Origin of the sequence: Polaribacter sp. (assembly GCF_039939415.1) — a bacterium.
Lineage (GTDB): Bacteria > Bacteroidota > Bacteroidia > Flavobacteriales > Flavobacteriaceae > Polaribacter.
Genome location: NZ_JBDVJE010000074.1, coordinates 1 through 57671, shown reverse-complemented (window position 1 = coordinate 57671; position 57671 = coordinate 1). Strand labels below are relative to the sequence as shown.

General features: G+C 28.9%; 41 protein-coding genes, 1 other RNA gene and 2 pseudogenes (1 of these 44 running past the window's edge). 24 read left to right on the top strand and 20 right to left on the bottom strand.

Annotated elements, in window-relative coordinates:
- On the top strand, window positions 1-112 hold the end of the coding sequence (locus tag ABJG40_RS12495) for a glycosyltransferase (protein WP_348024917.1). The gene continues 686 nt to the left of window position 1, outside the view; only the last 112 of its 798 coding nucleotides appear in the window; the start codon falls outside the window, past its left edge; its stop codon occupies window positions 110-112.
- 8 nt (window positions 113-120) lie between these two features.
- Here the strand turns inward: ABJG40_RS12495 and ABJG40_RS12490 are convergent, their stop codons facing one another.
- From ABJG40_RS12490 to ABJG40_RS12475, 4 genes are read right to left on the bottom strand one after another with little or no spacing between them, the layout of a single operon-like run.
- On the bottom strand, window positions 121-1947 hold the full coding sequence (locus ABJG40_RS12490) for an ABC transporter ATP-binding protein (RefSeq protein WP_348024916.1): 1827 nt from the start codon (window positions 1945-1947) through the stop codon (window positions 121-123).
- The gene (locus ABJG40_RS12485; protein WP_348024915.1) at window positions 1947-3662 is read right to left on the bottom strand and encodes a phospho-sugar mutase; all 1716 of its coding nucleotides are present in this window, start codon (window positions 3660-3662) and stop codon (window positions 1947-1949) included. Before ABJG40_RS12485 ends, ABJG40_RS12490 begins: the two co-directional genes overlap by 1 nt.
- Window positions 3663-3705: 43 nt before the next feature.
- A complete protein-coding gene (locus ABJG40_RS12480; RefSeq protein WP_348024914.1) occupies window positions 3706-4662 on the bottom strand; it encodes a glycosyltransferase family 2 protein in 957 nt (318 codons plus the stop codon).
- Between the two features lie 46 nt (window positions 4663-4708).
- On the bottom strand, window positions 4709-5230 hold the full coding sequence (locus ABJG40_RS12475) for a DUF4199 domain-containing protein (protein WP_348024913.1): 522 nt from the start codon (window positions 5228-5230) through the stop codon (window positions 4709-4711).
- Window positions 5231-5408: 178 nt separating this feature from the next.
- On the opposite strand from ABJG40_RS12475, the gene ffs reads away from it, so the two are divergent.
- From ffs to ABJG40_RS12450, 5 genes are all read left to right on the top strand, one after another.
- Window positions 5409-5507, top strand: an RNA gene (gene ffs / locus ABJG40_RS12470) — signal recognition particle sRNA small type.
- An 86-nt stretch (window positions 5508-5593) separates the two neighbouring features.
- Window positions 5594-6397 (top strand): SDR family oxidoreductase, encoded by an 804-nt coding sequence (locus ABJG40_RS12465; RefSeq protein WP_348024912.1) that lies wholly within the window; start codon window positions 5594-5596, stop codon window positions 6395-6397.
- 203 nt (window positions 6398-6600) lie between these two features.
- Window positions 6601-7254 carry a fructose-6-phosphate aldolase gene (fsa, locus tag ABJG40_RS12460; protein ID WP_348024911.1) on the top strand — a complete coding sequence of 218 codons (654 nt, stop codon included), beginning with the start codon at window positions 6601-6603 and terminating at the stop codon, window positions 7252-7254.
- A 283-nt stretch (window positions 7255-7537) separates the two neighbouring features.
- Window positions 7538-9193, top strand: coding sequence for a 2-succinyl-5-enolpyruvyl-6-hydroxy-3-cyclohexene-1-carboxylic-acid synthase (gene menD, locus ABJG40_RS12455; protein ID WP_348024910.1), 1656 nt, complete (start codon window positions 7538-7540; stop codon window positions 9191-9193).
- Complete coding sequence (locus ABJG40_RS12450; protein WP_348024909.1) at window positions 9193-9645, top strand: DNA-binding protein; 453 nt, start codon at window positions 9193-9195, stop codon at window positions 9643-9645. The genes menD and ABJG40_RS12450 overlap by 1 nt, the downstream gene beginning before the upstream one ends.
- Before the next feature lie 74 nt (window positions 9646-9719).
- On the opposite strand, the gene ABJG40_RS12445 is transcribed toward ABJG40_RS12450, so the two are convergent.
- The gene (locus ABJG40_RS12445; protein ID WP_348024908.1) at window positions 9720-10877 is read right to left on the bottom strand and encodes an alpha/beta hydrolase-fold protein; all 1158 of its coding nucleotides are present in this window, start codon (window positions 10875-10877) and stop codon (window positions 9720-9722) included.
- A gap of 69 nt (window positions 10878-10946) precedes the next feature.
- Between ABJG40_RS12445 and ABJG40_RS12440 the strand changes: the two genes are divergently transcribed.
- The 9 genes from ABJG40_RS12440 to ABJG40_RS12400 all read left to right on the top strand — a co-directional run bounded on the left by ABJG40_RS12440 (window position 10947) and on the right by ABJG40_RS12400 (window position 17725).
- Window positions 10947-11786, top strand: a complete 840-nt coding sequence (locus tag ABJG40_RS12440) for a 1,4-dihydroxy-2-naphthoyl-CoA synthase (protein WP_348024907.1) — start codon at window positions 10947-10949, stop codon at window positions 11784-11786.
- Between the two features lie 135 nt (window positions 11787-11921).
- On the top strand, window positions 11922-12791 hold the full coding sequence (purU, locus tag ABJG40_RS12435; RefSeq protein WP_348024906.1) for a formyltetrahydrofolate deformylase: 870 nt from the start codon (window positions 11922-11924) through the stop codon (window positions 12789-12791).
- Window positions 12792-12885: 94 nt separating this feature from the next.
- Window positions 12886-13494, top strand: coding sequence for a fumarylacetoacetate hydrolase family protein (locus ABJG40_RS12430; RefSeq protein WP_348024905.1), 609 nt, complete (start codon window positions 12886-12888; stop codon window positions 13492-13494).
- 90 nt (window positions 13495-13584) lie between these two features.
- Window positions 13585-14826, top strand: coding sequence for a competence/damage-inducible protein A (locus ABJG40_RS12425; RefSeq protein ID WP_348024904.1), 1242 nt, complete (start codon window positions 13585-13587; stop codon window positions 14824-14826).
- 88 nt (window positions 14827-14914) lie between these two features.
- Window positions 14915-15154, top strand: a complete 240-nt coding sequence (gene rpmB, locus ABJG40_RS12420) for a 50S ribosomal protein L28 (RefSeq protein ID WP_077809621.1) — start codon at window positions 14915-14917, stop codon at window positions 15152-15154.
- 27 nt (window positions 15155-15181) lie between these two features.
- Window positions 15182-15364 (top strand): 50S ribosomal protein L33, encoded by a 183-nt coding sequence (rpmG, locus tag ABJG40_RS12415; RefSeq protein WP_249982594.1) that lies wholly within the window; start codon window positions 15182-15184, stop codon window positions 15362-15364.
- A gap of 52 nt (window positions 15365-15416) precedes the next feature.
- Window positions 15417-15569, top strand: coding sequence for a DUF4295 domain-containing protein (locus ABJG40_RS12410; protein WP_249982593.1), 153 nt, complete (start codon window positions 15417-15419; stop codon window positions 15567-15569).
- A 241-nt stretch (window positions 15570-15810) separates the two neighbouring features.
- Complete coding sequence (ftsY, locus tag ABJG40_RS12405; RefSeq protein ID WP_348024903.1) at window positions 15811-16764, top strand: signal recognition particle-docking protein FtsY; 954 nt, start codon at window positions 15811-15813, stop codon at window positions 16762-16764.
- A gap of 79 nt (window positions 16765-16843) precedes the next feature.
- The gene (locus ABJG40_RS12400) at window positions 16844-17725 is read left to right on the top strand and encodes an NAD(P)-dependent oxidoreductase (RefSeq protein ID WP_348024902.1); all 882 of its coding nucleotides are present in this window, start codon (window positions 16844-16846) and stop codon (window positions 17723-17725) included.
- Between the two features lie 86 nt (window positions 17726-17811).
- Here ABJG40_RS12400 and ABJG40_RS12395 read toward each other — a convergent pair whose 3' ends face one another.
- On the bottom strand, window positions 17812-18885 hold the full coding sequence (locus ABJG40_RS12395) for a serine hydrolase (RefSeq protein ID WP_348024901.1): 1074 nt from the start codon (window positions 18883-18885) through the stop codon (window positions 17812-17814).
- 100 nt (window positions 18886-18985) lie between these two features.
- On the opposite strand from ABJG40_RS12395, the gene rimO reads away from it, so the two are divergent.
- Window positions 18986-20338 (top strand): 30S ribosomal protein S12 methylthiotransferase RimO, encoded by a 1353-nt coding sequence (rimO, locus tag ABJG40_RS12390; RefSeq protein WP_348024900.1) that lies wholly within the window; start codon window positions 18986-18988, stop codon window positions 20336-20338.
- Between the two features lie 45 nt (window positions 20339-20383).
- Here rimO and ABJG40_RS12385 read toward each other — a convergent pair whose 3' ends face one another.
- Window positions 20384-22861 (bottom strand): M14 family metallopeptidase, encoded by a 2478-nt coding sequence (locus ABJG40_RS12385; protein ID WP_348024899.1) that lies wholly within the window; start codon window positions 22859-22861, stop codon window positions 20384-20386.
- Window positions 22862-23067: 206 nt separating this feature from the next.
- Between ABJG40_RS12385 and bshC the strand changes: the two genes are divergently transcribed.
- Complete coding sequence (gene bshC, locus ABJG40_RS12380; RefSeq protein WP_348024898.1) at window positions 23068-24660, top strand: bacillithiol biosynthesis cysteine-adding enzyme BshC; 1593 nt, start codon at window positions 23068-23070, stop codon at window positions 24658-24660.
- The gene (rlmF, locus tag ABJG40_RS12375) at window positions 24660-25514 is read left to right on the top strand and encodes a 23S rRNA (adenine(1618)-N(6))-methyltransferase RlmF (protein WP_348024897.1); all 855 of its coding nucleotides are present in this window, start codon (window positions 24660-24662) and stop codon (window positions 25512-25514) included. The genes bshC and rlmF overlap by 1 nt, the downstream gene beginning before the upstream one ends.
- Window positions 25515-25593: 79 nt before the next feature.
- Here the strand turns inward: rlmF and ABJG40_RS12370 are convergent, their stop codons facing one another.
- The 5 genes and pseudogenes from ABJG40_RS12370 to argS (ABJG40_RS12350) all read right to left on the bottom strand — a co-directional run.
- The gene (locus ABJG40_RS12370) at window positions 25594-26196 is read right to left on the bottom strand and encodes a hypothetical protein (RefSeq protein ID WP_348024896.1); all 603 of its coding nucleotides are present in this window, start codon (window positions 26194-26196) and stop codon (window positions 25594-25596) included.
- A gap of 354 nt (window positions 26197-26550) precedes the next feature.
- Complete coding sequence (locus tag ABJG40_RS12365) at window positions 26551-26925, bottom strand: LysM peptidoglycan-binding domain-containing protein (protein WP_348024895.1); 375 nt, start codon at window positions 26923-26925, stop codon at window positions 26551-26553.
- 134 nt (window positions 26926-27059) lie between these two features.
- On the bottom strand, window positions 27060-28448 hold the full coding sequence (gene lpdA, locus ABJG40_RS12360; protein WP_348024894.1) for a dihydrolipoyl dehydrogenase: 1389 nt from the start codon (window positions 28446-28448) through the stop codon (window positions 27060-27062).
- Between the two features lie 167 nt (window positions 28449-28615).
- Window positions 28616-29794: pseudogene (gene argS / locus ABJG40_RS12355) on the bottom strand (arginine--tRNA ligase); the annotation flags it as partial.
- Between the two features lie 69 nt (window positions 29795-29863).
- Window positions 29864-30523: pseudogene (gene argS, locus ABJG40_RS12350) on the bottom strand (arginine--tRNA ligase); the annotation flags it as partial.
- 88 nt (window positions 30524-30611) lie between these two features.
- On the opposite strand from argS (ABJG40_RS12350), the gene ABJG40_RS12345 reads away from it, so the two are divergent.
- On the top strand, window positions 30612-31136 hold the full coding sequence (locus ABJG40_RS12345) for a YkgJ family cysteine cluster protein (RefSeq protein ID WP_348024893.1): 525 nt from the start codon (window positions 30612-30614) through the stop codon (window positions 31134-31136).
- Window positions 31137-31312: 176 nt separating this feature from the next.
- On the opposite strand, the gene ABJG40_RS12340 is transcribed toward ABJG40_RS12345, so the two are convergent.
- A complete protein-coding gene (locus ABJG40_RS12340; protein WP_348024892.1) occupies window positions 31313-32701 on the bottom strand; it encodes a GH1 family beta-glucosidase in 1389 nt (462 codons plus the stop codon).
- A 28-nt stretch (window positions 32702-32729) separates the two neighbouring features.
- On the bottom strand, window positions 32730-34331 hold the full coding sequence (locus tag ABJG40_RS12335; protein ID WP_348024891.1) for an MFS transporter: 1602 nt from the start codon (window positions 34329-34331) through the stop codon (window positions 32730-32732).
- A 520-nt stretch (window positions 34332-34851) separates the two neighbouring features.
- Between ABJG40_RS12335 and ABJG40_RS12330 the strand changes: the two genes are divergently transcribed.
- From ABJG40_RS12330 to ABJG40_RS12310, 5 genes are all read left to right on the top strand, one after another.
- Window positions 34852-37080 carry a glycoside hydrolase family 3 C-terminal domain-containing protein gene (locus tag ABJG40_RS12330; RefSeq protein WP_348024890.1) on the top strand — a complete coding sequence of 743 codons (2229 nt, stop codon included), beginning with the start codon at window positions 34852-34854 and terminating at the stop codon, window positions 37078-37080.
- 68 nt (window positions 37081-37148) lie between these two features.
- On the top strand, window positions 37149-37403 hold the full coding sequence (locus tag ABJG40_RS12325; RefSeq protein WP_348024889.1) for a hypothetical protein: 255 nt from the start codon (window positions 37149-37151) through the stop codon (window positions 37401-37403).
- Between the two features lie 265 nt (window positions 37404-37668).
- Complete coding sequence (locus ABJG40_RS12320) at window positions 37669-37980, top strand: hypothetical protein (protein WP_348024888.1); 312 nt, start codon at window positions 37669-37671, stop codon at window positions 37978-37980.
- Window positions 37973-38959, top strand: a complete 987-nt coding sequence (locus ABJG40_RS12315) for an SMP-30/gluconolactonase/LRE family protein (protein WP_348024887.1) — start codon at window positions 37973-37975, stop codon at window positions 38957-38959. The genes ABJG40_RS12320 and ABJG40_RS12315 overlap by 8 nt, the downstream gene beginning before the upstream one ends.
- An 8-nt stretch (window positions 38960-38967) precedes the next feature.
- Window positions 38968-41223: a glycoside hydrolase family 3 N-terminal domain-containing protein gene (locus ABJG40_RS12310; protein WP_348024886.1), complete on the top strand. Its 2256-nt coding sequence runs from the start codon at window positions 38968-38970 to the stop codon at window positions 41221-41223.
- Window positions 41224-41473: 250 nt separating this feature from the next.
- Here ABJG40_RS12310 and ABJG40_RS12305 read toward each other — a convergent pair whose 3' ends face one another.
- From ABJG40_RS12305 to ABJG40_RS12280, 6 genes are all read right to left on the bottom strand, one after another.
- Window positions 41474-44677, bottom strand: a complete 3204-nt coding sequence (locus tag ABJG40_RS12305; RefSeq protein ID WP_348024885.1) for a VCBS repeat-containing protein — start codon at window positions 44675-44677, stop codon at window positions 41474-41476.
- A gap of 176 nt (window positions 44678-44853) precedes the next feature.
- Window positions 44854-46395, bottom strand: a complete 1542-nt coding sequence (locus tag ABJG40_RS12300) for a RagB/SusD family nutrient uptake outer membrane protein (protein ID WP_348024884.1) — start codon at window positions 46393-46395, stop codon at window positions 44854-44856.
- A gap of 21 nt (window positions 46396-46416) precedes the next feature.
- Window positions 46417-49401: a TonB-dependent receptor gene (locus tag ABJG40_RS12295; protein WP_348024883.1), complete on the bottom strand. Its 2985-nt coding sequence runs from the start codon at window positions 49399-49401 to the stop codon at window positions 46417-46419.
- A gap of 437 nt (window positions 49402-49838) precedes the next feature.
- Window positions 49839-53984 carry a two-component regulator propeller domain-containing protein gene (locus tag ABJG40_RS12290; protein WP_348024882.1) on the bottom strand — a complete coding sequence of 1382 codons (4146 nt, stop codon included), beginning with the start codon at window positions 53982-53984 and terminating at the stop codon, window positions 49839-49841.
- 43 nt (window positions 53985-54027) lie between these two features.
- Window positions 54028-55407 (bottom strand): sugar porter family MFS transporter, encoded by a 1380-nt coding sequence (locus ABJG40_RS12285; protein WP_348024881.1) that lies wholly within the window; start codon window positions 55405-55407, stop codon window positions 54028-54030.
- A 207-nt stretch (window positions 55408-55614) separates the two neighbouring features.
- Window positions 55615-57671, bottom strand: a 2057-nt coding sequence (locus ABJG40_RS12280; protein WP_348024880.1) for a thioredoxin domain-containing protein, incomplete at its 5' end; no start/stop codon positions are given.

Here is a 57671-nt window from a genome sequence, read left to right as displayed (position 1 = left end):
TCATAAAGAAAAATATTCTAAAGAAGGTTTATTTTTTAATAAAGAGATTTTTAAGAATAAAAAAGAAACAAAAGACTATTACTGTTTAAATGGATTAGAAAAAATAAGTTGATGATTTTACTATAAACTTTGCATGTTAACCAACTTAAAATACTCACCTTTTAAGTCTAATAACTCTTCATGTTTACCCTGTTCTACAATCTTACCTTTTTTCATAACCACAATTTTATTTGCTTTTTGTATTGTAGATAATCTATGAGCAATTACTAAAGAGGTTCTGTTTTGCATCATTTTTTCTAATGCTATTTGAACCAATTGTTCGGATTCAGTATCTAAAGCAGAAGTGGCTTCATCTAAAATCATAATTGGTGGATTTTTTAAAACAGCTCTTGCAATAGATAAGCGTTGCTTTTGTCCTCCAGAAAGTGTATTTCCGCTATCACCAATATTTGTATTGAATTTTTCTGGTAAATTTTGGATAAATTCATTTGCATTTGCAATTTCAGATGCATCTAATACTTCTTGTTCAGTTGCATGTTCAGTTCCTAACTTTATATTATTAGCAATGGAGTCATTAAAAAGAATTGAATCTTGCGTTACGATACCCATTAAATCTCTCAAAGATGTTTTTGTAATGTCTTTTATGTTTTCTCCATCTATTAAAACTTCTCCTTTATTAACATCATAAAAACGCGTTATTAAATTTGCTAGTGTAGATTTACCACTTCCAGATTGACCAACTAAGGCAACTGTTTCTCCTTTTTTAACTTTTAAAGAAAAATCATTCAAAACATAATCATCTTTATATTTAAAAGAAATGTTTTTAAATTCGATTTCATTTTCAAAATCTTCTTTTACAATTGCATTATGTTTGTCTTTAATACTGTTTTCAGTATTTAAAACTTGCATAATTCTTTCTGCAGAGGCTTCTCCTTTTTGAATGTTGTAAAATGTTGTGGTTATTAATTTTATAGGATTTAAAACGGTGTAAAATATAAGAATATAACCTAAAAATTTACTAGAATCTAAAGGACTCGTTTTGTTTAGAACTTCAACACCACCATACCAAAGAATAGCTATAATTGTTGCTGACCCCAAAAATTCACTCATTGGCGAAGCTAATGTTTGTCTGTGAAAAACACTTGTAGTTAATTGTTTAAATTTTAATGTAGAATTATTGAATTTTTCTTCAATAATTTTTTCAGCATTAAAACCTTTAATAACTCTTAAACCTGTTAATGTTTCTTCAATAAATGAAAGAAAATTACCTGTTTCTTTTTGAGCTTTTTCTGATTTAGCTTTTAACTTTTTACTAATAGATGATATTATAAATCCAGAAACTGGTAATAAAACAAATACAAATAGAGTTAGTTGAACACTCATAAAAAGCATTAGACTTATTGAGATAATAACTGTTAAAGGTTCTCTAACAATTACTTGTACAGAACTTAAAATGGAGTTTTCAACTTCTTGAACATCAGATGTCATACGTGCAATTATATCTCCTTTTCTCTTTTCTGTGAAATAGGAGATAGGTAATTCTATAATTTTATTGTAGAGTGTATCACGTAAATCTTTTACAATACCTGTTCTTAAAAAAGTAATTGCATAAGACGCTAAGTATCTAAATAAATTTTTTAGAAAAAAAAGTGAAAGTGCTAAAAGACAAATAAATAATAGTGTATTTATTTGTCCTTCATTTTCTATTTTTTGTGATATTAAATAATTAAAACTATTTTCTGCATAGGTGCCAAAATTTGTAATACCTTCGTAAATAGGTTTTATTATTACTTTTTTTTCTTTACCAAATAAAATATTTAGTACAGGAATAAAAGCTAAAACAGATAAAACATTAAACAGTGCATAGAAAATGTTAAATACAATATTTAGTATTGTAAATTTTCTATACTTTTTTTCATATTTTAAAATGTCTTTAAAATGATTCATTAACTTAATTTCATCTCTTTAATAATTCTTTGAATCTTTGCATCTAATTCAGCTTCAACTTCAACAGCCTTTTTTATATCTTCTAAAGAAGTATTTACACTAAAGTAAAATTTAATTTTAGGTTCTGTACCACTTGGTCTTGCTGCAATTCTAGTTCCAGATTCAGTTTGATAAATTAATACGTTAGATTTTGGTAAATCTATATTTGTAACTTTTCCTGTAATTAAGTTTTTCTTTGTAGACGCTTGATAATCACAAAGAGATTCTATTTTTTCTCCATCAATTTCTGTTAAAGGATTGTTACGCATATCGCTTAACATTTGTTTAATTTCTGCAGCTCCATCCATTCCTTTTTTAGTGATAGAAATTAAATGTTCTTTATAAAAATTGTTTCTCATGTAAACATTTAACAATTCTTCATAAAAAGAACTACCATTTTGTTTTGCGAAAGCTGCAACTTCACAAGCTAAAAGAGTTGCTGTTACAGCATCTTTATCTCTTACAAAATCACCAATCATGTAACCAAAACTTTCTTCACCACCACCAATAAAGTCCATAGACTCATAATCTCTAATCATTTTAGCAATCCATTTAAAACCTGTTAAACCAACTTTAGTTGCTACACCGTAACTTGCAGCAGCTTTGTTAACTAATTCTGTAGAAACAATTGTAGAACCTACAAATTGATTACCATTAATTTTACCTTCTTCTTTCCATTTTTTTAGTAAGAATTCAGTCATAACAACCATTGTTTGGTTACCATTCATTAATTTCATGTTTCCATCTAAATCTCTTACTGCTACTCCTAATCTATCACAATCAGGATCTGTACCAATTACAATATCTGCACCTAACTTATTTGCTAAGTCTGTTGCCATTTTTAAAGCTTCTGGTTCTTCTGGGTTTGGAGATTTTACTGTAGGAAAATCTCCATTAGGAGTTCTTTGCTCTTCAACGATATGAACGTTAGAATATCCTGCTTTTGCTAATGCATCTGGTACAGAAACTATTGAAGTACCATGTAAAGAAGTAAAAACAATTTTTAAATCATCACGATTAACGTTTTCAGATAAACACCCATTTTTAACAGAACCATCAATAAAAGCATCATCAACTTCTTTACCAATTACTTCAATTAAATCTTCTTTTGCATCAAAATTAATTTCTGAAAAATCTAAATCATTTACTTTGGCAATAATTCCACCATCATGAGGAGGTACAATTTGTCCACCATCTGCCCAATATACTTTGTAGCCATTATATTCTGGTGGATTATGAGAAGCTGTTAAAACAATACCTGCATCACAACCTAAATGACGAACTGCAAAAGACAACTCTGGTGTAGGGCGTAAATCTTCAAAAAGAAATACTTTTATATTATTTGCAGATAAAACATCTGCTACAACTTTTGCAAATTTTTGACTATTGTGTCTACAATCAAAAGCTATCACAACACTTAGTTGCTCTTTTTTTACATTTTCTATTAAATAATTAGATAATCCTTGAGTAGCTCTACCTAAAGTGTATTTATTAATTCTATTGGTTCCTGCACCCATAACTCCACGCATACCACCAGTACCAAATTCCATATCTTTGTAGAACCTGTCTGCTAAAGCATCTGGGCTATTAGAAATTAATTCTTGAATTTCTGTTTGAGTTTCAGTGTCAAAAGTTGCTGTTAGCCATTGTTTTGCTTTGTCTAAAATATCTTTCATAGAATATAAATTTGTTGTGTTTATTAAAGAACAAATATACAGTTTAGAAATTGAGTTTTTCTTTTATAGTATAGTGTTTTTCGTTGTTTTTTGTTTTTATGATAAGTTCACCTATAAAACCTGCTAAAAATAATAAAGTTCCTAATATCATAGAGGTTAAGGCTATATAAAACCAAGGATTGTTTGTTACTAATATTGTTCTAATGCCATTAAAAACATTATATAATTTATAAGCACCAATATAAAAGGCAGAAGTTGTTCCAAAAAGAAACATTAATGTTCCCCAAAGACCAAAAAAATGCATAGGTCTTTTGCCAAATTTTGATAAAAATGAAATGGTAATTAAATCTAAGAAACCGTTTACAAAACGATCCATTCCAAATTTGGTTTCACCATATTTTCTTGCTTGATGTTGTACTACTTTTTCACCAATTTTTGTAAAGCCTTCGTTTTTAGCTAAAACAGGAATATATCTGTGCATTTCTCCGCTAACTTTTACAGATTTTATTACTTCATTTTTGTAAGCTTTTAATCCGCAATTAAAGTCGTGTAATTTTAAACCAGATGTCTTTCTGGCAGCTGCATTAAATAATTTAGAAGGAATGTTTTTTGTGATTACATTATCATAACGCTTCTTTTTCCAACCAGAAATCAAATCAAAACCTTCATCAACAATTAAACTGTATAAATCAGGAATCTCTTCTGGATTGTCTTGTAAATCAGCATCCATAGTTATTACAACTCTACCTTGTGCTAATTCAAAACCCGCATCTAATGCTTGTGATTTTCCGTAGTTTTTTTGAAAACGAATTCCTTTTACTTCTGTATGATGTTCAGACATTTCTTCAATAACTTTCCAAGAATTATCTGTACTACCATCATCAATAAAAATAACTTCATATAAATAACGATTGGATTGCATAACTCTTGCAATCCAATCGTATAATTCTTTTAAAGATTCGTCTTCGTTAAGAAGTGGTATTACTACCGAAATATCCATAAGTTACAAATTGTAATGTTATAAGTTTTAAACTTATAGTTAGTTTTTAGTATTGATCTTCTTCAGATTTTTTCATAACTGCTGCAACAATTGCAGAACCAATAAATCCTAAAAAAGCAAACCAAATTAATATAATAGCAGATAATACTCCAGGGCTTTGAAATTTTTTCCCCATTTCTATCGAGGCTTCAATTTGTTCTTCTGTCATACCGGCATCTAAAAACTTTTGTTGTTGCACTTCCATTGCTTGTTGTTGAAAACCTGGGTCAATAACATACATGAATAAAAAAGTGTAAATAAGTGTTATTATAGCACTAATCATAGCAATTCCCATACCTATTTTTAAACCTTGACTCCAAGATATAAAACCCCCAGTTTGTTCTTTAAACTTATTAATTCCAATAACTAAAAAAACAATTAAGAGTATAAACCATACTAATGTATTAATCCAATTTAGATCAATTAAACTTCCTGAAGCCCATAATGCTAAATGTAATATAATACCTATAATACCTAGATATAAACCGTAATTTAAAATAATACTTTTACTACTCGCTTGATTTTCCATTTTTTTTTTAAGTTAGTTAGTTATACAAATATATTGATTTCATTTTTGATAGTTTTTATTTTTTATAAAAGTTTGTAAACTATCAGAACAAATCATTAGTATTCAATACATTGAAATTGTTACATAAAAATAATACTTTTTTTAATTGTTTAAATAAAAATCTATTGTAAATTTGCAGCGGCAAGTCCTACACAACTAGCTCCCTTTGAATCCTCCAGGGCGGGAACGCAGCAAGGGTATTAGGTTGTAGCAGTGTGATGTAGGTAGCTTGCCTTTTTTTATGCACTAAAGTTTCGTTCTAGAAATTTGCCTTTTTCCATTTTAACTCTTTAACTTTACAGTTTTTAAACCTTAAATCATATTATGTCTAAAGTTGTATTAATTACAGGAGCTTCTTCTGGAATTGGAAAATCGATTGCTACTTTTTTATCTGAAAAAGGATATAAAGTGTATGGAACAAGTAGAAATCCTAAAAACACTGAAAATTATCCTTTTGAATTGATAGCTCTTGATGTTTTAAAAGTTGATACAATACATAAAGCAGTTAGTTTAATTCTAGAAAAAGAAGGTAGTTTAGATGTTTTGGTAAATAATGCAGGAATGGGAATAACTGGACCTATTGAAGATACACCAATTGATGAAATGAGAGCGGTTTTTAATACGAATCTTTTTGGAGCAATAGATGTAATAAAAGCAGTTTTATCACAAATGCGTACACAAAAATCGGGAACAATTATTAATGTAACTTCTATTGCAGGGTATATGGGTTTGCCTTTTAGGGGATTATATTCTGCCACAAAAGGAGCTTTAGAAATAATTACAGAAGCTACAAGTATGGAAGTGAAACCTTTTGGAATTAAGGTTGTAAATGTGGCTCCAGGAGATTTTGCTACAAATATTGCTGCTGGTAGATATCATACACCAGTTTTTGAACACTCTGCATATAAAGAGAATTATCAAAAGAATTTAGATTTAATGGATACTCATGTAGATGGAGGGATGAATCCAATAGAAATGGCAAAGGTGGTTTTTAAAATTATAAACTCTAAAAATCCTAAGATTCATTATAAAGTTGGTGGCTTTATGGAAAAATTCTCAATTGTTTTAAAACGAATTTTACCTGATAGAACGTATGAGAAAATTTTAATGAATCATTATAAATTATAGTTTTTCTAGCAATTTTTTATTGTTTATAAGTGATAATAAAATACTTTTATTTCACTTCCTTAAATTACTAGCAAGTAACTATCTTTGCGTTAGGGATTGAAGCAATTGTTTGAGCTCTTTTTTGTTTTTTTAACAAAAAAAGCGAGTGCGAAAAGCCCGCTCGAACGCCCAAAAAAGAAACAATTACAACTAAATATATACAAATGAAATTTTTTATTGATACTGCAAATTTAGAACAAATTAAAGAAGCACAAGCTTTAGGTATTTTAGACGGAGTTACTACAAATCCATCTTTAATGGCTAAAGAAGGAATTACTGGTGAAACCAATATTATTAATCATTACAAAGAAATTTGTGAGTTGGTAGATGGTGATGTTTCTGCAGAGGTAATTTCTACTGATTTTGATGGAATGGTAAGAGAAGGTGAAGCTTTGGCTGCTTTAAATCCGCAAATTGTGGTAAAATTACCAATGATAAAAGATGGTGTAAAAGCATGTAAATATTTTTCTTCTAAAGGGATTAAAACAAATGTAACATTAGTTTTTTCTGTTGGGCAAGCATTATTAGCAGCAAAAGCAGGTGCAACTTATGTTTCTCCTTTTTTAGGACGTTTAGATGATATTTCTACAGACGGAATGAACTTAATTTCTGAAATTAGATTGGTTTTTGATAACTATAAATTTGAAACTGAAATTTTAGCAGCATCTGTTAGAAATACAATGCATATTGTTAATTGTGCAAAATTAGGTTCTGATGTAATGACAGGGCCTTTAAGTGCAATTGAAGGTTTATTAAAACACCCTTTAACAGATAGTGGTTTGGCTAAATTTTTAGCAGATTACCAAAAAGGAAACTAGAAAATAGTTTTTAGTTATTAGTGCTTGGTTGTTAGTAATTACTGAGAACTGAACACTAATAACTAAAATTTTTAAAATAATTAGAAGCTATTTCCTGCTTTCCATTATATCTTTTTTAAGAAAAATAAAAAAGGATGTCATTTCAATCAGGGCTAAACTTATTTATTAGCTAATAGCAAAATTAAAAACGGTTTTTGGTTTTTAGTTTTTTTTAGTTTTAGAACGTCACTAAAAACTAAGAACTGAAAACTAACAACTTTTAAATCTTAAAAAAGATTTAAAAATGTATCCAAAAAAAGAACTCGCACAAATTGTAATTTCAGCATGTCATCAATTTAATATTGATACAGTTGTTGTTTCTCCAGGTTCACGTAATGCTCCTTTAACAGTTGGTTTTTCTAATCATCCAGAAATTGAAGCATTAAGTGTGGTAGATGAGCGTTGTGCTGCTTTTTTTGCATTAGGAATTGCACAACAAACTCAGAAACCAGTGGCAATTCTTTGTACTTCGGGTTCTGCTTTGTTAAATTATTATCCTGCAATTGCAGAAGCTTTTTATAGTAATATTCCGTTAGTTGTAATTTCTGCAGACAGACCAAAACATTTAATAGATATTGGTGATGGGCAAACAATTCGGCAAGAAAACGTGTTTGAAAAACATATTTTGTTTTCTGCAAATTTAATTGAAAACCCAAAACTAAAAACTAAAAATTTAAAACTTTTAAGTGAGGCTTTACAAATTGCAACATCGCAAAAAGGACCAGTACATATAAATGTACCTTTTGATGAACCTTTGTATGAAACTGTAAATGAGTTAAAAAGTTTTAAAGTTGATGCTGTCATTTCGAGTGAAACGAAGCAATCTGTTGATTATAATAAACTAGCTTCAATTTGGAATACAGCTACAAAAAAAATGATTTTAGTTGGTGTAAATTATCCAGACAAAGATTTGCAAAAATTAATGGATGATTATGCAGATGATACTTCTGTGTTAATTTTAACAGAAACAACTTCAAATTTGTATCATAATAAAGCTGTTAATTCTATAGATCAACTGATTTTTTCTTTAGATGAAAAACAGTTTGAGGATTTAAAACCAGAAGTTTTAATCACTTTTGGAGGAATGATTGTCTCTAAAAAAATAAAACAATTTTTAAGAAAGTATCAGCCAAAACATCATTGGAATATTGATGAGCAAAAACCAATAAATACGTTCTTTTGTTTATCGGAATTTGTACAAACAAAACCTATTGATTTCTTTTTAAAATTTAATACTTTAATAGATATTAAAGAAAGTGATTATCAACAGAAGTGGTTAAATATTCGTGATGAAAAAAGAGTAAAACACGCTGAGTATTTATCAAAAGCACCACATTCTGATTTTAAAGTTTTTGAGCAAGTTTTAGATAGTATTCCTAATAATAGTCAGTTACAAATAAGTAATAGTTCTATTATTAGGTACACACAACTTTTTAGTATTAATGCTACTAAAACTGTATTTTGTAATAGAGGAACAAGTGGAATTGATGGTAGTACTTCTACAGCAATAGGTGCTGCTTTTGCATCAGAAAAACAAACTATTTTTATTACTGGAGATATCAGTTTTTTCTACGATAGCAATGCTTTATGGAATAAGAATATTAAAAGTAATTTTAGAATTATTTTAATTAATAATTCTGGTGGAGGAATTTTTAAAATTATTCCTGGGCCTAAAAGCACAAATGCTGTTAAGTATTTTGAAACACCACATAATTTAACTGCTGAACATTTATGTAAAATGTTTGATTTTGACTATTTAAAAGCACATTCATCAGAAACAGTAAAAGAAAACTTGGTAGGTTTTTATGATTCATCAGAAAAACCAAAGATTTTAGAAATTTTCACACCAAGTGAAGAAAATGATTTAATTTTAACAACATATTTTAAATATATACAATAATGGACCATCAAGAAAATTATCAAGAAGGAGACATCAATTTAAAAGAAGGAGAAAAAGTACAGTTGGTAATTGAAACAGAAACACGTTTAGGGTACACTGTTTTAATTAATGATGAGTATGATGGTTTGCTTTTTAGAAGTGAAATTTTTCAAGACTTAGAAGAGAATATGGAGGTTGTTGGGTATGTAAAGCAGATTCGTGAAGATGGAAAAATAGATGTTTCTCTTCGTCCACAAGGTTTTAGAAATGTAATAGATGCTGATGTTGAAAAAGTATTGGAAAAACTAAAAAATAGTAGAGAAGGTTTTTTATTGTTAACAGATAAAAGCTCACCAGATTCTATACGTTTTCATATGAAAATGAGTAAAAAAGCCTTTAAAAAAGCAGTTGGTAATTTATATAGACAAAAACTAATTGTGATAAAAGAAGATAGAATTGAGTTGGTGAAATAGTATTCAGTAAGACAATCTTCAGTTCTCAGTCAACAACTGACTGTATACTGCATACTAAATTACTGCCAACTATTTTACATTCCACCAAGTCTTAAAATATTTTCATAAAAAGCATCAGAATTTGGGTCAGATGGATCCATTTTTCCATATCCAATTTTGTATTGCTTTAAAGCTTTTTTAATTTGTTTTCCACTTTCATAATATCTACCAATGTAATAATCTCCTAAAGGAGAAGAAGGAAAAAGTTTTAAAATCATCTTACCAAATTCACGTAATTGATCTCCGTTTTCTTTTTCAATAATAATGTTTTCTACTGCGTAAATATCTTTTTCTCTAATCCCTAAATTAGTGCCAAAAAGAAACTCTATTTCTAGGTATTTATTTTCTAGATATGCAATTGCATCAATTGGAGATAAGTCTTTTATGTTTTTCTCGTATTCTTCTTTAGAGATTGAAGAATAAATTTCAAATATTTTATTAATTGCTCTAGGAATTGCTTCGCTCATTGCAGAAATACTACTAGAAGTTTTAATAGTATCATTTACAATGTTAAAATTCTTTAATTTAAGAGTAGATAAACCAGTTTGAAGTTCGCCAATTTTAGTTTGTTTTTTTGCAGAAAAAGAAGTAGAGTTGTTGGTATATAAATAAAAAGTATTGTCTTCTTTTTGAAATTTAGTTAAATTGTAAGTTTGAAATTGTTGCCCAATAAAATCTGAAAAAGTGGGGTTTATACAAATGTAAGAGTTGATAAATGGCACGTTTTCCTTTAAATAATGGCTTATTAAGTTTGCAGAAGTTCCTTCTCCAATTAAAGAAATAAAAGGAGACGTTCTGTAATTACTCTCCATATAAAAAATAACTTCATCTCTAACAAATTGATAAAAAGCATTGTTGCTTGCAGTTAATTTTCCATTATTAATATTAAAATAAGTGTCGTTTTTTTTAGTGTTTTTCATAGAAATACCAACAACTATTTGCATTGGAGCCTTGTCTTTTGCTGCAAAAAGTACAGAGTTACCAACATAGGTGTCAAACAAATATTCAGCATCAAAAACAACAGCTAAAGGGTAGTTTTTATTATTATCATCTTCATATCCTTTAGGTAAATAGATTTTTAAATCTCTTGAAGAATCTAAGATGTCAGAAATTAAGTTTTTCTCAATTAGTTTTTGCGAAAACATAGAAATGCAAAACAGCATAAATATTAGTGAGAACGATTTCTTTATCATAAATTTGAATCTTTTATTTTTGTAACCAATTATTTTGTTCTTCTAAAAGAACGTCCAAAATACAAAATTATGATACAACTCGAGTGGAAAACAGTTAAAGAATACGAAGATATAACTTATAAAAAATGTAATGGAGTAGCAAGAATTGCTTTTAACAGACCAAATGTTAGAAACGCTTTTAGGCCAAAAACAACATCAGAATTGTATGATGCTTTTTATGATGCTGGCGAAGATGTAAATATTGGAGTTGTGCTTCTTTCTGCAGAAGGACCAAGTACAAAAGATGGAGTGTATTCGTTTTGTTCTGGAGGAGATCAAAAAGCGCGTGGCCATCAAGGTTATGTTGGTGATGATGGCTATCACAGGCTAAATATATTAGAAGTTCAGCGTTTAATACGTTTTATGCCAAAAGCAGTTATTGCTGTAGTTCCTGGTTGGGCAGTTGGTGGAGGACATAGTTTGCATGTTGTTTGCGATTTAACTCTGGCATCTAAAGAACATGCTATTTTTAAACAAACAGATGCAGATGTAACTTCTTTTGATGGTGGTTATGGTTCTGCTTATTTGGCAAAAATGGTTGGTCAGAAAAAAGCACGAGAAATTTTCTTTTTAGGAAGAAATTATTCAGCTCAAGAAGCGTATGAAATGGGAATGGTAAATGCTGTTATTCCTCATGAAGAGCTAGAAGACACAGCTTATGAATGGGCACAAGAAATTTTAGCTAAAAGTCCTACTTCTATTAAAATGTTAAAATTTGCAATGAATTTAACTGATGATGGAATGGTTGGTCAGCAAGTTTTTGCAGGAGAAGCAACACGTTTGGCTTATATGACAGATGAAGCAAAAGAAGGTAGAGATGCTTTTCTTGAAAAAAGAAAACCAAATTTCCCTAAAAAATGGATACCATAAATCAGTAGGCTGTGAATTAGTATTCAGTACACAGTCACAGTCACAGTCACAGTCACAGTTTTCAGTTTGTCAGGTTGAGCACAGTCGAAACCTAATCTTTAAATTATTTAATCTTTCAATTTTTGAATAGAAAATATGAAATCACAAGTAGTTACTTTTTTAATAAAATGCCCAGATCAAAAAGGATTGGTTGCAAAAATCACCAGTTTTTTTTATGAAAAAGGATTTAATATTCTAAGTTGTCAGCAATATGTAAATTCTATCGAAGATAAATATTTTATGCGTGTTCGTTTAAATGCAGACGGAACAGATATTTCTAAAAAAGAATTAGAAAAATGTTTTTTAGAATTGGCTGTGCCTTTACAATTTGATTGGTCTGTAAATTACGGAGATAAAAAGCATAATGTAGCCATAATGGTTTCACATACAAGTCATAATTTATATGATTTGTTAGAGCGCTCTAAAGAAGGACGTTTAGACTGCACTGTAAAAATGATTATTAGTAATCATGATAAATTAAGACCAATTGCAGATATGTTTAATGTACCTTTTTATCATTTACCTGTAACAAAAGAAACCAAACAGCAACAAGAAGCACAAGTAAAACAATTGTTAGCTGCTAATGAGGTTGATTTGGTAATTATGGCAAGATATATGCAAATTTTATCATCAGATTTTATCAATCATTATCCAGAAAGAATCATCAATATCCATCATTCTTTTTTACCTGCTTTTCAAGGAGCAAATCCTTATAAAAAAGCTTATGAAAGAGGTGTAAAGTTAATTGGAGCAACAGCACATTATGCAACTGTAGATTTAGATGAAGGTCCAATTATTGAGCAAGATGTAAAACCAGTAACGCATGAAAGCACACCAACAACCTTAAAAAGAATTGGTGCAGATATAGAAAAGTTAGTTTTAGCAAGAGCAGTTAAAAATCATTTAAATAATCAAATTATAGTTTCTGGTAATAGAGCAATCGTTTTTCCAGAAGCAGGAGAATAACAAAAGTATGCAGTAATTCAGTTGCAGTTGGCAGTTTAGAGTTATGACATTCTTTAATTATGATTTTAAACCATTTAATTTTCAATCAATAAAGATGAAAATAATTTGTATTGGGCGCAATTACGCAAAACACATTGAAGAATTGGCAAACGAAAGACCAGAAAATCCTGTTGTTTTTTTAAAGCCAGATTCTGCAATTTTACCAAGAAAAAATCCGTTTTTTATTCCACCTTTTTCAGATGACGTTCATTATGAAGTTGAGGTTTTGGTAAAGATTAATAAAGTAGGTAAACATATTGATGCAAAATTTGCACATAAATATTATAATGAAATCGGTTTGGGAATCGATTTTACAGCAAGAGATGTACAAGCAAAATGCAAAGAAAAAGGATTGCCTTGGGAAAAAGCAAAAGCCTTTGATGGAAGTGCAGTTGTTGGTGAGTTTTATCCGAAGGAAGAGTTTGATTTAGAAAACTTGAAATTTCAATTGTATAAAAATGATGAAATCGTACAAGATGGAAATACAAATGCTATGTTGTGGAAAACAGATGAACTAATTTCTTATGTTTCTCAATATTTTACTTTAAAAAAGGGCGATATTATATATACTGGCACACCAGCAGGAGTAGGTAAAGTTGTAGAAAATGATACTTTAAAAGGAATTATAGAAGGAAAAGAAGCTTTTAATATTAGAGTGAAATAAAATAGTAAAAAGTTTTTAAAGTGAAAAAGTAGAAAGTTAAATACTGAACTTTAAAACCTTATAAACTTTTTAACTTTAGAACTATATATAATGAACGCAGAAATCATAACAATAGGAGATGAGATTTTAATTGGTCAAATTGTAGATACAAACTCTCAATTTATTGGTCAACAATTAAATAAAATTGGAGTTTCAGTTTATCAAATAACTTCTATTCAAGATGAAAAACAACATATTTTAAATGCTTTAAAAGAAGCACAAGCAAGAGTAGATATTGTTATTCTAACAGGAGGATTAGGTCCAACAAAAGATGATATCACAAAAAAAACAATTGCAGCATATTTTAATGACAATGAATTAATAGAATACCCAGAAGTTATAGAGCATATAAAAGGACTCTTTAAAAAGATTAATCATCCTTTTAAAGAAATTCAACGTTACCAAGCGCAACTTCCTTCTAAAGCTACTTATTTACAAAACGACTTTGGTACAGCACCAGGAATGTGGTTTTTTGAAAACAAAACTGTCTTTGTGTCACTTCCAGGAGTACCTTATGAAATGAAAGGTTTAATAACCAATCAAGTTTTGCCAAGAATTCAGAAACAATTTAAATTGCCTTTTATCATCCATAAAACTATTATGACTTACGGACAAGGAGAAAGTATGATTGCAGAAAGAATTGAAGAATTTGAGAGTAATTTACCACCATATATTAAGTTCGCCTATTTACCATCATTTGGTAAAGTTCGTTTACGTTTATCCGCCAAAGGTGAAAACAAAGAAGTTTTAGAAAAAGAACTAAATGAAAAAGTAGCAGAAGTTTATCAATTAATACCAGAAATAATAACAGGTTTAGATGATGATAGTTCACTAGAAAAAAGAGTAGGAGAGTTATTAAAAGAAAAAAACAAAACAATTGCGACTGCAGAAAGTTTAACAGGAGGTAAAATTGCAGCAAGTTTAGTTTCTGTAGCAGGTTCATCAGCATATTTTAAAGGGAGTATTGTAAGTTATTCTAAAGAAACTAAAATTAGTTTATTAAATGTTTCAGAAAAAATAATTAATCAGTACACAGTTGTTAGTAAAGAAGTTGCTTTAGAGATGGCAAAAGGTGTAAAACAGAAATTAAAAACAAATTTTGCAATTGCAGTAACAGGTAATGCAGGTCCAACAACAGATGATACAGACAAAAGTGTAGGTGTGGTTTTTATTGCATTTGTGTCTGATAATAAAGAGATTGTAAGAGAATTTAATTTTGGTCAACCAAGAGAAAAGGTAATCAATAGAACAGTAAGCAAATCATTAGAATTACTACAAAAAGAAATTCTTTAAAAATTTGTAAAATAGTTTTGTTCATAATTAGAATTAATTGTAGATTTGCACCTCGTTTAGAGATAACACTATAAATACTGTCGAAAAGATGTCTAGAGTTTGTGAATTAACAGGAAAAAAAGCAATGGTTGGGAACAACGTTTCTCACGCTTTAAATAGAACTAAGAGAAAGTTTGACGCTAATCTAATGACCAAGCGTTTTTATATCCCAGAAGAAGATAAATGGATTACATTAAAAGTATCTGCTTCTGCATTAAAAAATATTAACAAGAAAGGAATTTCTGCAGTTATAAAAGAAGCGAGAGCTAACGGATTTTTAACTAAATAAGCTCAAGCGATTTAAAATTTTATACAGATGGCAAAAAAAGGAAACAGAGTTCAGGTAATTTTAGAATGTACAGAGCACAAAGCTTCAGGTCAAGCAGGTACATCAAGATACATTACAACTAAGAACAAAAAGAACACTCCAGATAGAATGGAAATTAAAAAATTCAATCCTATCTTAAAGAAAATGACTGTTCACAAAGAAATTAAGTAATTAAATAATCTAGAACTCAGAATAGAGCACATAGATTTAAAACATTTAGACAATGGCAAAGAAATCAGTAGCATCGTTACAAACAGGATCAAAAAGATTAAGTAAAGCTATAAAAATGGTAAAATCTCCAAAAACAGGGGCTTACATGTTTGTAGAAAAAATTATGGATCCTTCTAAAGTAAACGACTTTTTAGCAAAAAAGTAAGATTTACTACATAAAATACTTACAGCTACTTTCTTATTTAGAGAGTAGCTTTTTTTATGTAGTAGAATTCCTTATTTTTGGGCGTTACCTAAAGGTCGCGTTTTACACTATATCTTTTTTTCGTTTCTCAAAAAAGGATGCCGTTTCAATCGCTAACGCTGGCAACTTTAGTGACAAATTGACCAAACCAAAGAATTGGCATACTTTTTAATGTATATCAATAAGATTATAAAAACAGCATATGAGTTTTTTCAAAAAAATATTTTCAAAAGAAAAAAAAGAAACTTTAGACAAAGGATTAGAAAAATCTAAACAAAGTTTCTTTGGTAAATTAACCAAAGCAGTTGCAGGTAAATCTAAAGTAGATGATGATGTTTTAGATAATTTAGAAGAGATTTTAGTTGCATCTGATGTTGGTGTAGATACCACACTTAAAATTATTAATAGAATAGAAGAAAGAGTTGCTAAAGATAAATATGTTGGTACAGAAGAATTAAATAGTATTCTTAGAGAAGAAATAGCAGGCTTATTATCTGAAACAAATATTGGTAATGAAACAGAGTTTACGATTCCAAAAAATAAAAAGCCTTATGTAATAATGGTTGTTGGTGTAAACGGAGTTGGTAAAACTACCACTATTGGTAAATTAGCATCTCAATTTAAAAAACAAGGATTAAAAGTTGTTTTAGGAGCTGCAGATACGTTTAGAGCAGCAGCAATAGACCAATTACAAGTGTGGGCAGATAGAACAGATGTGCCAATTATACGTCAAGAAATGGGTTCTGATCCTGCTTCTGTAGCTTATGACACTTTAAAATCTGCAGTTACACAAGATGCAGATGTAGTCATTATAGATACTGCAGGTCGTTTACACAATAAAGTTAATTTAATGAATGAGTTAACTAAAATAAAACGTGTAATGCAAAAAGTAGTAGAAGATGCACCACATGATGTTTTATTAGTGTTAGATGGTTCTACAGGGCAAAATGCATTTGAGCAAGCAAAACAATTTACAAAAGCAACAGAGGTAACTTCTTTAGCGGTAACTAAGTTAGATGGTACAGCAAAAGGAGGCGTTGTTATCGGAATTTCAGATCAATTTCAAATACCTGTAAAATATATTGGAGTAGGTGAAGGTATAGATGATTTACAAGTTTTTAATAAACACGAATTTGTAGACTCTTTTTTTAAGTAACTAATTCACGTACAGTAATATCAATTAACATATCTTTGCAAAAACTATAATAAAATTAATAAATAAAAATAAGTAAAAAATGGGAAAACCGACTATCGGATTTATCGGTCTAGGTCTAATGGGTGCAAACATGGTAGAAAATCTTCAAAAGAGAGGATATAAATTAAATGTTATGGATCTTAATAAAGATGCAGTTGCAACAGTTATAGCACGTGGAAATGCATCAGAAGCAAACTCTCCAAAAGAATTAGCTGAAAATAGTGATATTATTATGTTCTGTTTAACAACTTCTGCAGTAGTAGAAAAGATTGTTTACGGAGAAGAAGGTGTTTTAGCAGGTATTAAAAAAGGATCAGTTTTAATTGATTTTGGAACATCAATTCCAGCATCTACTCAAAAAATAGGAAAAGATTTAGCAGAAAAAGGTGCAGGTATGATTGATGCTCCATTAGGACGTACTCCTGCTCATGCAAAAGACGGATTGCTTAATATTATGGCTGCTGGTGATAAAGAAACTTTCGAACAAGTAAAACCTGTTTTAGATGAACAAGGAGAAAATGTTTTTCATTTAGGTGCTTTAGGTGCAGGTCATACAACTAAGTTAATTAATAACTTTATGGGAATGACTACTGTAGTAGCAATGTCTCAAGCGTTTGCAGCAGCTGAATTAGCGGGTGTTGATAAACAACAACTTTTTGACATAATGTCTTCTGGTCCTTCAAACTCTCCTTTTATGAAGTTTTGTAAAAACTACGCTGTAGATAATGTTAGTGATTTAGGATTCTCTATTGCAAATGCAAATAAAGATTTAGGATACTTTGTAAAAATGGTAGATGATTTAGGTTCTGTATCTGATATCGCAAAAGCAACTTCTGGTAACCTTCAAACTGCTTTAGATGCAGGTATGGGTAACTTAAATGTTCCAGAAATTTTCGATTATTTTGTGAATTTAAAAAAATAATAATTGTTTAAATTTCTTTTAAACAATTAATTGTGATTAAAAAACTCCTTTTTAAAAGGAGTTTTTTTTTTAGAAAAAGAATTAAATTATTGAATTAAATTATTAATTTTTTCCCATAATTCATTATCAAAATTAGATAATGCAAAATTACTATCATTTGCAGATTCTCCCATTCTTACAATAACCAAATCTTTACTTGGTACAATATATATTTTCTGATCATTTTTCCCTAAGGCACAATACATATCTAAAGGTGCATTTGGTATTAACTTACCATTAAATATTGTTTGACTATTAGGTAAAAGGTGATTTTCTTTACCATTTAACCACCATAAATATCCATAAGCATTATTAATGTTTTGTGACGTATTGGTCGCTTCTTTTATAAAGTTTTCAGAAATAATTTGTGTGTTTTCCCATTTTCCGTTATTAGAAATTAACAACCCAAAACGTGCCATACTTCTTGTATTGCTCCAATAAATACTTAAACTTCCTAAATTTATCCAAGTTCCATTCATGCCTATTTTATCACTTAATTTGGTGTTAAAATAGTTTTTCCAAGATGTATTACTTGCTTTTGCAACAATATCTTGCAATTTTACATAAACATTATGATATGCCCATCTTGTTGCGGCATCTGCTTTGTATATTAAATTATTTGGAGATACATCATCACCAAAACTATCATCTAAACCAGAAGTCATAGTCAATAAATTTTTACAGGTAATTAAGTTTTCTTTTATTAATGAAACGCTAGTCCAACCTGTTCCTAAATAATCAGACACTTTATTATTTACATTTAATAGGTTTTCATCTTGTGCAATTCCTGAAACAGTAGAAGTTAAAGTTTTACCAGCACTTGCCCAGTACCAATTTGAAGTAGAAGTGTGATTGCTAAAGTATTCTTCAATTACAATTTTTCCTTTGTAAAGCATTATAAATCCTTTAGTATTTTTGTCTTCTAAAAAATCTAATAAAGGTTGTTGTTGATTTTCATTCCAATTCAAATATGAAAGGGATACTTTATCCCAAGTATTTGAATCAACACTTGGAAAATAAGTGTTTTCAATAATTGGTTCTTGCTCAATTGTTTCATCAGAATTTTTAGAAGAACAATTCAATAAAAATAAAATGACAAAAAGAGAAAAAAGATTCTTCATTTATTTTTTAGACAGTTATAAAGATAAAAAGTTTAATGTAATACTTAAATAATTCATAAACAATCATTATGTATATTTGCAGCTTTAAAAATAAGCAAGAATGCGTACAAAAACCATCAAACAAAATAAAATTAATGTTGTTACTTTAGGTTGCTCTAAAAACATTTACGATAGTGAAGTTTTAATGGGACAATTAAAAGCAAATGGAAAAGAAGTGGTTCATGAAGATGAAAATGATGATGGAAACATTGTAGTAATTAATACTTGTGGATTTATTGGTAAAGCAAAAGAAGAATCTATTGATACGATTTTGCATTACGCACAAAGAAAAGAAGCAGGAGAAATTGATAAAGTATTTGTTTCTGGATGTTTAAGTGAACGCTATAAGCCAGATTTAGAAAACGAGATTAAAAATGTAGATCAATATTTTGGTACGCATGATTTACCAAATCTGTTACAAGCTTTAGAAGCAGATTATAAACATGAATTAATTGGAGAGCGTTTAACAACTACGCCAAAACATTACGCATATTTAAAAATAGCAGAAGGTTGTGATAGACCTTGTTCTTTTTGTGCTATTCCTTTAATGAGAGGAAAACATGTATCTACGCCTATTGAAGAAATTGTAATAGAAGCTACAAAATTAGCTAAAAAAGGAATTAAAGAAGTTATGTTAATCGCACAAGATTTAACATATTACGGTTTAGATATTTATAAGAAAAGAGCTTTGGCAGCCTTGTTAGAAGCGTTGGTTAAAGTTGATGGAATAGAATGGATTCGTTTGCATTATGCTTTTCCAACAGGTTTCCCAATGGATGTTTTAGAAGTGATGAAACGCGAGCCTAAAGTATGTAATTATTTAGATATTCCGTTACAACACATTAATACAGAGTTGTTAAAATCGATGAAAAGAGGAACAACTCATGAAAAAACAACGGCTTTAATTCATAAATTTAGAAAAGCTGTTCCAGAAATGGGAATAAGAACTACTTTAATTGTAGGTTATCCTGGTGAAACAGAAGAAATGTTTCAAGAATTAAAAGATTGGGTAGAAGAAATGCGTTTTGAACGTTTAGGTGCTTTTGAATATTCACATGAAGAAAATACTGGAGCTTATGTTTTAGAAGATGATGTACCTGCGGATGTAAAGTTTAAACGTGTAAATGAAATTATGGAGGTGCAATCTCAAATTTCATGGGAATTGAACCAACAGAAAGTAGGAAAAATATTTAAATGTTTATTTGATAGAAAAGACGGAGAATATTTTTACGGAAGAACAGAATTCGATTCGCCAGACGTAGATAATGACGTTATAGTTGATGCTAAAGAACATTATATTAAAATAGGTGAGTTTATAGATATTGAAATTCATGAAGCTGGTGATTATGATTTATATGGAACACCAGTTGTAAAACAAGAAAGACCAGTACCTTTACATCAGAAAAGAAAATAAAAAAAACCGCTCATTTGAGCGGTTTTTTAGTTTAAAAGAAATAATTTATTTCAATTTATCAGAGTTTAAAAAGAAAACGGAATTGGCTACAAAAAGCTTTCCATTTTCCCAAAAAGATCTAAATAAAGGGTTATCTACCATATAAATAATGCTTCCTCTTCCAATTTTTTCTTCACCAAATAATAAAGATTTAGGAACATTTTTTACAGCTTTACTACCAGCATAACCAGAAATATTTTTTGAGTTTTCATTAAAATACCCAACATTGTTTCCGTTCTTTAAAAAATCATAAGAAGTGCCACTAAGTTTTAAAGAAAAATATTCTTTATTATAACCAAAAGCCAAAGGATGAGAATTGTCTATATTGCTTTTAAAGATACTTCCGGTAATTAAATTAGCTACACTTTTACGCTCTTTATCTGCATAAGGAGTTAAGTTTGCTTCATCGCTGTTCTTGTCAGATTTTTTCTTTTTTAGAGTGAACTCTTTATTATCAGCAAAACTATTTAAAGCGTTTCCTATAGCAATTAATGTTCCGCCAGAACGCGTCCATTTTTTTAGTTTTTCTAAAGTCGATTTTGTTAAAACAGAACCATAATAACCATTAGGTAAAATAATTACATCATATTTAGAGTAATCTAAATAACCAAAATTATCAGAATTTACGTTTGTAATTGGGTATTGTAATTGTGTTTCAAAGAAATGCCATATTTCACCAAAACTTAAAGAAGAGGTTCCTTTACCAGACAAAACTGCAATTTTCTGTTTGTTGATAGGTTTAACAGAATAAGATCCAAAATCAACTCCAGAGCTAACAAAACCAGTTGACACAGCAGATAATTCTCGTAAATGTTTATTTGCTATTTCTATCAATTTAGTATCAAAAGAATCATTTCTATTGTCGTTTCTTAAAATAATTAAGCTTCCTCTCTTATAAGATTTTCCTCCAATAGAAAAAGGTTTTTCAGAAAAACGGGGCGTAATATTTGCTTGTAGTAAAGCACCTAAAAAAGTAGCATCTTCTAAACTATTCCATTTCGAAATATATGCATATGCAGATTTATCAATAGAATTATTAGTAACGTTTAGATGATTATTTACATAAGAATTTACTTTAGTTTTAGAAGCAATCGCTTTAAAACCATGTGCATAAGGTAAAGACCAAGCAGTAATATCATACGTTAAAGAATCTACCAATTTTGTTTTTGGTTCAAACAAAGCTTTTACCATTTTTCCTTTTGGTTGATTGGTGTGAATCACTAAATCATTGGCAGAAACACTTATTTTCCCTTCTTTTTGAGTATTATATACATAACCTTTTACAGTGGCACTTTTTGTGTTTTCATATTTAATTTCGTGAGTATCTAATAGCGCTTTTAAACGCTTTGTTTTGTCATTATTTTCATTTTTTAATACATAACTTTTATAATTTAGCTTAGAATTATCAAAGAATTTTTTAAACTCAGTATTTAATTTATCAGCATTATTAGAAGAAATTTCTATTGTAGACAAACCAGTTGTCCTATGGTGTATAGCTCTGTCTTTTAAAGTTAAAACTTCACCTTCATCAGTTTGTATTCCTAAACCAGCCATTCCATGACCAGCTTGTTCATATGTCATTCCAATTGCTCCCATATAAGTAGGATAGGTATCTCCATAACTTGGGTATAATAAATCGAAACTTTCTTTTGTAAAATACAACCAACCTTCTTTGTCAAAGTATTTTGCGTGATTTTTTCCAATTTGAGTTTGAAAATCACGTTGCCAGTCAGAAATTATTTCATGAAAAGGTTCTGCTGCAGGAGCAAAATAATAGGGATTATTAATATATTGTTCATGGAAATCTACATGAATATGTGGCATCCATTTGTTATACATTTTAATTCTTTGAGCAGATTCAACTTGAGTTGCCCAAGCCCAATCTCTATTTAAATCAAATAAATAATGATTTGGTCTTCCCCCAGGCCAAGGTTCTGCGTGTTCTTTTGCATTTTGATTAATGTTAAAAGGTGTACTTTTTACTTGATTATACCAATTTACATATCTGTCTCTTCCATCAGGATTTATACAAGGATCTATAATTACAATGGTATTTTCTAACCATTGTTTTTTCTTGGTAACCAATTCATATAATGTTAACATTGCAGCTTCTGTACTTGATGCTTCATTACCATGTACATTATAACTTAACCAAACAATTGCTTTATTGTTACTTGCGTTTTTAGAAATAATACCAGCTTGTGCTAGATTATTTTTTCTAATATTTTCTATATTATTTATATTTTCTTGTGAAGAAATATAGCTTAAATATAAAGGTCTATGCTCATTAGTTTCTCCGTATTTTTCTAATTGTACATTAGATAAAGTTGCACTTACGTATTTAAAATAATCTACAACTTTATGATGTCTTGTAAAACGAGAACCTATTTCATAACCTAAATATTCTGATGGAGATTTTAAGGATTGAGAAAAAATGTTTCCAATAGTTAATAACGCTGTTATTGCTAATAATTTAATTTTCATAAAAAATGGGTTTGATATTCAAAAGTAAGCATATATTTTTTTGTTTTTTAATAGAATCGTTCTCTTTCTTGTTAAAACTTTGTTAGATTGATTTTAGCTTTACGACCAAGGGTAAATTATTCGTATTTTTATCAAAAATTAAAGAAATTACATGAATTCAATATCAGATTCTGATTGTTGCAAAAACGGTGTTATTAATAATTAATATGAAAGTAACACATATTCCATTTGAAAAAACAGGTTTTTTCTCTAAAACAATGATTCATTATTTAGAGCAAAATAAAGATATACAACCATTTTATAATAATTTTCCAGATATTTCTGGTTTCCATAATCAAATAGAAGAAAAGCAAAAATCTTTTCGATTACAAGCTAGATTGGTCTTGGTAGATGTTTTAAAAAATCAATATAAAGATTTTAACACTTCAGAAAAAACGGAAGAAAATATTCGGTTATTAAAACAAAAAAATACGTTTACAATAACTACAGGTCATCAATTAAACTTGTTTACAGGTCCTTTGTATTTCTTATATAAAATTATTTCTACCATTAATTTATGTGAAGAATTATCAGAAAAATTTCCTAAAGAAAATTTTGTTCCTGTGTATTGGATGGCAACAGAAGATCATGATTTTGAGGAAGTTAATTATTTTAATTTTAATGGAAAAAAAGTACAATGGAATAGAGAAGATGGTGGTGCAGTAGGTCGTTTTTCTACAGATGGTTTACAAGATGTTTTTGAGGTTTTTTCTAGTCATTTAGGAACTTCTAAAAATGCGATATTCATAAAAAAATTATTTTCTGAAGCCTATTTAAAACATCAGAATCTAGCAGAAGCTACTCGTTTTATAGCAAATGAATTATTTAAAGATTTTGGTTTGGTTGTTTTAGACGGAGATGATACCGACTTAAAACAATTATTTACTCCAATTGTAAAAGACGAATTAGAAAATGAAACTTCTTTTAAATCAGTTTCTAAAACTATTTTAGAATTAGAAAAAAACTATAAAATTCAAGTAAACCCAAGAGAAATAAATTTATTTTATTTGGGTGATGATTTTAGAGAACGCATTATTTTTGAAGATGGAGTTTATAGAGTAAATAATACAGAAATCACTTTTACGAAAGCTGAAATTTTAAAAGAAGTTGAAGAAAACCCGAAAGTATTTTCTCCAAACGTAATTATGAGACCTCTATACCAAGAAGTAATCTTACCAAATCTATGTTATCTAGGAGGAGGAGGAGAAATGGCGTATTGGTTAGAATTAAAAGATTATTTTAAAAAGGTAGAAGTTCCTTTTCCTATTTTGTTATTACGTAATTCTGTACAAGTAATATCAGAAAAACAAGCTAATAAATTAAATAAATTGAATGTTTCTTTAGAAGAAATATTCTTAAATCAATATGATTTATTGTCTAAAAAAGTAGTTGAAAATTCTGATATTCAAGTTAACTTTGACGAAAAGATTAAATATTTAGAAAATCAATTTTCAGAATTGAAAGAAGTAGCTAAACAAACAGATGTTTCTTTTGAAAATGCTGTAAATGCGCAAGAAAGAAAGCAAATTAAAGGTTTACAAAATTTGCAAAAACGTTTGTTAAAGGCAGAAAAAAAGAGACAAAGAGGTTTAGTAAATAGAATTACTCAACTTCAAAATGAAATTTTGCCAAATCAGAGTTTAGAAGAGCGTCAACGTAATTTTTCTGAGCATTATTTAGAATATGGTTCTTCATTTATAAGAGCGTTAAAAGGAGCTTTAAAACCTTTACAATTAGAGTTTACAGTATTAGAATTATAATGAAAGATAAAGGCTTACATCCAAAAAATAGATTTAATAAAGGTTATAATTTTGAAGAACTTGTAGCTAATAATCCAGTTTTAAAAGAGTTTGTGGCAACAAATAAATTTGATACAGTTACTATCGATTTTTCAAACCCTGCTGCTGTAAAAGAATTGAATAAGGCTTTATTGTTTTCTTTTGATAAAATTTCTAACTGGAATTTTCCTGATGAAAATTTATGTCCACCAATTCCTGGACGTTTAGATTATATTCACCATTTATCAGATTTATTATCTAAAGAAGAAGAAGTTAAAATTTTAGATATTGGAACTGGAGCAACTTGTATTTATCCATTGTTAGGTGCAGCAGCATATAACTGGAATTTTGTAGCTACTGACATTGATTTAGATTCATTAGATTCAGCTCAAGATATTATTGATGATAATAATTTAGATAATAACATAAAATTACGTCAACAATTTAATGAACAGCAAATATTAAAAGGTGTTTTAGAAGAAGATGATTCTTTTTCTGCAACCATGTGTAATCCGCCTTTTTATAAATCTGCAGAAGAAGCTCAAGGTGCAAATAGAAGAAAAACAAGAAATTTAGGAAACAATGCAGTAAGAAATTTCTCTGGAAACAACAATGAGTTGTGGTATGTAGGAGGAGAGAAAGCTTTTCTTCATAATTATTTATATGAGAGTTCATTATTCAAAGAAAAAAGTAAGTGGTTTACAAGTTTAGTTTCTAAAAAGGACAATATAGAAAGTTTAGAAAAATCATCAAAAAAACTTGGAGCCAAAGATTTTAAAGTGATACCTATGAGTCAAGGTAATAAAGTTACTAGAATTGCTTGTTGGAGGTTTTAATTATTATATGTCATTACGAGGAAGAATAACGAAGTAATCTGTTTATAAATTCAAAGATTGCTTAATTTTTTGCAAAGATCTAATTAAATACTACATCGTTTATTTTATACTTTTTACAAACAAAGTGTAAAATTGTATAGACTAACATATGTACAAAAACCAAACAAATAAAAGCATATAAAGGCACTCCAAATAATTGATAAGGCCAATAATAGGTCCAAACACCCAGATAAATAGTAATTACTTCTCCAAAGGCGGGTAAAATTAAAGCTAATATGATTGCTAATATTATTTTGTTTTTCTGAGTTTGATTTGTCAATAAGGGAATTAAATTACGCTCTAATTTATATAGATAATGGAAAGCAAGCATCCAAGCAAAAGGTAACCATAAAGGTAATTCTCTTGTAACTTCATGATATTCCCAATAACCATTTGCAACGCCCCAAGTTTCTCCAATAATGCCTCCAAAACCAGTTAAGAGCATTCCTATTAATAACAACCAATTTTTATTTGTTTTTGGTAGAATGATTTCTTTATAAATATTATGAGCAATTTTTAAAACAAGAAGACATGCAATTATTAAATCATACTGTTTTAAAACTCCAATTAAAATTCCTGCAATAATTAATTTAATTAGAGCTTTTAAAGTTTCTTTTAAAAAGAGTTTTTTATTTGTAATCAAGAATTATAGATTTTTAAATTTTTGATATTTTTTCTCATAAATAGTATAGGTTATATAGTATGTTAATAAAAAATATATACAAAAAATACTAAGAAATTTAAAAGCAAAGTTTAAAGTTAAAAAACCTTCAACACTTTCTAAGAATTGAAAAATTGAACTAAAAGGAATCGCAAAATAAAGACTTTGTTGTAAAGCGTATTTTAATCTATTATCTCTTTTTGGTTCCCAATAATTGATTAGATTATCTTTCTTTTTTTGATCTTTTTCTTTTAAACCCATAAGTTATTTATAAAGTTTCAAATATAAAAAAACCGAAGCTAAAAGCTTCGGTTTTTAAATTCTAATTTTTTATTATTACAAATTAGGGATTACTAAATCTTGACCAGGATGAATTACATCTGCTGATTTTAAAATATTTCTGTTTGCTTCAAAAATTGCATTATATTTAGAGGCACTACCATAATATTGTTTAGCAATTTTACCTAATGTTTCTCCACTTGCTACTGTATGGTTTGCATAAACAGAAGTGTCTGCCACTTTTATATCTGCCATAATATCAATTGGGTTGTCACCACCAATTTCTTTAATTTTATCCCAAATAAGGTTTTTCTCATATTGATTTTTAGCAGTTCCATTTACATGTAAAACTCCATTTTCTTCTTTTACATCTCCATTTTGTATTGCTAATGCTTCTCCTAATTCTAATACTCCTTGATATTTTGCTTTCATTTTATTTTTTTTAATTGTTAATACTTTAAAAATACAAAAAACCGAAGCAATTTACTTCGGTTTTTCGATAAAAAGATTGTTTTTATAGTTGAACTTCTTCATTAAAATTTAGAAGAACAATTAAAAAATATATTTTATAAATGAATCACTTCATCATAAGCATCTGCAACAGCTTCCATAACTGCTTCACTCATTGTTGGGTGAGGATGAATTGTTTTTAAAACTTCATGACCTGTAGTTTCTAATTTACGTCCTAAAACTGCTTCAGCAATCATATCAGTAACACCAGCACCAATCATATGGCAACCTAACCATTCACCATATTTTGCATCAAAAATAACTTTTACAAAACCATCAGGAGTTCCAGCTGCTTTTGCTTTTCCAGATGCAGAAAAAGGAAATTTACCAACTTTAAGTTCGTAACCAGCTTCTTTTGCTTTTGCTTCTGTCATACCTACAGATGCAATTTCTGGGGTTGCATAGGTACAACCAGGTACGTTTCCGTAATCAATTGCTTCAGTATGTAAACCTGCTAATTTCTCAACACAAGTAATTCCTTCAGCAGAAGCAACGTGCGCCAATGCTTGTCCCGGAACAACATCTCCAATAGCATAATAACCAGGTATGTTAGTTTGATAAAAATCGTTTACTAGAATTTTATCTCTATCAACAATAATTCCAACATCTTCTAAACCGATGTTTTCAATGTTAGATTTAATTCCAACTGCAGATAATAAAATATCAGCACTTAAAGTTTCTTCACCTTTTTTAGTTTTAACCGTTGCAACAACTCCTTCACCAGAAGTATCAACAGATTCTACAGAAGAATTTGTCATTACTTTAATTCCAGATTTTTTAATAGAACGTTCAAATTGTTTAGAAACATCAATATCTTCCACTGGTACAACGTTTGGCATAAATTCTACAATAGTAACCTCAGTTCCCATAGAATTATAAAAATGAGCAAACTCAACACCAATGGCTCCAGAACCTACAATAATCATAGATTTTGGTTGTGTTGGTAAATTCATAGCTTGTCTATAACCAATTACTTTTTTACCATCTTGTGGCAAGTTTGGTAACTCTCTAGATCTTGCACCTGTAGCAATAATAATATTGCCTGCACTATACTCTGTTACTTTACCATCAGCAGCAGTTACATCTACTTTTTTACCAGTTTTAATTTTTCCAAAACCATCAATAATATCGATTTTGTTTTTCTTCATTAAAAAAGCAACACCTTTGCTCATTCCCTCGGCAACACCACGACTTCTTTTAATTACAGCTTCAAAATCTTTATCAATAGCTTCAGCTTTTAAACCATATTGATCTACATGTTTTAAATAGTCGTAAACCTGTGCAGATTTTAACAATGCTTTTGTTGGTATACATCCCCAGTTTAAGCAAATCCCACCTAAGTGTTCTTTCTCTACAATGGCAACTTTAAAGCCTAATTGAGAAGCTCTAATCCCTGTAACATAACCTCCAGGTCCACTTCCAATAATAATGATGTCGTATTTCATAATTGTATATTTAACTTTTTATTTCTCTATTTTGGGCGTTTTAACGGGCTTTCCGTTGTATCTTTTTCTACTGAAAAAAATCAGTAGAAAAAGGATGCCACTGCAATCCCTAACGCAGGCTAATTTACTAACTTTTATGTTTATAGCCAATGCTCGTGTCAACTAATTTACATTCTTTCCGGAACCTGAATTCCTAATAATAAAAAAGCTGATTTTATTGTTTCAGCAACTTTCTTAGCTAACTGAACTCTAAATACTTTTTTGTCTGTATTTTCTTCTCCTAAAATAGATACGTTCTGATAAAAAGAATTGAATTCTTTTACCAAATCATACGTGTAATTTGCAATAAGGGCAGGCGAGTAATTGGCAGCTGCTTGTTGCACTGTTTCAGGATAGAGTTCTAATTGTTTTAACAATTCTTTTTCCTTTTCGTGTAAATCTATAGAAACCGGATTAGAATAATCAAAATCTGCTTTTCTAATGATAGATTGAATTCTAGCATAGGTATATTGAATAAAAGGACCTGTGTTTCCTTGAAAATCTACAGAAGATTTCGGGTCGAACAAAATTCTCTTCTTAGGATCTACTTTTAAAATAAAATATTTTAAAGCACCTAAACCAATTGTTTCGTACAATTCATTCTTTTCTTCATCAGAATAACCATCTAATTTTCCTAATTCTTCAGAAATTGTTTTTGCAGTATCTGTCATTTCTACCATTAAATCATCCGCATCTACCACAGTACCTTCTCTAGATTTCATTTTACCAGAAGGTAAATCTACCATTCCGTAACTTAAATGATGTAATTGTTTTGCCCAATCAAACCCTAATTTCTTCAAGATTAAAAATAATACTTGAAAATGATAATCTTGTTCGTTACCAACAGTATACACCATTCCACCAACATCTGCATAATCTTTTACACGTTGTATGGCTGTACCAATATCTTGGGTCATGTAAACGGCTGTTCCGTCAGAACGTAATACAATTTTTTCATCTAAACCATCTTCAGTTAAATCACACCAAACAGAACCATCTTCTTTTTTATAGAAAACGCCTTTTTCTAAACCTTGTGCTACAACATCTTTCCCTAATAAATAGGTGTTACTTTCATAATATAGGTTGTCAAAATCTACACCCATACTTTTATAAGTAACATTAAAACCAGCATATACCCAAGAGTTCATCTTTTTCCACAAGTCAACGACTTGAGGTTTTTCATTTTCCCAATCTTGAAGCATTTCTTTGGCTTCTATACCTAATTTACTATAGTCAGAAAAATATTGATTTTTAAATTCTTTTCTAAATTCTGAATGTGCTTCTGAACTTAAATCATCCCCATTTAAAAATTGTTCTTTATACTTTTCTTTTAAAAGTTTTTGAGTTTCAGGTTTATTAAAGAAGTCAATAAATAAATCAGTTGATTCTGAGGTTTTTAACCATTCAGAATACTCTTTTTGAAATTCTTGTTCAAATTTCACATAATAATTACCAACCAATTTATCACCTTTTAAACCTGTAGATTCTGGAGTTTCTCCGTTTCCGAATTTCTCCCAAGCCAACATAGATTTACAGATATGAATACCTCTGTCATTAATAATCTGTGTTTTGTACACTTTTTTACCTGCAGCTTTTATAATTTCTGCAACAGAATATCCTAATAAGTTATTACGAACATGTCCTAAATGTAGTGGTTTGTTGGTGTTTGGTGATGAATATTCTACCATAATTGCTTTTTCATCCGCCTTTGGCGACACCATACCATAAGAAGTATCTGTGTAAATAGTATTAAAAAAATTGGTGTAAAAAGAATCGTCTATAACTAAATTTAAAAATCCTTTTACAACATTGTAATTGGTAATTTCGGTAATGTTTTCTACAACATATTTCCCTAAATCTTCTCCGACCTGAACAGGATTCCCTTTTTTGTATCTTAATAAAGGAAAAACGACTACGGTAATGTCTCCTTCAAATTCTTTTCTTGTTGCTTGAAATTCTACTGATGGAATTTCTACATTGTATAGTGCTAAAAAACCTTCTTTTACTTTGGTTTCTATGGTATTTTGAATGCTCATTTAATCTCTGAAATTGAAATGCAAAATTACATATTTTTATTTGGTTTTTAGAATGATTTTTGGTGAAGAATAATTGTATTTTTGCAAGATGGAAAAACGCTTGCAACAACTCCCAAAATTAGCAGAAGAAGCTAGAAAAGAAAATCTAAAATATTTTGCGAATTTAAAAAAGAGAACACCTAAAAACTTAGATTATATAATGCAAGAATTGCATGATGCTGAGTTTGAAAAAACAGACTGTTTAGATTGTGGTAATTGTTGCAAAACAACAAGCCCAATTTTTACAGATAAAGACATAGAGCGTATTTCTAAACATTTAAAAATGAAAGTTGCTGCTTTTACAAAGCAATATTTAGAAAGAGATGAAGATGATTTTATGGTGCTAAAAACGTCTCCTTGTTCTTTTTTAGATGAAAGTGATAATACTTGTTTTATTTACGATGTTCGACCAAAAGCATGCGCAGAGTATCCACATACAAATCGTAGAAAATTTATAGGGATTACAGATTTAACAATTACAAATACAACTATTTGTCCTGCTACTTATTCAATAGTTGAAGAGTTAAAAAAACGTATTCCATTAATTTCAAATAAAAAGATTAGAAGAAAGTAATTTTTAGTTAAAATTATGTAAAAAATAGATTTATATATTTTTTTGGCACACAGTTTGCTAATATTATATTGAAGACAACGTAGTAAACTGTTTTCATTTGTAAATTATTTGAATTAGTTGATTTAAAAAAACCACCTCATTGAGGTGGTTTTTTAGTAATAGACACTATTAATAAGTTACAATGTAACTTCTACACTTTTATTCTTTATTACTTTTTTAAACCACTTTGCAGATTTTTTAGGAATTCTTTCTAAAGTTTCAAAATCTACATAATGCAAACCAAATCTTTGTTCGTAACCCAAAGCCCATTCAAAATTGTCCATAAAAGACCAAGCAAAATATCCTTTTAGGTTTACGCCTTCATCAATAGCTTCTTTACAAGCTTTTAAATAGCTTTGGTAAAACTCTAATCTTTCTTGGTCATCAATTTCACCATCTATTAATTGATCTGGATAGGCACAACCATTTTCTGTAATGTAAATATTTGGTTTGTTGTATTTTTTATCAATCCATTTTAATAGTTTTTTACAACCCCAAGGCACCACTGCCCAATCCATTAAAGTTACTTTCCATTCTTTATCTACAGATAAGTTTACATCTTGATCTTCAGAAATACCACCGTTTCCGTTTACAGCAACTTTTTCTATAATTCCATTTGAATTTGCAGCATACATTGTTGTATAATGATTCAATCCAAAAAAATCTGAACTTCCTTTAATCATTTCTTTTTCTTCTTTGGAAAAGGAGGGAAGACGTTTTTTTAGTCTTTCTTTCATCACTTTTGGATACTCTCCTTTATAAATAGGATCTGCAAACCAAGCAACAAAAAACTCAAGCGCTCTTTCTGCAGCATCTTTATCCTCTTTACTATCTGTTAAAGGTTCTCGCCAATCACAATTGTTAGAGATTCCGATTTCTCCATTTTGATGCGGATATTTTTCTCGATATAATTGCACTGCTTTAGCATGCGCTAAAATTAAATGATGCGCCGCCAAATAAGGCTCTGAATTAGAAACTCTACCTGGAGCAAAAACACCTTGTCCGTAACCTAAAATAGATACCACCCAAGGCTCATTTAAAGTAATCCAATTTTTTACACGATCTCCAAACCTATTAAAACAAACATCTGCATATTCTTTAAAATAGCCTGTAATATCTTTGTTTAGCCAACCATCATTTTCTAGTTGTAATGCAAGTGGTAAATCCCAATGATATAGAGTTACCCAAGGAACAATATCTGCTTTTAAAAGCTCATCTATTAACTCTGAATAAAACTGAATTCCTCTTTCATTAACTGTGTCTTTTCCTGTTGGCATAATTCGAGACCAAGCAATTGAAAAACGATACGCTTTAACGCCCATATCTTTCATCAATTTTATATCTTCTTTAAATTTATGATAATGATCGCAAGCAAGATTACCTGTTTCATTATTTTTAATTTTACCAGGAATGCTACAGAAAGCATCCCAAATAGAAGGGCCTTTACCATCTAAGTCACTTGCACCTTCAATTTGATAAGATGATGTGGCTGTTCCCCAAACAAAATCTTTTGGAAATTTATTCATAATTATATAATATCAATATTTTTAAATTCTATTTTTCTTGTAATCTTCTTGTGTTTAATTCTGCTGTAATTTCCTCTAATTTTGATTCTGTTAGCGGATAAAAAAACATTACAATGGCTGTTAAAACTGTAATTATAGAAGGAATCCAACTCATTAACATCACAACACCAGGTAAAGCACCTTCTATAGCCACAGAATCTTGTCCACTATAATGAAAAGCAGCTAAAACCAAACCTATAATTGCACCTGCAATTCCTCCTCCAAATTTTGTTGCAAAAGAACCTGCTGAATAGACCAAACCTGTAGCTCTTCTTCCGTTTTTAAATTCTGAATAATCTGCAGCATCACCCAACATCACAAAGAATAAGGTAGGCAGAATTGCTGCGCCAAATTCAGAAATAACACCTAACGTAAAAATCATAGAAGTATCATTTGGCCCACAAAAAACGAGTAACGCATTTACACCACCAGAAAATAATAAAGCATAAATAAACAACATGCGCTTCCCAAACCTTTTACCCAAAGGTGCTGTTGCCATGGCACCTGCAATAGAAGCCAACATTAAGCCCACCATAAAACTTGCTGCTAATAATTGATTGTTTAAATAGTGCGTAAAATAAACCACTACAATTCCTTGTTTTATAGAATTGTAGACATTAAATAATAAACCAATTGCTAATAAAAACAACCAAGGTTTGTTAGAAATTAAATCTTTTAAATCTTGTTTTAAATTGGTTTTTTGCGTTTTTGGAGGCAATACTCGTTCTTTTGTTGAGTAGAAAGTAATAATCATAAATAGGGTTAAGAAAATAGACATCACATACATAGAATTACTATATCCTTTTTTCTGATCAATAATTGAAAACGAAGCTTCAGTAAGACCTTTTTCTCCAGTAACAATAAATGTGTAATTTTTATTGGCTTCAATGGTAAAACTTTTTCCTTTTGTTGGTGTGTTTTCCTTATTATCAATCGCATCCCAAGTGAATAACGCAATTCCATTTGCTGTTTTAATATTTGCATTTAAAACATCTTTAGGAGCGGTTATTTCAACTTTGAATCTTTCAGCAGCTAACTTTTCAACCTTAATCGTTGGATTTACATTACCAAAATAAGTAACTAAGAAAAGTAAGGCTCCTTGCACCAACATTCCTCCACCAAATGCACCTACCATTCTAAAAGAACCAATACTTGTTCTTTCTTTATCATTCCCTGTCATTACTGCCATTAAAGCTCCATAAGGAACATTATTTGCTGTGTAAATTAAGGTAAAAGCAATGTAAGTGATATAGGCATAAATAATTTTACCTGTTGGGTTTAAATCTGGACTAGAAAACAACAAAGAAAGACTAATTCCTAGTGGAACTGCTGTCCACAGAATCCAAGGTCTAAATTTTCCGTATTTTGATGTAGTTCTATCTCCAATAATACCCATTAAAACATCACTAATTCCATCGCTAAAACGAGATATTAACATTAAAAGACCTACTGTTGCAGGATGCAACCCAAAAACATCGGTATAAAATATAAATAAAAAAGCAGCAACACCTCTCCAAGCTATATTAGCAGCACCATCACCAAGGGCATAACCTATTTTTTCTTTTAATGATACTTTATTTATGTCTAACATTTATTTTTTTTATTAGGTGTTTAATTATTTTTATTATGGTAATTTTGGTAGTTTAAAAATAAAAAAGATGTAATTTAATTTCGAATTCTTCTAAAATCTATCTTTTTGATTCTAATACAACTTCAATTACCAAATTATCAAAACTAAAAAGATTATTATTTTACAGATTTTAAGATTCATATTAATGTTACTTTTATTTAAGTTTTTTTTTATTAAACAAAAATTTTATTGTTTAATTGATATTAATATGTTTTAAAAACTTCATTTTTACTAGATATTTTCTGTTTTTTAATAATAGTTTTAGTGCTACTAAAATATTCTAAACCTGAAAATAACAAAAACTTATTACTGATACATCTATGGCAAAAGATAGCTCATTTGTGTTATTAGCTTGTGAAAAAATATGCTTTTTAAAGAATTGCAACAAATGTTATAATCTTAGTTGAAATAGTTTTACTCATGTATCTTGTTAAAAAGTAGTTTTATCCAAAATCAGGCAATAGTAAATTAATTTTCAAATATGATATTACCGTTTAAAAAGAATACTACAGTATTAATCTTTATTTTTTGTTTACAAGTTTTACTTATAAATGGACAAAATAAAATACCTAAAATTTTATTAGAAAAAAACCAAACAAATACTCTATTTATTGAAGCCAAAATAGATAGTATTATTACAATTTTAACTCTTGAAGAAAAAGTAGATTTAATTCATGCTCAATCTAAGTTTAGTACAAAAGGAGTATCTAGGTTAGGTATACCAGAAGTATGGATGTCTGATGGACCTCATGGTGTTAGAGAAGAAATTCTTTGGGATTCTTGGGGAGAAGCAGATTGGACAAATGATGCAATAACTGCTTTTCCTGCATTAACATGTTTGGCGGCAAGTTTTAATCCTGAATTAGCTTGGGAATATGGTTTTAATTTAGGAGAAGAAGCAAGGTATAGAGAAAAAGATGTTTTACTTGGTCCTGGTGTAAATATTTATAGAACACCATTTAATGGTAGAAACTTTGAATATTTAGGGGAAGATCCTTTTTTAGCTTCAAAAATGGTTGTGCCATATATTAAAGGAGTTCAGAAAAATGGAGTTGCTGCCTGTGTTAAGCACTTTGCATTAAATAATCAAGAGCAATGGAGAGATAAAATTAATGTAGAAGTTAGTGATAGGGCTTTGCATGAAATTTATTTACCTGCATTTAAAGCTGCTGTAAAAAAAGGAAAAGTTTGGTCTCTTATGGGAGCATATAATAAATTTAGAGGTCAGTATACTACACATCATAAAGTTTTAAATAAAATTTTAAAAACAGACTGGGGGTTTGATGGTGTTGTAATAAGTGATTGGGGGTCTGCACATAACACAAAAGAAGCAGCTTTACATGGTTTGGATATGGAAATGGGAACAGGAACTGATGGTTTAGGAGTAAGTAAAAAAGATAATTATAACTATTATTATTTGGCAAACCCATTTTTAAAAGCGATTAAAAAGGGTGAATTAAGTGAAGATTTACTTAATGATAAAGTTCGTAGAATTTTAAGATTAATTTATCGAACAAGCTTAAATCCAAACAGAGGCTTAGGGAAATTAAATACAAAAGAACATCATCAAGTAGCTAGAAAAGTTGGTGCAGAAGGTATTGTTTTATTAAAAAATGAAGATGATTTTTTTCCTATTAAAGATAAAAAAGGTTTAACAATAGCAGTTATAGGAGAAAATGCAACAAGAAATATGACAAGAGGAGGTGGTTCTTCTCAATTAAAACCACTTTTTGAAATTTCTCCTTTAGAAGGACTTAAAGCACGATATAAAAATGCAACAATTATTCATACAATGGGTTACGAGTCTGGTGCTTCCGTTTATGATGCAACACTTCCTCCAACCTTAAATCAAGATTCGTTATATGTAAAGGCAATAGAAGTTGCAAAAAAATCAGATGTTGTTCTTTTTATTGGTGGTTTAAATAAAAGTTTCCATCAAGATAGTGAAGGTGGAGATAGAAAAGTTTTTGAATTGCCTTATGGACAAGACAAATTATTAAAAGGAATATATGAAGTTAATAAAGAAGTAGGATTTTTATTAGTCACAGGAAACGCTGTAGAAATGCCTTGGATTTCTAAAACGAAAGGAATTTTACAAACTTGGTATTTAGGGAGTATGGCAGGTCATGCTATAGCAGATATTGTAAGTGGAAATGTAAATCCATCAGGTAAACTTCCTTTTTCTTTTCCGAAGAATTTAAAAGATAATGGGGCGCACTCTTATGGAGAAGAATCTTATCCAGGGGAAAATTTAAATCAAGTATATAGAGAAGATATTTTAGTCGGTTACAGATGGTTTGATACTAAAAAAATAGTACCTCAATATGCTTTTGGTTATGGATTATCTTATACTGATTTTAAAATTTCTAATGTAAAAATAGATCATAAAAAATATTCTGTAAAAGATCAAATAAAAATAATTTTTGATGTTTCTAATACAGGAAGTAGAGAAGGGGCTGAAGTAGTACAATTATATGTAGGAAAACACAAATCTAAAGTAAATAGAGCTTTAAAAGAATTGAAAGGTTTTACGAAAGTATATTTAGAAAAAGGTGAAAAAAAAACAGTTACAATGTCTATTGATATTTCAAAATTAGCATATTTTAATACTGAGTTTTCTGATTGGTCTGTTGAAAAAGGAATTTATTATTTATATGTAGGAAATGCATCTAATAACATAATAAAAAAAATAAAATTTAGTTTGTTTTAATTTGAGTTGGTAAATGTGAAAAGCAGTATAAAATTACTTTGTACTGCTTTTTTTTCAATGCTTTTATTGTGAAATGTAAGATCTTATTTATTATAGTTTTTTTTCTTTTTAGTATTGGGTGCAAACCCAAAAAGTTATCAATAAAAACAAAAATAATTGAAGATAAATCAGTTTTTAAAAGTGTAGATCGTTTATTCGTAAAAGGTATTTATGAAGCTAAAAATAATTTAGAATTGCCTTTTCGATTATACTCACCCAAAAAGAAAAACAATAGAAAAATTCTTTTAGTAATCTTTCTTTATGGTAGAGGAGAAAGAGGATGAGAAAACGGAGAAAGGATTTATAGAAATGCAGGGTTTTTAATGAATGAAAATTCATTATTAACAACCAAATCTCAAGAAAAATATCCTTGTTATGTTTTGGTTCCACAATGTTCTGATAAAACAGAAAATGAAGAATGGGCTAAATGAATAGGTAATACACCAGAAACACCTTTTAAAGGTTTAGGAAAAGATGGTTCTTAACCAAATAACCCAATACCTTCTGATTCTGGTAAAACAACTTTAAAATTAATAGAAAAATTAATAATTGAGAAAACCATTGATTCTTCAAGAATTTATATTACAGGTATATCTATGGGCGGTTTTTGGTACTTGGGATTTTATTGCTAGAAAGCCAGAGTTGTTTGCAGCAGCAATACCAATGGCAGGTTATTCAGACCCTCATCAAATACAGAAAATAAAAGAAATTCCTATTTGGATTTTTCATGGTAATAAAGATCAATGGAACCCTGTACAAGGTTCTAGAACTATATATCAACTTTTAAAAAAGCATTTAAAGAACCTGAATTTATTTCTTGGATGTTTTCTAAATCAAAAAAATAAAACAATAAATGTTTAAAAAAATATCAATTTTTAGTTTTTTAATTCTGATAATGGCTTGTAATTCTAAAAAAAATGAAAGTAAAAAAGAAGAGAAAACAATCCCTATTAAAACAGCTACATTAGCTTATAAAATAAATGCAAGTTTAGGTGAAGGTGCTATCTGGAATTATAAAACCCAAGAATTGTATTGGGTAGATATAGAAGGTAAACAACTAAATATTTTCAATCCATTAACAAGTGAAAATAAAATTTTAGAAACAAAATCAAGAATAGGTACTGTAGTTCCTTTTACAGAAAAAGAAGCCTTAATTGCTTTAGAAGATGGTGTGCATAAAATAAATTTGGAATCTGGAGAAAGTACCTTGTTTACAGATATGAAAAATGAATTACCAGGCAGTAGATTAAATGATGGTAAATGCGATCCTTCTGGAAGGTTTTGGGTAGGTTCTATGCATTTAGAGCAAATAACCGGTAAAGCAAATTTATATACAATTACATCAGAAAATAAATTAGAAAAAAAGATAGATAGCGTAACCATTTCTAACGGAATTGTTTGGACATCAGATAAAAAAACAATGTATTATATAGATACCCCAACATCTTCTATAAAAGCATACGATTATGATAACAAAACTGGTAAAATTGCTAATGAAAAAGTTGTGGTTCAAATTCCAGAATCATTAGGTTTTCCTGATGGGATGACCATTGATGAAGAAGATATGCTTTGGGTAGGCATGTGGAATGGGAATGCTGTAATTTGCTTTAATCCTAAAACAGGCAAAGTAGTGTCTAAAATAGAAGTTCCGGCACATAATATTACTTCTTGTGCTTTTGGTGGCGATAATTTAGATGTTCTTTATATTACTTCTGCAAGTATTGATATGACCGAAGAAGAAATCAAAAAATACCCTTTAGCAGGTGCTATTTTTAAAATAAAACCTGGGGTTAAAGGGGGTAAAAGTAATTTTTATATAGAAAATAAACCAACAAAATAAATAATATTATGAAAAAAGTATTACTACTATTACTGTTATTGGTAACATTTATAAGCTGTAAAGAAAATGAAGAATCATCTTTTGTAAAAGACACATCGCAAGAAGCTAAGATAGAAGCTTTACTTGCAAAAATGACTTTAGAGGAAAAAATTGGGCAAACCAATTTAAGAGGCGTTTCTAGTAGAGCAAATTCTTTACCAAAAGATTTAAAAGAATCTGTAAGAAAAGGGAATATAGGTGCTTTTTTAAATATTATGAATCTAGATTATGTAGATGAATTACAGCGAATTGCAGTTGAAGAAAGTCCAAACGGAATTCCTTTGATTTTTGGTAGAGATGTAATTCATGGTTTTAAAACAATGTTTCCAATTCCATTGGGATTAGCTGCAACTTGGGATGCTCAAATTGTAGAAAAATCTTCTGAAATTGCTGCTTTTGAAGCTTCTGCTTACGGAATAAGATGGACGTTTGCACCCATGTTAGATATTGCCAGAGACAGCAGATGGGGAAGAATTGCAGAATCTCCTGGAGAAGATCCTTATTTAGCAACAATTTTAGGAGCTGCATATGTGAAAGGTTTTCAAGGTGATGATTTAAGTAATCCTTATACAATGGCAGCTTCTGCAAAACATTACATTGCTTATGGAGCAGCAATTGGAGGTAGGGATTATAACACAGTAGATATGAGCGAGCAATTGTTAAGAAATGTCTATTTACCACCTTTTAAATCTGCTATAGATGCTGGTTCTGCTACAGTTATGAGCTCTTTTAACGAAATAAATGGAGTGCCTGCAACAGGAAATGAGTTCTTATTAAAAGATGTTTTAAGAGGTGAGTTACAGTTTGATGGTTTTGTGGTAAGTGATTGGGATTCTGTGATAGAAATGGTAGCTCATGGGTATGCAAGTGATAAAAAGCATGCAGGAGAATTAGCAGCTAAAGCAGGTTTAGATATGGAAATGACAAGTACTGCTTATGAGAATCATTTAAAAGAATTAATTAAAGAAAATAAAGTAACTATAGCAGAATTAAATGATTTTGTACGTAATATTTTACGCGTAAAATTTAGGTTAGGTTTATTTGAAAATCCATATAGAAATAAAGAACACACTGGTAATTTTTATGCAGAAAATCATTTAAAAGAAGCTAAAAAAGCAGCGATTAAAAGTGCTGTTTTATTAAAAAATAAACAATCAATTTTACCACTTTCAGAAAAAACAAAAGTGGCAATTATTGGACCTTTAGCAAATGCACCTCATGAACAATTAGGTACTTGGGCTTTTGATGGTGAAAAAGAACATACCAATACGCCTTTGCTTGCTTACCAAAAAGCAAATACTAATTTTACTTTTTCAAAAGGATTGGATTATAGCAGAGATAAATCTAAAAAAGGTTTTAAAGAAGCTGTAAACATTGCTAAAAAATCGGATGTTATTTTGTTTTTTGGAGGAGAAGAAGCCATTTTATCAGGAGAAGCACACAGTAGAGCAAATATAGATTTACCAGGAGCACAAGAAGAGTTAATAAATGAATTAGCCAAAACAGGCAAACCAATTGTTTTAGTAATTATGGCAGGAAGGCCAATTACAATTACAAATATTATTGATAAAACTCATGCTGTACTTATGGCATGGCACCCAGGTACAATGGGAGGAGAAGCTTTGTATGAAATTATTAACGGGATGAAATCACCTGAAGGAAGATTACCTGTTTCTTGGCCAAAAACAGCTGGTCAATTGCCTTATTTTTATAATCATAAAAATACAGGTAGACCAGCAAATAGTATCAATTTTGTACCTATTGATGAAATTCCTATTGGTGCATGGCAAAGTTCTTTGGGTAATGATTCTCATTATTTAGATGCTGGTTTTACACCACATTTCCCTTTTGGATATGGGTTGTCTTACACAACTTTTAAATATGCTGATATTTCTATCTCTAAAGAAACAATTAACTTTAATGATAACTTAGAAATAAAAGTATCTATTACAAATACAGGAAAAACTGCAGGAAAAGAAATTGCGCAATTATATATACAAGACCTAGTAGGTAGTATTACAAGACCTGTAAAAGAGTTAAAAAGGTATCAACAAGTATTCTTAGAAAGTGGAGAAACAAAGGAAGTTTCTTTTCAAATTTCTGCTAAAGATTTAGAGTTTGTAAATCATAAATTAGTTAAAGCAGCAGAAGAAGGTAAATTTAATCTTTGGGTGGGGCCAAATGCTGTACAAGGTTTAAAAGCTTCTTTTTCTCTTAAAAAATAAATGTATCAATGTTAGGTTTTTCGCTAATTTGTTCTGTATTTATCTGAATTGCCATTTTGCTTTTTCTTATTTTAAAATTAAAAATCCCAGATTTTATAGTATTGTTAATTGCTAGTATTTCTGTAGGTATTTTTTGTGTAAGTCCATATTTAAATATTGATAAAAAACAGACCTTTTAAAGTTAGTCCGTAATAATAATTTCACTTTATATTGTTGGTTTTACAAGTGTTATGATTTTATCATTGATATTTTAATTATTGATTTTTAAATATTGTATTTCATCATTATTTTTACCAATGATGATGTGTTTTTTATTGTTAATCGTTATTTCAGACATTTCTTTTACATCACCAGAAGTATAAAAACCACTTTCTAAAACCGATGTTGCTTTAAATATTCCTCTACCATTTCCTTTTAAAAATAAACCGTAACTAGCATCGTTTCTTGGCGTTTCTACTTCAGAATTATGTAGGTTTCCTGCAATTAAAACATCTAAATTACCATCTTTATCATAATCATTTACTAATATTTTTTGAATGCTAGAAAATTGAGCTTCTACAGGAAGTTTGTGAATTGCAAAAGAATCTCCTTTATTTTCTAAATAAATACTTGCAAAAGATTTTACTTGATAATGTAAGGCGTTTTCTAAATTATTTTTACCATAAACATCAATTAATGTAGCAGTAGAAAATTCGTCATAATTCTTAAATTTATTTTTAATACCTGGTATTTGTTCTGAAGAACATTGTCTTCCGCGAAGTGGATATTGTTTACCGTCATTATAGTAGCTTAAAACAATATCACTTTTATTATTTTTATCAAAATCGTTTACATAAATATCAAAAGTTTCATTTTCTGTGGCTTTATATTTATAGTTTAAACCATTGTTACCAAGAATATAATCGATATCACCATCATTGTCAAAATCACCTTGGTTAATACTCCACCACCAACCAGTAGTATCTTTTGTAATTCCCATTTTTTCTGAAACATCTTCAAAAATCCCTTTATTGTTTTTAAATATTTTGATAGGCAACCACTCACCCACAATAATAATATCTTGCCAAGAATCATTATTAAAATCTGTGATTACTGCGCTTGTTGCCATTCCTAGATCTGAAAATAGAGTAGTAGAGGTATCTTCAAACTTAATATTTAAAGGAGTTGAATTATTTTTAAGTAAGTAACTTGTTGCAGGTAAAGGGTATTTTCCTGAAACTTGTCTTCCAAGAACTAAAATATCTTGTTTACCATCTTTATTATAATCTAATTGATATGCTTTAGAGCCACTACTTGAAAATTTAGGTAAGCTATTTACAAGTTTTTTAAAACCACCTTTTCCATCATTTTCATAGAATCTATCTTGTAACATTGATGAGTTTTGCGCAAATTCATAACCTCCAGAAACCACATATAAATCTTTATCACCATCTGAATCCGCATCAAAAAATAAAGCTCCTAAATCTTCAGAAAGTTTGTCTTTTTCTATGGATGGAATTTCAATCTTTATAAAATCACCCTCTTTTTGTAAATACATTTGTGATGGATTTCCAAAAGAACCACCAATAAAATAATCTTCTAAACCATCATTATTTACATCTGCAACAGCTAAAGCAGGACCTAAAGTAGACATTTTGTGAGGCAATAAAACTTGTTTATCAAAATCGTTTAGCTCGTTTTCTTTATGTTTTGGTTGAAGTAAATTATCGACTTCTGTAAATAAAGTTTCTTTTTTGTTGATTATTTTCTTGTTGAGGTTTGGTCTAGCATCAGCATAATTAATTGTCAATAATTGGTTTGTAGCTGTCTCTTTTAAAGTTTGAATGTTTCCATTGTTCCAAATAATTTGTAAGCTATCAATTTTCTTTTCTTTATTGAATCCAAAATGAATTTCTGGTGCTACAGAAGATTGAAAACCTCTAGTTAATGTTAGTTCTTGCATTTGCTTTTTAGCTCCTGTAAAAGCATAAACTCTTGTACCTAACCCAAACTTGTTTTTAGAACCTCCATTAAAACGTATTTTTAAATAATTACTGTTTTTTGAACTATTGTTGTTAAAAATAGTTGCTTCTTCATCAATATTATTCACAATAAGTTCTAAATCTCCATCATTATCTAAATCAGCATAAGCAGCCCCATTAGAAAAGCCTTTGTGTTCTAAACCCCATTTTTTGCCAACATTCTTAAAATCTAGATTTCCTGAATTTTTAAACATAAAATTGTCTATTTTTTCACTAGGAATCATTTTTGTTTTTTCTAAAAGAGAGTATTTTTCATATTCTATTTTATCAATTTTTCTAAAAAAATCTTTGTTATTTACTTCTCTTCTTGTACCATTAGTAATATATAAATCTTTTAATCCATCATTATCAAAATCTGCAAATAAAGGGCCCCAACTCCAATCTGTAGATGAGGTACCTGCTAACCTTGAAATATTAGAAAATTTAGGTATTCCATTTTCGATTAAACCTGAATTTAATTGCAAACAATTATGCATATATTGATAATGAAAACCATAAAAAACGGTCTCAAAAAACAACTTAGGATTCATGCTAGCCATATTTGCTTTTTGACGACGATTATTATTAGAATCCATGTCTACTTGAAAAACATCTAAAAATCCATCATTATTAATATCAGAAACATCAATACCCATTCCGTAAAATGAAGTTTGAGAAGTGGCATCTTTTATTACTTCTTTAAAAGTACCATCTTGATTGTTTATATATAAAAAATCAGGGACACTATAATCGTTTGAAATATATAAATCTTGCCAACCATCATTATTGAGATCTGAAGCAGATATACCTAGTGAAAAACTGTAATTTTTAACACCAGAAATTTCAGTTACATCAGTAAATTTATCTCCATCATTTCTATAAAGTTTATCAGATTCTTGTAAAGAAACTTTGCTCATTTTATGTTTATAAACCATGTTTGATGTTGATGGGTGAGAAATAGGGTAATTGGCAACATATAAATCTAAATCTCCATCATTATCATAATCAAAAAAAGTTGATTGTACTGAGTTTGCTGTGTCATCTATTTGATAATCATTGGCTTTTTCTGCAAATGTATTGTCTTTATTATTGATAAAAAGTTGATTATTTTTAACACCATTTTTACCAGCTACAGCACAATAAATATCTAAATAACCATCATTATTTACATCTGCCATTGTTGAGCCTGTATACCATCTTTTATCTCCAGAAATATTTGCGTTTTTTGTTATATCTTCAAACTGTAAGTTGCCTTTATTTAAATATAATTTATTGCTTACTTGGTTTCCTGTAAAAAATATATCAATTAACCCATCATTATTAATATCTCCTAAAGACACTCCACCACCCATATAAATAGAGGTGTATTTAAAATAATTTAAAGAATCTGTTTCTTTTAAGTTATTACTAAATGTAACATTCGTTTTTTTTGATGAGAGCTTATTAAATATCAAATTTTGATTTTTAAAATTGTCTTTGTTTGAGCAATTTATAAAAAGCGATAAAAAGAAAATGAAAATGAAATTTCTAAGCATTGTTTAAAATTTATTAGTAAAAATAAAAAAAAAGCAGTATGATTTTAACTACATACTGCTTTAATATTCATGAAAATTGGGTATAATTTATTAGATTAATATCCAGGATTTTGATCTCCGATAGTTAATTCACTGTTTTTGTCTATTTCAGTGATTGGAATTGGAAATAAATCGTTTGTAGAAGTATAACCAGTTCCAGCTAATTCTGTACTTGCTTTTCCCCAACGAACTAAATCCCAAAAACGTTGCCCTTCATGAGCTAATTCTAAATACTTTTCATTTACAATAGCTTCAAATAAAACATTTCCAGTAGAAGTATTATCAGGCAATAAACCAGCTCTTACTCTTACTTTATTTAACTCAGTTCTTGCAGCTGCATCTTGTCCACCTGCTTTATTATATGCTTCTGCAGCTAATAATAATACTTCTGCATATCTAAATAATCTAAAGTTTGTACTATAGTTTAATTCTCTTACACCATCTGCACTTGTATCTTCAGATTTTGTTGCATATTTAATTCTAATAGCACCTTCATAATCCCAAATTACACCACCAGTTGCAGCAGATGCATCAACAGCTCCTCCAGCTGCAATTAACTCTGCTTCAGTCATTAATGTAGCAGCTTTTCTAGTAACATCTCCAGCAGTATCGAATGCAGTTGCTAATTTACTTGTTGGTAAGTTAAAACCCCAGCCATTAATTAAACCTGTTCCTGTAAGATCAAAAATACCATCACCTCTAGGTCCCATTAATTGAATATGAAGATTACTTTCGTTTCTACCTCCCCATGCAATATTACCCCAATCTCTTGCAGTAGTTGATACATAACCTATTTCGAATAAAGATTCTTTTCCAAACTCATTGTTTATGCTCCAAACATCTCCAGGGTTAGCTTCTAAATCATGAGCTGTATTTGAAATTACACTTTGAAAGTATGGTATTGCTTCAGAATATTTTTCTTGAAATACTAACACCTTACCCATTAATGCTTGTGCAGTTCCTTTAGAAACTCTAAAATTATCTGCTAACGCATTCTTTTCTGGTAAAGAAGCAATTGCATCAGTTAAGTCTAATTGTATTTGAGTGTATATATCTGCTCTAGAAGATTTTGCTATACCAAATTCTTCTGCGCTTCCAGGAACTGTTAATCTTAAAGGAATATCACCAAACATAGTTGTTAACTCCATATATGACCAAGCTCTCATAAATTTAGCTTCTGCTAAAGCTTTATCTTTGTTACTTAAATTTGAATCTTTTATGTTTTCTATTACTAAGTTTGATAACGAAATTGTTCTATAAAAAATGTCCCAAACACTAGCTATTGATACATTTGAAGAAGACACATTATCAAAATCGTCAATACTTTGTAATTGTGATTGATCTTCAGAGTTACCTCCTGCAGCATTTGCGTCATCTCCTGGTAATAGTTTTACTAGAAAAGCACTATGCCAATCTCTACCATAATTGTACTGCATTAAATCATAGATACCTATAATTGCAGTTTCTACATTTTCTTCTTCAAGAAAATATGTTTCTAATTCCTCGACATTTATTTTTGGGTTTACTGTAAAATCTTCACTACAAGAGTAAACCCCTAAGAAAAGAACTAAAATAAAAGTTATAAATATTTTTTTCATAATTAAGTTATATTGTTTTTGTTAAAAGTCTAAAGACAATCCGAATATAGCTTTAGCGGCAGTAGGGTAAAACCCTCTATCTACGCCAATACTATTATAATTAAAGTTACCAATTTCAGGGTCTAAACCTTTATAACCTGTAAAAGTAAAATAGTCATCTAAAGAAATATACATTCTTAAATTTTTTGCATGTATTCTTTTTGTAATGTGTTCTGGTAAAGTATATCCAAATTGAATTTGCTTAATTCTCATAAAAGAACCATCTTCTACCATTAAATCTGTTTGATAAGACCCAATTACACTTGCAGCCCCAGGATAAGTAGCATTATCTCCTGGATTTTGCCATCTTTCTGTAAAGAAATGCACAGGTTTGTTTGTAATAGGTCTTGAAGGTTGGTGATATGTAGAAACAATATCGTTACCAATTGTTCCTTGAAATTGAATATTAAAATCAAAAGCTTTATAACCTAAGCTAATATTACCTCCAAATAATACATCTGGATGTGGAGAACCAATATTTGTTTTATCTGCATTAGTAATACCTGCCAAACCATCTGTATCTACAATTATAACTTCTCCAGTAGCGGCATCTATTCCATTAGTTTTGTATCCATAAAAATACCATGAAGGCTGTCCTTCTGTAAACCTTGTTATTCCATCTGCGTTTTGAGGGGCACTTGCTCCTGTTAAAGATGTACCTTCAGGAACATAGAGAATTTCTGTTACTTTATTTTGTAGGGTAGATAAGTTTGCATTAATTTTATAGCTTAGTCCTTTTTTAGTTGTATCTCCATAGCCAAGTTCAAATTCAAAACCTTTGTTTTCTATAGTTCCAGAATTAAATTCATTTGAAACAAAACCAGCAGAACCAGGTGTAATTAAACTTCCATCATTAACAATTGCATCTTTAGTAGTTTTCTTGTAATAATCTACAGAGAAATTTAGCCTATTATTTAATGCTCTTAAATCTACACCTAAATCCAATTGTTCTGAAGTTTCCCAAACTAAGTTAAGGTTAGAGTAACCAGTAATTTGAGTACCTGTATTGCCTAAATAATCAATACCTAAGCCATTAATTATATTTGTAATGAATGTTTTATCTGAATTACCACTTAAGTTACTTCTACTTCCGTTTTGACCCCAACTTGCTCTTAATTTTAAGTAATCAATTTTTGATTTATCACTCCAAAAGTTTTCTTTAGAAGCGACCCAACCAGCAGAAAAAGCAGGAAAAGTACCAACTTTATTAGCTGTTGGAAATTTATCGGATTTATCTCTTCTTACAGAAGCTTCAAATAAATATTTTCCTGCATAGTCGTAAGAAAACCTACCAAACATAGAAACCATATTATCTGGTAAAGGATCAATTAAATTAACTTGGGTAACAGCAACTGGTGAATCAAAATCAAATCCTGTAAAATTTGCTATAGGATATGACCAACCTCTAGATGTTGGAGTATTAGTTTTTGTACTCTCAGCAGAATACCCTGCTAATAGTTTAAAGTTATGATTATCAAATGTTTTTTCATAAGAAGCAAAGTTTTCCCATAACCATCTTTTAGATTCTACAATATTTTGAGAAGATAAATAAGATGTATTTGCTGCTTCAGAAGTTATATAATATGGATTTGTTGTACCTCTAGTCTCCATTTCATTTTCATCATAACCAAACCTAGTAGTAAAAGAAAAACCGTCAAAAGGCTTAAATTTTAAATATGCAGATGTTAAAAGCTGATAAGAATCTACGGTTGTTTTTTGAATACTATTTGCATAAGCTACAGGGTTTATTACCTCTCCTGTAGAAAAGCTTGGGTATCCATAAACATTACCATTTTTATCTGTTAATAAGGGCACTCCATTAGTAGCAGCTCTATCGATAACTTCTTGTGGTATTTGTCCGTCTGCATATACAACAGGGGTTAAGGGATCTAAAATAATTGCATTTTGAATTACACTTCTTGTATCACTATTTTCAGGAACTCCACTTCTATCAGAAGAAGAATACGTTGCATTAACACCAACTTCTAACCATTTAGTAATATCACTTTTTAAATTTACTCTAAAAGTAGATCTTTTAAAAGAGCTATTTCCACCAGTAATAATTCCATCTTGGCTTAAATGTGAAGCAGATGTATAATAAGATAATTTTTCAGTTGCTCCTGATAAACTAATATCGTTTCTATGCATTATAGCGTTAGAGAATGTTTCATCTATCCAATTTGTATCATACCCATTATTAACTATATTAGTATTTCCAGCTTCATTCATATATTGAACAAATTGAGAAGCATTCATTAATTCCATTTTAGTTTTTAATGATTGTATACCTAATTGGGAGTTATAAGAAATTTTTAAACCACCTTTTTTACCTCTTTTAGTTGTAACAATAACAACACCATTTGCGCCTTCTGTACCATAAATTGCGGCAGATGCTGCATCTTTTAAAATTTCTATATTTGCAATGTCTGAAGGAGCAATATCTGCTATAGAAGAAACTTTCATACCATCAACAATAAATAAAGGTTCTGATTTACCACTTGAACCTGCACCACGAATTCTAATTTTAGCACCAGAACCAGGAGCACCAGAAGAAGATGATACTGTTACACCAGAAGTTCTACCTTGTAAAACAGCTTCTACTCTTTGATTAGAAGAACTCTTAATTTGTTTAGAGTCGATACTAGATATTGCTCCTGTAACAAGACTTTTTTTCTTACTACCATAACCAACAACAACAATTTCATCTAAAGATTCTAGATTATCTTCTAGAACTACATTAATTTTAGTTTGGTTTCCTACAAGAATTGTTAAGGAGTTCATTCCTAAAAAAGAAAAAACTAATTCATTGTTTGGTGAAACATTAGTAATAGAATATTTACCATCAAAGTCTGTGGTAACACCCTTTTTTGTTCCCTTAATGATTACTGAAACTCCAGGCAAGGTGTTTCCTGAGGTATCATTAACTACACCTGTGATTGTCTTATTCTGAGAATAGACATTTTGCATACAAAATACTAGGCATGCAATAATTGCGACTTTAAATTTTATCATCATACATAAAATTGGTTAATTAAAAATGTTTGTTTGGTTAACGTTGCAAATAAAAATAAAAGCTTAATTATATATTATTACCTATTAGTACCAAGAGTATTAACATAAGTAGCACTAATAATATTTCGTATAATAATTTTTTTTTTAAGTCTTTTTGCTTCATAGGCATTGTTGTACTCCTCAAATGTATTGGAACAAATTCATCTTTTTTAACACAGAAAAAACAGAGTTTAAAACTATTGTTGCTATTTAACCTTTATTTAATACTAATGCTACATTTAATTCATAGGGCGCAACAATTGTTCTATTGTTAATATTTAGAAACGGAACTCAGTTTATTTTTTAATTAGTTTTCTTTAGCTTAATACTAGGCTTGTGTAATTTTTAAAATATTAAATCTTATTTTCTTTATTAATTTCTATTTCAGAAGGTAATATGCCAAAGTGTGCTTTAAAACATTTAGAAAAATAAGAAGGAGAAGAAAAACCAACACTAAAACAAGCCTCACTAATATTTCCTCTACCTGAATCTAAAATTTGTTTAGCTCTTTCTAGCCTTATTTTTCTTATAAATTCATTAACTGTTTGACCTGTAATTGTTTTAATTTTTCTATAAAGTTGACTTCTACTTAATTTTAATTGAGAAGCTAATTCTTCTACACTTAAATTAGAGTCAGAGATATTATCATTTATATATTCTAATAATTTTTGTATAAATTCTTTATCTATAGAATTTGAGTTTACTGTATCATCTGCACCACTTATTGCACCAAAAAATTTATCAAAAATTAATTGTCTACTTGTAATTAATTGAGATAAACGAAGTTTTAATAATTTTAAATCAAAAGGTTTTATCATATAAGCATCAGCTCCATTTTCTATTCCTTCAATTCTATTTTCTATAGTAGTTCTTGCCGTTAGCATAAGTACTGGGATATGGCTAGTAGAAGCATCTGTTTTTATGGATTTGCAAAAATCAAAACCATCCATTTCTGGCATTACAACGTCTGTAATTATTGCATCTGGTAATATTTCTTTAGCTATTTTAACTCCTTCATGACCATTTGAGGCAGTATAAACTTTATATTGTTCTTTTAATTCTATTTTTAAATAATCTATTAACTCTATATTGTCTTCAACAATTAAAATTGTCTTTGTTTTATTAATAACAGTGCTTTTTGTAGATTCTGTTTTATTTTCATTAGGGTTTATTAAAATGAATTTTTCTTTTGTATTTTCTTTCTCTTCATTTTTATATATAATTTCATTTTCTGTATAATGATTTTTACCAAGTGGCAGTAAAATTTTAAAAGTAGTTCCAGAACCAACTTTACTTTCAACTTTAATTTCTCCTTTGTGTAGGTAAACAAAACTTTTTACAACTTCTAGTCCAATTCCTGTTCCACCTATATAGGTTTTGTTCTGATCTTCTACTTGGTAAAAACGTTCAAATATTTTTTCTATTTCTTTCTCATTTAAACCAGATCCAGTATCAGAAATTACAATCTCAACAGCTTTTACAGGTTCTTGGTAGTTAAATAAAGGTAACTTATGTAATTTATCGTTAGAAAATAACTCTATAGTAATTGCACCTCCTTTAGGTGTTGCTTTTATGGCATTAGATAAAAGATTAAAAATTATTTTTTCTAGCATTTTCTCATCAGCCCAAACAGTTATATTAGGTAATTCTGAATCTACACTTAAAAGTATGTTTTTTGTGCTTGTTTCTTCTTGAAAATAGTAAGATATATTTTTAGTGAATTCTACTAGATTAATTTTACTTGCCCTAATTTTCATTTTATTATGCTCTAATTTTCTAATATCCATTAACTCATTAATCAATCTGTAGAGTCTATTTGTATTTTTATAGATGATAGCATGTTTATTTTTAACGCTTTGAGGAAGGTTAAGTTCTTTATTTCTAATAATATCTTTGATAGGATTGATAATTAGTGTTAAAGGTGTTCTAAATTCATGAGAAATATTTGTAAAAAATTGAAGTTTCTTCTTAATTAATTCGTCGTTTTGTGTTTGAAGTAAACGTTCATTTTTTAATATTTCTTTTTCTTTAATTCTTTTCTGAGTTAATCGATTTAATAAGTACACACAAAAAAGAAAAGCTAATACATAAAACAATATTGCCCAATTTGTTCTCCACCAAGGTGGAAGTATTGTAATTTTTAACTCTAGTGGAGTTTCATTCCAAACACCATCATTATTAGACGCTTTTAATTTAAAAATATAACTACCCTGATCTAGATTTGTGTAAGTAGCACTTCTTTTATGGCTAACGTAGTTCCATGTAGTTTCATATCCGTCTAAATAATAAGCATAATTATTTTTTTCTGGCCTTGTATAATTTAAACCAGTAAATTCAATTGTAAATACAGATTGAGTGTGAGATAATTGAATGTTTTTTGTTTCTGATATTACTTTTTTTAAAGGGGAGTCATCTACTTCTGGGAATACTTTTTCATTGAATAACTTAAAGTTTGTTAAATGTAATGAAGGTACACTTGAGTTTGTTTTTATTTCTTTAGGATTAAAATAATCTAACCCTTTAAAATTACCAAAGTATAAAGTTCCTTTTTCATCTTTTAAAGCAGCTCCAAAATTAAAATCATTAGATAATAAACCATCACTAGAAGTATAGTTTGTAAATTTTTCATCTCTTATGTTTATTTTTGTGAGCCCAGAGTTACTGCTAATCCAAATATCTTTATCGTTATCTTCTATTATAGCACTAATGTTTTCTGCTTCTAAGCCTTTAGATTTATTATACCAAGTATAAGAATCTTCTTTTTTGTTATATTTACAAAGACCTGCACCTCTTGTACCAATCCAAATATCATTTTCAGAAGATTCATATATAGAAAGAATATGATCTACATCAGATAAATTTCCATACTCTTTTTGCATTCTTTCAGCTAAAGAAATCACTTTAAATTTGTCTTTTCCTAGATTTATTATTTTAAATAATCCATCTGCAGTACCCACCCAAATAATATCTTCTGAGTCGACAAAAACCACCATTATTTTATGACTTAAAAATTTTTCTTTTAGAAATTCTTTAGAATTATATTTTTTAAATTTATTTGTTGAAGGGTTGTAAGAATGTAATCCTTCAAAAAAAGAAGCAATCCAAATTGTACCTTTAGAGTCTTCAGAGAAACTTCTAATTGTATTTGTATTAAATATTTTTGAGGTATTTGTTTTGTTGTAGTTTATAAATTTTTTTGTTCCATTTTTTAAAAGAAAAAGACCACTTTCCCAACTACCTGCCCATAAATTATTTTTAGAGTCTAAAAATAGGCTAACTATATAATCTGAATTTAATCCTGAATATGCAGTGCTATTATTTTTATTTATATGAGTTATTTTTGAAGTATTAGGGTTGTAAACATCAATTCCTCCACCATCTGTAGAAATCCATAATTTACCAGATTTATCTTTTACAATACTTGTAACAGAAGGAATTGTTAAAGAGTTTTTTTTGTTTGGGAGACTTTCAATATTTTTAAATTTATCAAATAGTTTGTCACTAACAGCAACACCACTATTAAAATATCCCATCCAAATTCTATCATTTTTATCTATAAAAAGCTCCCAAATAGAATTGTGTAGAATACTGTTTTTTTCTGTTTTACTAGAAACATATTTTTTTATGATTTTATCATTTTCATCAATATGGTAAAGACCATCATTCTCAGTACCAATCATTATTGTATTGTCTGATAATTGGATGAATTTCATTATTTTTTTAGAAGTTAAATCAAGCTTAACTAATTCTACAATATTATTATTTCTGTCATTTGTTAAACCACATTTGTAAATACCTTCATCTACTTCAAAACCAATCCACAAATTATCTGTATTATCTATAAACAATACTTCAATAGATTTATTAATTTTTTTTTGATTATCTATAAATAGTCTTGTGTGAATTAATTTATTATTTGATAAATCTATTTCTTTTAAACCGAAATTTGTACCAACAAATGTTTTGCCTTGTTTTGTATGTTTTATGCTGTTAATACTTAAATCTTTTGAAGATTTATTAAAAATTTCATTTATTTTAAGTGTATTAATATTTAATTTAAATAATCCTTTTTTATCAGTACCAATAAATAAATTACCAAGAGAGTCTTCTTCTATAGCTAAAATACTTTCTTTATAACCATTTAATTGTATTCTTTTAAATTTGTCTAACTCTCTTATATAAAGATTTAGACCATTTTCTGTACCAATCCAAAGTCTTTTTTTACTATCAAGAAAAACACATTGAACAAGGTTGTTACTTAAAGAATTAATATCTTCAAAGTTAAATTTATATGGTTTATAATCTATACCATCAAACTTATAAAGTCCTGTACCTGTTGTTCCAATCCAAATAAATCCTTTATGATCTTGTACAATAGAAGATACCCCAACTTTTGGTATTCCTTCTTTTATATTAACAAAACGATGCTCTTTGTAAGTTTTTTGTGCATAGCTATTAATGCACAAAAAAAAGAATATTAAAGCAGTTAGCTTTTTCATAAAATAATAACTTTATAGTATTATGTAATATTACATTTTTAACCTAATTATTCCAAATAGATTCAATTTCTTCTAATGATTTTCCTTTTGTTTCAGGAATAAATTTATGTGTAAACCAAATTATAATTATAATAAAGAATGAAAAAATAAAATAAGGTAAAGATCCATTCCAAAAACTATTATTGTTTATGTCGCTAACAGTTACCATAGGAAAAGATTGAGAAACAACATAGTTACCAGCCCATTGTACTGCAACTGCTACAGACATAGCTACACTTCTAATTTTATTAGGAAACATTTCTGATAAAACAATCCAAACAACTGGTCCCATAGATAAAGCAAAAGAACCAATAAATATTAATACTCCTAAAAGAGATAAAATACCTATTGATTGTTGCTGTATTGTAAAACCTAAAATTAAAAACCCAGTTAGCATACCAATAGAACCAATATAAACAAGAGGTTTTCTACCAAATTTATCTACAGTTATCATAGCAATTAAAGTAAATACTAAATTAACAAAAGCTAATAATACTTGTTGTTTTAAAATATCATCTTTACCAAAACCTAATGATTTTTCAAAAATATCTGCTCCATAATATAACACAGCATTTATACCAGTAAATTGTTGTAATAGAGAAAAAATAGAACCAATAATTATTATTGTTAAAATACTTTTAGAAAAGTAATTAACTTTCTTTTTTTCTGTTTCTTTTTCTAGGGCTTTTTTTATTTGGTTAACTTCTTTTTTAGCATTTTCTTCACCATGAATTTTTATTAAAACAGAAAGTGCTTCTTCATCATTATTTTTTAATAAAAGCCACCTAGGACTTTTAGGAACAAAAAATAAAGCAATTAAAAACAATCCACTAGGTATTAATTCAGACCAAAACATTTGTCTCCAACCAAACTCTAGATTTTGAGCTTCTGTAAGTTTACTTCCTATAGAATAAGTTACAAGAAAAACTGTAAAAAAGCCAATTACAATAGCTAATTGATAGTAAGTAACCAATTTACCTCTTTTGTCTGCAGGTGCAATTTCGGCAATATACATAGGTGCATTCATAGATGCAATACCAATTCCTAAACCTCCAATAATTCTAAAAAACACAAGTAATGATATAGATTCTTCTAAAAAACTAGGTAAGCCAGATCCCCAAGCAGAAAGAGAAAACAAAAACGCAGAAATAATTAGCGAATTTTTTCTCCCTAAACGAATACTTAATGGACCAGCTAATATTGCTCCTAATAAACAACCTAATAAAGCACTACCAACTACCCAACCTTTTGTTGCAGCATCTAATTGAAAATATTTTGTTAAGTAAAATTGAGCACCATTTATTACACCTGTATCATACCCAAAAAGTAAACCACCCAAAGCAGCAATTGAAGTTATTAAAATAAGAAATTTAATGTTATTCATTTTATTAAATTATTTGATTTGAATTATATTTGATTAGATAGTTTTAATTTTTAAAGATAGTTTTACATATTAAAAATAAATGCAACAGAATGAACATCTAATAGTAGAAATGTTGTTTTTGGTAGATAAGAAGTAGAAAAATAGGGTAGTAGAGGTTTAGGTTTAAAGTAATTTTTTTGGTGGTAGCTATTTTTATTCTTTTGTAGGTTATTTAAAAATTAATTTAATTGCTTTTTTAATTTCTTGTTGAGGCAATTTACACATTCCTAAATTACATACATAGATGTAGGTTTCATTTTCTACAAACTTATCTTTTAATAATGGAATTGTATTGTTTTTAGTAGTAGAGCCAGAAATAATAATATTAGGGTTATAGTAGTCTAAAAATTTTTTTGTTAAGGGTAATGCTTTATCACCTACTATTGCTACTTCGTAAAAAGGTTTAGAATAATTTATCATTAAATTTAACCAATTACTATAATTAGATGGTGTTTTTAGCACTTCATCATTCATATTATTAAGCATTTGATTTGCAATTTTATTATAATTAACATTAGAATAATATAGACTTAATTTAAATAAACAATTTGCTAAAATAGAATTAGGTGAAGCAATTACATTGTCATAAACTTTTACTTTTCTGGCTATTAATTCTTTATCATTATTAGAGGTAAAGTAAAACATGTTATTTTCTTTATTAAAGAAAAACTCTAAAGTAAAGTTCATTAATTTTTTTGATTCTTTTAACCATTTTTCATCAAGAGTAACTTCATATAGGTTTATAAAAGCATCTATTAAAGTAGCATAATCTTCAGAATATGCATTTATACTACTTTTATTATTTTTATAATTTCTATAAAGACTTCCGTCTTTTTGCAATTGATTATTCAAAATAAAATTAGCACTTTTTAATGCAGAATTTAAATACTTTTTATTCTTTAAAGCTTTATAAGCATCTGTGTAGCCTTTTATCATTAATGCGTTCCAAGAAGTTAAAACTTTATCATCTAAACTTGGTTTAATTTTTTTTGCTCTAGCTTTTTTTAGTATTGTTTTCCAATTTTTAATTGATGATAAAAGTGTATCAATTTTAATTTTATGTTTTATTGAAAATTCTTTATTAGAAGAATTTCTTATTAAAATATATTTGTTTTTTTCCCATAATCCTAAATTATTCAAATTGTAATAATCTTCAAATAAAGTGTAATTATGAGTAATTAAATTTTGTAATTCTTTTTTTGTCCAATAATAATAAGCGCCTTCTTCTAATTTACTTTCATGATTTTTACTATCTGCATCTAAAGAAGAAAAGAAAGTACCATTTTTAGCAGTTAACTCTTTAGCAACAAAATTTAAAGTTTCTTCTATGGTAGTTTTATATAATTCATTTTTACTTTGTTGGTAAGCTTTAGAATAAAGACTTACTAATTGAGCATTATCGTAAAGCATTTTTTCGAAATGCGGAATGTGCCATTTTTTGTCTACAGAATATCTAGAAAATCCACCATTTATATGATCATAAATTCCTCCGTAAGCCATTTTTGTTAAGGTGGTTTTTACGTGTTTTTTTGTTTTAAAATCGTTAAACTGATAGCTATATCTTAATAAAAATTCTAAAGCATTTGGCATTGGAAATTTAGGAGTTGTTTTTGAACCACCATAAAGAGAATCTGTATTTTTTAGCCAATTTGATACAGCTTTTTTTATATGAGTATCTTTAAAGTTAACTTTGTCTTTTTTAATTGTAATTAGTTCAGATTGTTGAATTCCTTTAGTTAGTTTTGTTGCAAAATCTATTGCTTTTTGAGGATTTTCGCTATAAAGTTTAGAAATATTTAATAATACTTTTTTCCATTGATTTTTTGTGAAATATGTTCCTCCAAAAATGGGTCTACCATCTGGTAAAGCAATACAATTAAGAGGCCATCCACCACTACCTGTCATTAATTGTACTGCATTCATATAAACATTATCTACATCTGGTCTTTCTTCTCTATCAACTTTAATATTAATAAAGTTTTTATTCATTATCTTAGCTATAGAGTCATTTTCAAAACTTTCTTCTTCCATTACATGACACCAATGACAAGCAGAATATCCTATTGAGATAATGATTAATTTATTTTCATCTTTTGCACGTTGTAATGTTTTATCATTCCAAGCTTTCCAATTTACTGGGTTTTTAGCATGTTGTAATAAATAAGGGCTAGTTTCTTTGGCTAACTCGTTTACATCTTTATTTTTTTTAATTTGATTACAACTTA

Bases quoted from the DNA above. Each gene is read 5' to 3' on its own strand.
- ABJG40_RS12490 (WP_348024916.1), bottom strand. From the start codon at position 1,947: ATGAATCATTTTAAAGACATTTTAAAATATGAAAAAAAGTATAGAAAA.
- ABJG40_RS12485 (WP_348024915.1), bottom strand. From the start codon at position 3,662: ATGAAAGATATTTTAGACAAAGCAAAACAATGGCTAACAGCAACTTTT.
- ABJG40_RS12480 (WP_348024914.1), bottom strand. From the start codon at position 4,662: ATGGATATTTCGGTAGTAATACCACTTCTTAACGAAGACGAATCTTTA.
- ABJG40_RS12475 (WP_348024913.1), bottom strand. From the start codon at position 5,230: ATGGAAAATCAAGCGAGTAGTAAAAGTATTATTTTAAATTACGGTTTA.
- ABJG40_RS12465 (WP_348024912.1), top strand. From the start codon at position 5,594: ATGTCTAAAGTTGTATTAATTACAGGAGCTTCTTCTGGAATTGGAAAA.
- fsa (WP_348024911.1), top strand. From the start codon at position 6,601: ATGAAATTTTTTATTGATACTGCAAATTTAGAACAAATTAAAGAAGCA.
- menD (WP_348024910.1), top strand. From the start codon at position 7,538: ATGTATCCAAAAAAAGAACTCGCACAAATTGTAATTTCAGCATGTCAT.
- ABJG40_RS12450 (WP_348024909.1), top strand. From the start codon at position 9,193: ATGGACCATCAAGAAAATTATCAAGAAGGAGACATCAATTTAAAAGAA.
- ABJG40_RS12445 (WP_348024908.1), bottom strand. From the start codon at position 10,877: ATGATAAAGAAATCGTTCTCACTAATATTTATGCTGTTTTGCATTTCT.
- ABJG40_RS12440 (WP_348024907.1), top strand. From the start codon at position 10,947: ATGATACAACTCGAGTGGAAAACAGTTAAAGAATACGAAGATATAACT.
- purU (WP_348024906.1), top strand. From the start codon at position 11,922: ATGAAATCACAAGTAGTTACTTTTTTAATAAAATGCCCAGATCAAAAA.
- ABJG40_RS12430 (WP_348024905.1), top strand. From the start codon at position 12,886: ATGAAAATAATTTGTATTGGGCGCAATTACGCAAAACACATTGAAGAA.
- ABJG40_RS12425 (WP_348024904.1), top strand. From the start codon at position 13,585: ATGAACGCAGAAATCATAACAATAGGAGATGAGATTTTAATTGGTCAA.
- rpmB (WP_077809621.1), top strand. From the start codon at position 14,915: ATGTCTAGAGTTTGTGAATTAACAGGAAAAAAAGCAATGGTTGGGAAC.
- rpmG (WP_249982594.1), top strand. From the start codon at position 15,182: ATGGCAAAAAAAGGAAACAGAGTTCAGGTAATTTTAGAATGTACAGAG.
- ABJG40_RS12410 (WP_249982593.1), top strand. From the start codon at position 15,417: ATGGCAAAGAAATCAGTAGCATCGTTACAAACAGGATCAAAAAGATTA.
- ftsY (WP_348024903.1), top strand. From the start codon at position 15,811: ATGAGTTTTTTCAAAAAAATATTTTCAAAAGAAAAAAAAGAAACTTTA.
- ABJG40_RS12400 (WP_348024902.1), top strand. From the start codon at position 16,844: ATGGGAAAACCGACTATCGGATTTATCGGTCTAGGTCTAATGGGTGCA.
- ABJG40_RS12395 (WP_348024901.1), bottom strand. From the start codon at position 18,885: ATGAAGAATCTTTTTTCTCTTTTTGTCATTTTATTTTTATTGAATTGT.
- rimO (WP_348024900.1), top strand. From the start codon at position 18,986: ATGCGTACAAAAACCATCAAACAAAATAAAATTAATGTTGTTACTTTA.
- ABJG40_RS12385 (WP_348024899.1), bottom strand. From the start codon at position 22,861: ATGAAAATTAAATTATTAGCAATAACAGCGTTATTAACTATTGGAAAC.
- bshC (WP_348024898.1), top strand. From the start codon at position 23,068: ATGAAAGTAACACATATTCCATTTGAAAAAACAGGTTTTTTCTCTAAA.
- rlmF (WP_348024897.1), top strand. From the start codon at position 24,660: ATGAAAGATAAAGGCTTACATCCAAAAAATAGATTTAATAAAGGTTAT.
- ABJG40_RS12365 (WP_348024895.1), bottom strand. From the start codon at position 26,925: ATGAAAGCAAAATATCAAGGAGTATTAGAATTAGGAGAAGCATTAGCA.
- lpdA (WP_348024894.1), bottom strand. From the start codon at position 28,448: ATGAAATACGACATCATTATTATTGGAAGTGGACCTGGAGGTTATGTT.
- ABJG40_RS12345 (WP_348024893.1), top strand. From the start codon at position 30,612: ATGGAAAAACGCTTGCAACAACTCCCAAAATTAGCAGAAGAAGCTAGA.
- ABJG40_RS12340 (WP_348024892.1), bottom strand. From the start codon at position 32,701: ATGAATAAATTTCCAAAAGATTTTGTTTGGGGAACAGCCACATCATCT.
- ABJG40_RS12335 (WP_348024891.1), bottom strand. From the start codon at position 34,331: ATGTTAGACATAAATAAAGTATCATTAAAAGAAAAAATAGGTTATGCC.
- ABJG40_RS12330 (WP_348024890.1), top strand. From the start codon at position 34,852: ATGATATTACCGTTTAAAAAGAATACTACAGTATTAATCTTTATTTTT.
- ABJG40_RS12315 (WP_348024887.1), top strand. From the start codon at position 37,973: ATGTTTAAAAAAATATCAATTTTTAGTTTTTTAATTCTGATAATGGCT.
- ABJG40_RS12310 (WP_348024886.1), top strand. From the start codon at position 38,968: ATGAAAAAAGTATTACTACTATTACTGTTATTGGTAACATTTATAAGC.
- ABJG40_RS12300 (WP_348024884.1), bottom strand. From the start codon at position 46,395: ATGAAAAAAATATTTATAACTTTTATTTTAGTTCTTTTCTTAGGGGTT.
- ABJG40_RS12295 (WP_348024883.1), bottom strand. From the start codon at position 49,401: ATGCAAAATGTCTATTCTCAGAATAAGACAATCACAGGTGTAGTTAAT.
- ABJG40_RS12290 (WP_348024882.1), bottom strand. From the start codon at position 53,984: ATGAAAAAGCTAACTGCTTTAATATTCTTTTTTTTGTGCATTAATAGC.
- ABJG40_RS12285 (WP_348024881.1), bottom strand. From the start codon at position 55,407: ATGAATAACATTAAATTTCTTATTTTAATAACTTCAATTGCTGCTTTG.